This is a genomic window from Marinifilum breve, assembly GCF_003202155.1.
Lineage (GTDB): Bacteria > Bacteroidota > Bacteroidia > Bacteroidales > Marinifilaceae > Marinifilum > Marinifilum breve.
Map to the genome: position 1 here is coordinate 230,687 of NZ_QFLI01000007.1, position 56,862 is coordinate 287,548.

42 protein-coding genes, 3 tRNA genes and 3 riboswitches (1 of these 48 running past the window's edge) are annotated in these 56,862 nt (G+C 35.0%); of the genes, 20 read left to right on the forward strand and 25 right to left on the reverse strand.

The genetic code is table 11. The features are described from left to right. A protein-coding gene (locus tag DF185_RS16125) for a YgjV family protein (protein ID WP_110361791.1) crosses the window boundary here: on the forward strand, positions 1 to 375 show its 3' portion. Its footprint begins 261 nt before the window's first position; only the last 375 of its 636 coding nucleotides appear in the window; its start codon lies off the left edge, out of view; the stop codon is at positions 373 to 375. 415 nt (positions 376 to 790) lie between these two features. Here DF185_RS16125 and DF185_RS16130 read toward each other — a convergent pair whose 3' ends face one another. From DF185_RS16130 to DF185_RS16140, 3 genes are all read right to left on the reverse strand, one after another. Next, entirely contained in the window at positions 791 to 2,188 is a 1,398-nt protein-coding gene (locus DF185_RS16130; protein ID WP_110361792.1) for a cadherin-like domain-containing protein, read from the reverse strand. A 4-nt stretch (positions 2,189 to 2,192) separates the two neighbouring features. Beyond that, a complete protein-coding gene (locus DF185_RS16135; protein WP_165836050.1) occupies positions 2,193 to 4,013 on the reverse strand; it encodes a TonB-dependent receptor in 1,821 nt (606 codons plus the stop codon). Between the two features lie 148 nt (positions 4,014 to 4,161). Next, a riboswitch (cobalamin riboswitch) is annotated at positions 4,162 to 4,368 on the reverse strand. A gap of 139 nt (positions 4,369 to 4,507) precedes the next feature. Beyond that, complete coding sequence (locus DF185_RS16140; protein WP_110361794.1) at positions 4,508 to 6,661, reverse strand: TonB-dependent receptor plug domain-containing protein; 2,154 nt, start codon at positions 6,659 to 6,661, stop codon at positions 4,508 to 4,510. Between the two features lie 17 nt (positions 6,662 to 6,678). Here DF185_RS16140 and DF185_RS23625 point away from each other — a divergent pair, with 17 nt between their 5' ends. Then, positions 6,679 to 6,828 (forward strand): hypothetical protein, encoded by a 150-nt coding sequence (locus DF185_RS23625; protein WP_165836051.1) that lies wholly within the window; start codon positions 6,679 to 6,681, stop codon positions 6,826 to 6,828. After that, positions 6,823 to 7,031, reverse strand: a riboswitch (cobalamin riboswitch). Its footprint overlaps the gene before it by 6 nt. Positions 7,032 to 7,093: 62 nt before the next feature. Here DF185_RS23625 and DF185_RS16145 read toward each other — a convergent pair. The 4 genes from DF185_RS16145 to DF185_RS16160 form a co-directional block, all read right to left on the reverse strand. Next, positions 7,094 to 8,140: an ABC transporter ATP-binding protein gene (locus DF185_RS16145; RefSeq protein WP_133250059.1), complete on the reverse strand. Its 1,047-nt coding sequence runs from the start codon at positions 8,138 to 8,140 to the stop codon at positions 7,094 to 7,096. After that, positions 8,133 to 9,185, reverse strand: coding sequence for an iron chelate uptake ABC transporter family permease subunit (locus tag DF185_RS16150; protein WP_110361796.1), 1,053 nt, complete (start codon positions 9,183 to 9,185; stop codon positions 8,133 to 8,135). Before DF185_RS16150 ends, DF185_RS16145 begins: the two co-directional genes overlap by 8 nt. A 7-nt stretch (positions 9,186 to 9,192) precedes the next feature. Beyond that, a complete protein-coding gene (locus DF185_RS16155; protein ID WP_133250060.1) occupies positions 9,193 to 10,377 on the reverse strand; it encodes an ABC transporter substrate-binding protein in 1,185 nt (394 codons plus the stop codon). A gap of 88 nt (positions 10,378 to 10,465) precedes the next feature. Continuing rightward, a riboswitch (cobalamin riboswitch) is annotated at positions 10,466 to 10,602 on the reverse strand. Between the two features lie 121 nt (positions 10,603 to 10,723). After that, on the reverse strand, positions 10,724 to 11,083 hold the full coding sequence (locus DF185_RS16160) for a group I truncated hemoglobin (protein ID WP_110361798.1): 360 nt from the start codon (positions 11,081 to 11,083) through the stop codon (positions 10,724 to 10,726). A 138-nt stretch (positions 11,084 to 11,221) separates the two neighbouring features. Here DF185_RS16160 and DF185_RS16165 point away from each other — a divergent pair, with 138 nt between their 5' ends. After that, positions 11,222 to 11,749 carry a hypothetical protein gene (locus tag DF185_RS16165; RefSeq protein WP_110361799.1) on the forward strand — a complete coding sequence of 176 codons (528 nt, stop codon included), beginning with the start codon at positions 11,222 to 11,224 and terminating at the stop codon, positions 11,747 to 11,749. Between the two features lie 25 nt (positions 11,750 to 11,774). Here DF185_RS16165 and DF185_RS16170 read toward each other — a convergent pair whose 3' ends face one another. Then, positions 11,775 to 12,773 (reverse strand): apurinic/apyrimidinic endonuclease family protein, encoded by a 999-nt coding sequence (locus DF185_RS16170; RefSeq protein WP_110361800.1) that lies wholly within the window; start codon positions 12,771 to 12,773, stop codon positions 11,775 to 11,777. 968 nt (positions 12,774 to 13,741) lie between these two features. On the opposite strand from DF185_RS16170, the gene DF185_RS16175 reads away from it, so the two are divergent. Further along, positions 13,742 to 14,341 (forward strand): T9SS type A sorting domain-containing protein, encoded by a 600-nt coding sequence (locus DF185_RS16175; RefSeq protein WP_110361801.1) that lies wholly within the window; start codon positions 13,742 to 13,744, stop codon positions 14,339 to 14,341. A gap of 128 nt (positions 14,342 to 14,469) precedes the next feature. Here the strand turns inward: DF185_RS16175 and DF185_RS16180 are convergent, their stop codons facing one another. Beyond that, entirely contained in the window at positions 14,470 to 15,300 is an 831-nt protein-coding gene (locus tag DF185_RS16180; RefSeq protein WP_110361802.1) for a thioredoxin family protein, read from the reverse strand. Positions 15,301 to 15,404: 104 nt separating this feature from the next. Then, complete coding sequence (locus tag DF185_RS16185; protein ID WP_110361803.1) at positions 15,405 to 16,172, reverse strand: hypothetical protein; 768 nt, start codon at positions 16,170 to 16,172, stop codon at positions 15,405 to 15,407. 634 nt (positions 16,173 to 16,806) lie between these two features. On the opposite strand from DF185_RS16185, the gene DF185_RS16190 reads away from it, so the two are divergent. The 7 genes from DF185_RS16190 (at position 16,807) to DF185_RS16215 (ending at position 25,263) form a co-directional block, all read left to right on the forward strand. Further along, positions 16,807 to 17,112, forward strand: coding sequence for a hypothetical protein (locus DF185_RS16190; protein ID WP_110361804.1), 306 nt, complete (start codon positions 16,807 to 16,809; stop codon positions 17,110 to 17,112). Positions 17,113 to 17,550: 438 nt separating this feature from the next. Further along, positions 17,551 to 18,210 (forward strand): acetyltransferase, encoded by a 660-nt coding sequence (locus tag DF185_RS16195; RefSeq protein WP_110361805.1) that lies wholly within the window; start codon positions 17,551 to 17,553, stop codon positions 18,208 to 18,210. Positions 18,211 to 18,346: 136 nt separating this feature from the next. Further along, positions 18,347 to 18,769 (forward strand): hypothetical protein, encoded by a 423-nt coding sequence (locus tag DF185_RS23500; protein WP_133250061.1) that lies wholly within the window; start codon positions 18,347 to 18,349, stop codon positions 18,767 to 18,769. 234 nt (positions 18,770 to 19,003) lie between these two features. Continuing rightward, positions 19,004 to 19,246: a hypothetical protein gene (locus DF185_RS16200; protein WP_133250062.1), complete on the forward strand. Its 243-nt coding sequence runs from the start codon at positions 19,004 to 19,006 to the stop codon at positions 19,244 to 19,246. Between the two features lie 175 nt (positions 19,247 to 19,421). Beyond that, on the forward strand, positions 19,422 to 20,960 hold the full coding sequence (locus DF185_RS16205; RefSeq protein ID WP_110361807.1) for an efflux RND transporter periplasmic adaptor subunit: 1,539 nt from the start codon (positions 19,422 to 19,424) through the stop codon (positions 20,958 to 20,960). A gap of 42 nt (positions 20,961 to 21,002) precedes the next feature. Continuing rightward, the gene (locus DF185_RS16210; protein ID WP_110361808.1) at positions 21,003 to 24,095 is read left to right on the forward strand and encodes an efflux RND transporter permease subunit; all 3,093 of its coding nucleotides are present in this window, start codon (positions 21,003 to 21,005) and stop codon (positions 24,093 to 24,095) included. After that, positions 24,088 to 25,263, forward strand: a complete 1,176-nt coding sequence (locus tag DF185_RS16215) for a TolC family protein (protein WP_110361809.1) — start codon at positions 24,088 to 24,090, stop codon at positions 25,261 to 25,263. The genes DF185_RS16210 and DF185_RS16215 overlap by 8 nt, the downstream gene beginning before the upstream one ends. 411 nt (positions 25,264 to 25,674) lie before the next feature. Here the strand turns inward: DF185_RS16215 and DF185_RS16220 are convergent, their stop codons facing one another. Both DF185_RS16220 and DF185_RS16225 read right to left on the reverse strand, forming a co-directional pair. Continuing rightward, positions 25,675 to 27,771, reverse strand: coding sequence for an LruC domain-containing protein (locus DF185_RS16220; protein WP_110361810.1), 2,097 nt, complete (start codon positions 27,769 to 27,771; stop codon positions 25,675 to 25,677). Positions 27,772 to 27,918: 147 nt separating this feature from the next. Further along, entirely contained in the window at positions 27,919 to 30,396 is a 2,478-nt protein-coding gene (locus tag DF185_RS16225) for an AsmA-like C-terminal region-containing protein (RefSeq protein WP_110361811.1), read from the reverse strand. A 252-nt stretch (positions 30,397 to 30,648) separates the two neighbouring features. On the opposite strand from DF185_RS16225, the gene DF185_RS16230 reads away from it, so the two are divergent. The 4 genes from DF185_RS16230 to DF185_RS16245 all read left to right on the forward strand — a co-directional run bounded on the left by DF185_RS16230 (position 30,649) and on the right by DF185_RS16245 (position 33,775). Next, a tRNA-Arg gene (locus DF185_RS16230) sits at positions 30,649 to 30,725 on the forward strand. A gap of 224 nt (positions 30,726 to 30,949) precedes the next feature. After that, a tRNA-Arg gene (locus DF185_RS16235) sits at positions 30,950 to 31,026 on the forward strand. Between the two features lie 152 nt (positions 31,027 to 31,178). Beyond that, positions 31,179 to 31,640, forward strand: a complete 462-nt coding sequence (locus tag DF185_RS16240; RefSeq protein ID WP_110361812.1) for a YbaK/EbsC family protein — start codon at positions 31,179 to 31,181, stop codon at positions 31,638 to 31,640. A 344-nt stretch (positions 31,641 to 31,984) separates the two neighbouring features. Further along, complete coding sequence (locus tag DF185_RS16245) at positions 31,985 to 33,775, forward strand: C45 family peptidase (RefSeq protein ID WP_110361813.1); 1,791 nt, start codon at positions 31,985 to 31,987, stop codon at positions 33,773 to 33,775. Between the two features lie 139 nt (positions 33,776 to 33,914). On the opposite strand, the gene DF185_RS16250 is transcribed toward DF185_RS16245, so the two are convergent. The 3 genes from DF185_RS16250 to DF185_RS16265 all read right to left on the reverse strand — a co-directional run bounded on the left by DF185_RS16250 (position 33,915) and on the right by DF185_RS16265 (position 37,827). Beyond that, positions 33,915 to 34,538, reverse strand: a complete 624-nt coding sequence (locus tag DF185_RS16250) for a hypothetical protein (RefSeq protein ID WP_110361814.1) — start codon at positions 34,536 to 34,538, stop codon at positions 33,915 to 33,917. Positions 34,539 to 35,863: 1,325 nt separating this feature from the next. Beyond that, positions 35,864 to 37,027, reverse strand: a complete 1,164-nt coding sequence (locus DF185_RS16260) for a cytochrome-c peroxidase (protein ID WP_110361816.1) — start codon at positions 37,025 to 37,027, stop codon at positions 35,864 to 35,866. A 269-nt stretch (positions 37,028 to 37,296) separates the two neighbouring features. Further along, positions 37,297 to 37,827: a Crp/Fnr family transcriptional regulator gene (locus tag DF185_RS16265; protein ID WP_110361817.1), complete on the reverse strand. Its 531-nt coding sequence runs from the start codon at positions 37,825 to 37,827 to the stop codon at positions 37,297 to 37,299. Between the two features lie 437 nt (positions 37,828 to 38,264). Here DF185_RS16265 and DF185_RS16270 point away from each other — a divergent pair, with 437 nt between their 5' ends. Next, positions 38,265 to 38,966 (forward strand): phosphatase PAP2 family protein, encoded by a 702-nt coding sequence (locus DF185_RS16270; RefSeq protein WP_110361818.1) that lies wholly within the window; start codon positions 38,265 to 38,267, stop codon positions 38,964 to 38,966. A gap of 103 nt (positions 38,967 to 39,069) precedes the next feature. After that, complete coding sequence (locus DF185_RS16275) at positions 39,070 to 39,879, forward strand: DUF169 domain-containing protein (protein WP_110361819.1); 810 nt, start codon at positions 39,070 to 39,072, stop codon at positions 39,877 to 39,879. A gap of 226 nt (positions 39,880 to 40,105) precedes the next feature. Here DF185_RS16275 and DF185_RS16280 read toward each other — a convergent pair whose 3' ends face one another. Further along, positions 40,106 to 40,477, reverse strand: a complete 372-nt coding sequence (locus DF185_RS16280; RefSeq protein ID WP_110361820.1) for a hypothetical protein — start codon at positions 40,475 to 40,477, stop codon at positions 40,106 to 40,108. A 336-nt stretch (positions 40,478 to 40,813) separates the two neighbouring features. Here DF185_RS16280 and DF185_RS16285 point away from each other — a divergent pair. The 3 genes from DF185_RS16285 (at position 40,814) to DF185_RS16295 (ending at position 43,309) form a co-directional block, all read left to right on the forward strand. Further along, positions 40,814 to 40,893: transfer RNA gene (locus DF185_RS16285), tRNA-His, on the forward strand. A 469-nt stretch (positions 40,894 to 41,362) separates the two neighbouring features. After that, the gene (locus tag DF185_RS16290; RefSeq protein ID WP_110361821.1) at positions 41,363 to 41,944 is read left to right on the forward strand and encodes a hypothetical protein; all 582 of its coding nucleotides are present in this window, start codon (positions 41,363 to 41,365) and stop codon (positions 41,942 to 41,944) included. A gap of 363 nt (positions 41,945 to 42,307) precedes the next feature. Next, on the forward strand, positions 42,308 to 43,309 hold the full coding sequence (locus DF185_RS16295; protein ID WP_110361822.1) for a helix-turn-helix transcriptional regulator: 1,002 nt from the start codon (positions 42,308 to 42,310) through the stop codon (positions 43,307 to 43,309). Positions 43,310 to 43,431: 122 nt separating this feature from the next. Here DF185_RS16295 and DF185_RS16300 read toward each other — a convergent pair whose 3' ends face one another. The 9 genes from DF185_RS16300 to DF185_RS16340 form a co-directional block, all read right to left on the reverse strand. Continuing rightward, a complete protein-coding gene (locus DF185_RS16300; RefSeq protein ID WP_110361823.1) occupies positions 43,432 to 44,211 on the reverse strand; it encodes a hypothetical protein in 780 nt (259 codons plus the stop codon). Positions 44,212 to 44,512: 301 nt separating this feature from the next. Continuing rightward, positions 44,513 to 45,409 (reverse strand): phosphatase PAP2 family protein, encoded by an 897-nt coding sequence (locus tag DF185_RS23780; RefSeq protein WP_207784676.1) that lies wholly within the window; start codon positions 45,407 to 45,409, stop codon positions 44,513 to 44,515. Between the two features lie 258 nt (positions 45,410 to 45,667). After that, positions 45,668 to 46,234, reverse strand: coding sequence for a hypothetical protein (locus DF185_RS16310; protein WP_110361824.1), 567 nt, complete (start codon positions 46,232 to 46,234; stop codon positions 45,668 to 45,670). Positions 46,235 to 46,545: 311 nt separating this feature from the next. After that, positions 46,546 to 47,655 (reverse strand): hypothetical protein, encoded by a 1,110-nt coding sequence (locus DF185_RS16315; protein ID WP_110361825.1) that lies wholly within the window; start codon positions 47,653 to 47,655, stop codon positions 46,546 to 46,548. A 75-nt stretch (positions 47,656 to 47,730) separates the two neighbouring features. Beyond that, complete coding sequence (locus DF185_RS16320; RefSeq protein WP_110361826.1) at positions 47,731 to 49,824, reverse strand: PocR ligand-binding domain-containing protein; 2,094 nt, start codon at positions 49,822 to 49,824, stop codon at positions 47,731 to 47,733. 336 nt (positions 49,825 to 50,160) lie between these two features. Continuing rightward, positions 50,161 to 52,272: an OmpA family protein gene (locus DF185_RS16325; RefSeq protein ID WP_110361827.1), complete on the reverse strand. Its 2,112-nt coding sequence runs from the start codon at positions 52,270 to 52,272 to the stop codon at positions 50,161 to 50,163. A gap of 66 nt (positions 52,273 to 52,338) precedes the next feature. Continuing rightward, positions 52,339 to 53,277, reverse strand: a complete 939-nt coding sequence (locus tag DF185_RS16330; protein ID WP_110361828.1) for a PorP/SprF family type IX secretion system membrane protein — start codon at positions 53,275 to 53,277, stop codon at positions 52,339 to 52,341. A 2-nt stretch (positions 53,278 to 53,279) separates the two neighbouring features. Continuing rightward, positions 53,280 to 54,356, reverse strand: coding sequence for a T9SS type B sorting domain-containing protein (locus DF185_RS16335; RefSeq protein ID WP_110361829.1), 1,077 nt, complete (start codon positions 54,354 to 54,356; stop codon positions 53,280 to 53,282). Positions 54,357 to 54,379: 23 nt separating this feature from the next. Continuing rightward, positions 54,380 to 56,862, reverse strand: a 2,483-nt coding sequence (locus DF185_RS16340) for a tail fiber domain-containing protein (RefSeq protein ID WP_133250063.1), incomplete at its 5' end; no start/stop codon positions are given.

The following is a 56,862-nucleotide window of genomic DNA, read 5'->3' on the forward strand; positions in this document are numbered from 1 at the left end:
ATAAAAGAAAACGATGAATTGCTAATACACCTGCTAGACTACTACAAAAAAGACATAGGCAATTTCTATCCTAATTTTGAAAAGAAAGAGAAACAGCTGGGAATTTTCGTGTTGAGAAATATGGCTGTGGCTGGAATCTTTATCGGCACGCAAGAGGAAAATGAATTAAGAATAGACTTAGATTACGCTCTTCCTCAATACAGAGATTTTAAAGTTGGCGATTATTTGTACAAAAGCTTAAAACAAACTTTAAGCGATCACGATATTAAATCGGTATACTGTTATTCCACACAAATGCTGAAATACATGGAAAAAATGGGGTTTGAAGCAGACAAAAAGGATAACAAATCCATCATGAAAAAGAATTTAAACTAATTCAGAAAGCTCCTCAATCAATTGAGGAGTTTCTTTTTTTTGAAAACGAGTACCTGAACCAATTCAGGAGATACTTTTTTGAGTAAACGAGCTCCTCAACCAATTCAGGGGGTACTTTTTTGAGTAAACGAGCACCTGAACCAATTCAGGAGGTACTTTTTTGAGTAAACAAGCACCTGAACCAATTCAGGAGGTACTTTTTTGAGTAAACAAGTACCTGAACCAATTCAGGAGGTGCTTTTGCGCATTGACGATAGGATTTACCGGCAAATGTGATCAAACTTTATCTCAGATGAATAGTTTAACTGATAAAAAAACTACATTTTCCAGAAATAATTCAAAACAAAAAGCTTGACCCAAATCTGAGTCAAGCTTTTTATTGTATTCTTTGCGATCCAAATGATCAATTCTTTTTTTAATAACTAAAAGAGGTTGAGTTTGGCATATAACCTACTGCAAATTCATTTAGTTTTTCCGCATCTGAGCTATAAACATGAACTGTACCAGCAGTTGTAGCATCAACAGCTTTACACAACCACAAATTATCACTTACAGGATTTACATCCATACCATAGTAAGTAGCATCAATAAACTTAGTTGCTGGTAAAGCTGTATCTGTGATATTCATTGCATACACAGCATCCGACATAAAATAAACTACATCTTTTGCTTTATTGATTGCAATATTCTTGATACCAGATGTAGAAATATTTGTTAATTCATAAGATGTAACCGCACTTGTTGATTCTGTAATCTTAGAAATTCCTGAATCGGTATAAGTAACATTTGGCCAGTTCGTCCAATCTGGTACACCAGAACAATACACCCAAACATCACCATTGGCATCAACCACCATATCTTTAGGACAAGATTTTACAGTAATGGTTTCCAAAACCTGGTCGGTTTCAGTATCAATAACAGTCACTGTATTGTCATCATTCGACCATCCTCCACTGTTCGCAACATACAATTTACCATTTGAAACAACCATTTTTTCAGGTCCTGCACCTACAGAAATTTGTCCAGTTTTAGTCATGGTTTTTAGGTCGATCACATAAATTTCATTGTTTTCTTTAGCATAGCTTGCATCCTGACCTTTTCCATTTGAAACATAAGCCTTATCTCCTACTAAAGTAATTTCACGAGGATACGAAAAACCATCAATTGTTTTGTAATGTTTAAAGTCCGATTTGTTTGCAACTTCAACATAACCTGAGCCATTTCCGGTAGTAACTACAATAAATGCATATTTCTCATTCATAGCCATTGATTGTGCATATTGTCCTAATGCGACACCTCCATTTGCTGTTGAAAAGTAATTGTTGGTAACTTCATCGTTTCTGTTAATCATGGTAATAGAACCATTCGAACTGCCTTCATTCAACACATAAAAGTAACTGATCTGTTTTTCTCCAATGTTAATATTAAAAATACCCGTCAATAAATTGTCACCGTCAGTTACTGAGAAAGAAAACTCGTCCGTAAGAGTTTGACTTCCATTGTGTACATAAACGATTTTTGAAGCTGCAACATCTGCTTGAGTAAAGCTTTCAATAGCAGTTTCTAATTCATCAGCATGAGCTAGAACACCATTTTCCGTTGCCGTAGTTACCGTATAAACAATATCAATATCCTCTGTATCAGTATCTACAACACTTAACACTTCAGGAGTAATCGTAACAGTTGCACCATTTTCAAGCGTTACACCTTGGTTCACTGATAGACTCGGCATTTCATTATCATCATCTGAACAGGATACGAATAAAGAACTTGCAATTAACAAGCCTAAGCTAAATTTCAAAAACTTTTTCATTGTATTAAAAAATTACATTAACCCCTAAATAATAAGCTCGGCCCGGCATGGGGTAATACTTAACCAGCTCATATGATTTATCAAGAAGGTTTTCAACCCTTCCACTAAGTTTAATTTTTGCAAAATCAGTTTTTAGTCGATATCCGGCATTTACATCAAGAAGAAAACTTCCATCAACCTTTTGCTCTTCCCAGTTTTTAGTATGCGATCTAAATGTTGCGATAATTCCAGCATTCCAGTTTTTATGAATGAAATCACTCAAAAGCTTGGTGATATGATGCGGACGATACGCCAAAGTTTGTTTATAGTCATCACTGTTTTTATCATTATTATAAGCATCGTTATAAGCATATTTTACAACTGTTCTAACTACATTATTGGCAACATTTAAAGTATGATTCAATTCTACCTCTAAACCTTTACTTATCATTTTACCGGTATTGGTAGAACTCCAGTGCCCTCCATCTGGACGCCATCCAATCGAATTTTTATTTTTAGACTGATACAAACTTAAATCCGTCGAAAAATTCCCAATTTTACTTGTAAAAGAAAGTAAGGACAATCCTATTTCTGAATTCCAACCTTCTTCTGCTTTAAGATCCGGATTTCCTCCTGGCATCCAATACCTATCGTTAAAAGTAGGTCTTCGATAGTGCGTTCCTGCTTTTGCTCTAAAATTCAAAACATTTGGTAACACATGAAATAAAGAGCTAAATGAATACATTTCAGGTGGATTAACCTCTGAATTCCATTCTTTCCCAATTGTTACAATAAAGGTTCCAAAGTCAGGCGAATATTTAGTCGCTAATGTTACTCTAGATTCACTCTCCTCCTTTTCATAATTATTCGTCTCCCCTTTCAACCACGAGTATTTCGCATTAACATCAATACTGAACTTGCTATTTGCATAGTAGCGTACATTGGCATCATTCAACACTCTTCTGGATTGAATAACCGACACATAATCATCGGTATATTTTAAATAGTCAAACAAATAAGCTGTCTTTGCTTCAATTCGGAACTTTCCTACTAAAGTTTTCCATCCCAGATATACTTTCAGAGACGAATCTCTCTGTTGCTGATTACTTTTGGGTGTTCCGATTCCCATTATTCCAGGAATTTTTTTTCTTTTAGCCTGATACCAAGCCCCCATATCGAAGTAATGCTTATTCAATTTCAGATGTAAATCGTGAATCGTACCATAAACCCTGTTTTCATTATTGGTTAATCTTTCGGTAGGCGAACCAAAATCATACTTATCTGTGTATTTAAAATCATTTTTACCATATTGAAAAAATGCCTGTGCTGTATAAGAAATCCAGCTATTGGAATATTTCCCGTAAAGTTTTGTCTTATAATTCGAAAAGCTCCCTACTTCCGATTGCACTCCTACCAATGACTCATTTTTCCAATTTGGAGTATTGGAAAGTTCAATTGCCCCTCCCATGGTACCACTTCCATATAAAGAAGATACTGCACCGTAAACAATTTCAACATTATCAAAACTTCCAGCACCTATCAGCGACAAATCAGCAGAGCCAGTTGTAAGTGAGTTTACTGGAACTCCATTCCAATTAACAGACGTACTTGCTGCCGAAGCTCCACGAACACTTGCATTGGATAAGGCTCCAAATGCTCCATTTGATGATACCGTTACCAATGATATTTTCTCCAATACAGAACCTAAATCTTTACTGTCATAATTCTGAAGAATCGTTGTATCTAGCTTGACTATCTTTTCGGTTTGTGTAAAATGTTTTAATCGTGGTGCTATAATATCAACGGTATTAATATGAACCGTATCTATACTAGTCGATTGTGCCATCACACTAATCCTTAAACAACATATCACCAGCACAATAATAAATTTCCACTTCATCTTATTGGTTTGATAACGAAGAAAACATTGGGATAACAACAGTCAGAGCAACTAAAACCTATCGTTTTCCAAACACCTTCTCCGAATGTTTTGAAAAATTGTATGCAGATTGGCAGGTCTTCTGGCTTGCTCAACTTTTATCAACCTTCCCATCCCCATTTGTGGACAGTGGTATCGCAGAATAAAAGCTTTTTATTTGAGCTTACAGCTACGGGAACAGCTCCGGATTTAAACCGGATTCCCTTTTCATCTCAATTTGTTAAGAAACAAATGTACGAGAACCAAATGCGTTGCAAATGTATGAAAAAAGACCAATAAATCCACTATTAAAAAACCATTTTAAAACATGCTGTTTATCAGACATTAACAAAATATTCACTTATACTAAAAAGGGAATCTATTAAGATAGACTCCCCTTGTTTTGTCGTAAATGTTATATCTTAAAACTGATATGAAAATTTTGCCATAAATGCTCTTCCTGGCATATTATATCCATCTTTCTCTGTATAGTTTTCATCCAATAAGTTTGAAATTGATAATCCAACAGTGTAATGCTCATTAAAAGAATAGCTGGCTGAGTAATCAAATACATAAGAAACCGGGTGACGTAACAATTCTTCATCAACTAAATCAGGACGCACCTCTTTCCCATTAAATACAATTGGCTCTTTGGTAATATTTGGCCAATTGGAATAATCAGCAAGGTACATGTAATTATTCTCGTATCTGTGGCCAATATATCTACCATTCAATCTTGTTGAAAAGCCTTTAAGATTATCGAACTCAACCCCAAATGAAGCTGTGTTATCGCGAACAAACCTCATTCCACCTTCCAGCGGATTTCCCTGCGCATCAGCATACTTCACTGTTGCATCAATCAGGTGAGTATAATTCAAATACAAACGCAAGGAATAATCATAGTCTTTTAATGCACCAAAATCATAAGAAGCGCTTAATTCCAATCCATCCATGTCTGCACTTTGCGCATTAATATAGGTTGTACTGTAATCAGGCAAATAACTTCTGATAATCTTATCCTTATGATGTGTATTAAAGTAGGTAATATCTAAATTGATGCCTTTTCTATAGCTATTGTAAGATAATCCCAAATCTATTGTTTTGGATGTTTCTGGATTCAAATCCGGGTTTCCTACTGTGGTTGATGTGCCTCGAGTATATCTTCCTGCAACTTGATATGCTTTGGGTGCTAAAAATGCATCTCCATAACTGGCATGTGCCGATAAACCTTCCAACATCTCATATTTAACTCCAACATTACTTGTTAATTCCCAATAATCTTCACTGCTTTTATCATTTCCCAGCAAATTATCAGCTTCCAATTTAAACTTGATGTGATCTCCTCTTGCTCCAAGCATCAAATTCAACTTGTCATTTAATAATTTGAATTGCAATTGCGCATAAAGCCCTGTGGCGATATTATTATAATCTGGTTGATAAGGAGCTTCAACATTGCCGCTGGTATCGAAGTTGGTACTTTCGTATTTTTCGGTTTTATTATCTAAACCAAATGCAAGATTGTGCTTTCCTATTTGGTAAGAATCTGTCAGTTGGAATCCATAGTTTTTGTAAACACTTTCAAAATCGCCGTATCCATCAGATCCAACATCAATCGTTTTATTCTCCTCGTTTGAATAGAATGGAGAAAACTTGATGTTATGATTTCTGATTTTACCTACTACATCAAAACCAGTTGTAAAACGTTCGATATCCTTTGAATCCATTCCTTCACTATGCCAGAAGTTACCAGGAGTTTCGATATCATCACCTTTATAGTATCCTCCGTTCAGGTTAATCTTCCAATCTTCTGCCAGTGTGATTCCCAATCGAGTATTCAAATTGTAGGTAGTGAATTTCGTATTCTCCATTCTTCCGTCATAAGTACTTTCATCCAAAATTGATTTTGCATACTTCTCGTCATACAGGTTGCGATCACCAGTTTTGTAATCTTTCCCTTGATTGTTAAATGCAAATCCCAAATCAAAATCTACAGCTTCAGAAACAGAGCCTCCCAATCCTACATTTAACTTTGAGGTTTTAAAGCTCCCATACTCAGTATCAATTCTTCCACTTAACTCACCTGTACTATTTTTGGTTACAATATTCACAACACCAGCCATAGCTGCAGATCCATATTGAGCAGAAAAAGGACCTTTCAATATTTCTACTCTTTCTACATTCTGTAAATTAATACTTGCAATATTTTCCGTTCCAGCTGGTTTTCCATCCACTAAAATTACGGTATACTTTACACTCGGCGAGGGTGTAAAACCACGCATACTAACCGTTGCCTGTACTCCTGGATATTGCAAAATATCAATCGATGCTGATCTTTTTAACAAGCCCGCCACATCAACAGCTGGTGAGGCTTCAATGGTTCTTTGAGTAATTACCTCAATTTTTTGAGGTAAATCTTTAAGCTTTGCATTCACTCTGGAAGCATTAATTTCTACTTCCTCCAGATTCAAATGCTTTACAACCTTTTTGTCATCGGTTGGATTTGGAACTTCTTCAGCTTTTACCACTGGGTTAAATAATGATAGCAATGCAAAAGCAGTTAAAAATGTTCTTTTCATGTCTTTTTAAGAATAAAATGAAATTAGTTTTAACCAATGCAGACAGGGGAGTTAAAAGAAAATATCACAACAATCTATTATTGATCAGTTATGGCAGACCTATCGAAAATAATAATGTTGGTTTTAAATTCATTCACTTGCTCTTTTTCCCGAAAGCAATGACTTAATTATTTGCAGTGGCAGGTCTTCTGACTTGTTCTACTTTTTGAGGCCTTCCCATCCCAAACAATTCAGAACAGTGGCAAGGAGTATTTCAAAAAGCTATATTAGAACTTACAGCTACGGGTATAGTTCCGGATTTTCACCGGATTCCCTTTTCATTTCACTTCTGATAATAGAGAAGTAAAAAACCAAATGCAGCGCAAATGTATATAAATTTTCGCTACAACTTTCTTAAAAAGATCGTTTATGCAACATCTTTTTCTAGCCCAATTAATTCGTGTGTAAAGTTTCTTTTAGGCAGGTAATTAACTCCTGAATACTGCTACAACAGGTAACTTTTCCATTCTGATGAATTTCCCATTTCATGGTATCTTCCATTAATTTCACGCAACAGTCTCCTACTTGCTCGCAAGTAACCTGATATCCTTCACGAGACAAGGCACGCTGGGTCCAAAATCCCATTACATCATTACCCAAAAGTTGAATGGTTTGTTTTTTCTGGTAATTCATGATAAAATTACCGGTCTTTCTATCGAAATTGAAAGATTTATTTTGGAAAGTATCCTCAATACTGCCATTCAGCACCAAATCTTCAGGAGCTCCTACCTTTACAGGTTGATTTCTTGCCATCAGCCAAATTAAATCGGCAGCTTGTAAAGCCAAATCCAATTCATGAGTAGACATTAAAATGGCTTTATTGGTTTCTCTTGCCAAACGATGCAGCAAACGCATAATTTCAACACGATTTGGTAGATCGAGATGTGCTGTAGGCTCATCTAACATGATTAATGGAGTATCTTGTGCCAAAGCCTTTGCTATCATTACTCGCTGACGTTCACCATCACTCAACTGGTTGATGTAGTGATTTGCGTAATGCAATAATCCAACCTGTTCGAGAGCCCATTTTATTTTATCATTATCAGCATTAGATAACTTTCCCATCCATGAAGTGTATGGATGACGTCCCAAAGAAACAATATGATACACCGTAAGATTACCAACATTTATTCGTTCGGTTAGTACTATGCTTAACAGCTGTGCAATTTCCTTAAAGTTTCTATCTCGAATGGGAATTCCCTCCACCAAAGTACACCCATCTAATGGAGCTTGTATTCCGGCAATGGTTCTCATTAAAGTAGATTTACCTGCTCCATTAGGACCAAGCAAACAAACCATTTCGCCTTTACGAATGGTTAGGTTGATATCAGACAACAGACACAAAGTATCTTTTTTCGATTGTTTGTAACCAATTGCAAGATCTTTGGTAACCAATATATTTTGATGCTCTTTCTCCTCTTTCATACTTCCATTATCCACCAAAGGATGCTTTTACATTTCTACTTCTCATGATTACCCATATTACAACCGGCCCTCCAAATAAAGCAGTTACAGAATTAATCGGCAATGTATTTTGATTGCCTGGCAATTGAGAAAAAATATCACAGATTAGCATTATGGCTGCTCCAATGAGAACAACAGCTGGCATTAGCACTTTATGGCTTGCTGTTCTAAAAATGGATCGTGCAATATGTGGAACCGCAACACCAACAAAAGCAATCGGTCCTGTAAAGGCAGTTAATGTACCTGCAATTAAAGCTGTACTAATAATTACCGCGATTCTTGTTCTGTTTACCGATATACCCACTCCCCTGGCATAATTCTCTCCTAAAAGCAATGCATCCATTGGCTTTATCAGGAAAAATGCCAAAACTAAGCCAGTAAATACAATGGGACCCATAACCTGCATTTCAGTCCATGTTACACCAGCCAAAGAACCAAATGTCCAAACAATGAAACTCTGTATCTGTTCAGGTTCACTAAAATATTGTAAGATATTAACGATTGCTCCTGTAATGCTACCAAACATGATCCCTATAATCAATAAAGAAACGCTATCGGATATACGAATTGAAGCCAGTGCAACCAATAAAAACACAAGAGAAGCACCTGCAACAGCAGCAACTACTAAAGCCCAATTTCCCAGAATAGCAGAAACAGCTCCAAAAAAGGCCGGAACAATTGCCGAAGCCATTACCATTAAAGCAACACCTAAGCTGGCTCCTGAACTTATTCCCAAAACAAAAGGTCCTGCTAGTGGATTGCGAAACAATGTTTGCATCATTAATCCTGTTACCGATAATCCTGCACCCACCAAAATGGCTGTTAATGCTTTGGGTAATCTAAAATTAAGAACAATATAATTCCATGAAGTCTTTACCTCACTCCCCGACAATATTGCAAACACCTTCTCAAAAGGAATATTTACCGAACCGAAAATCAGATCAAGCAGCAATAAAGCAATGATAATAAGGCCTAGACCTCCAAATAAAATAGATACAATTTTACCTTTCTGAGAAATCATAGTTCTGTTAATTCAATTTCTGATAAAAATGCAATTCATAGTCTGGTAACAATTCTGGATGTAAAATTTTAATCACATCCTTAAATACCACATCAGGCTGCATAACACCGGATTCAAACCAATCATTAGCACCACTTTCCTTCATTCTTTTGGTATAACAATATACCTGCTTTGTTTTGTAGGAGTCAAACAATGTATATCTATCATCCAAATTCTCCAGATCTTTTATGGTGCGACACTGTCCCGGACCAAACCAAATATCGGCATCATGTTGTTTATCGAACACCGTTTCAAAACTTAAAGGCATGCTTCCGCTTGTACTATCCGAAAACCAACAGTAATCTGCCTTCCCATCTCTAAGAAATTGAGCAAGGTAAGATTGTCCTCCTGGCATGTACCAAGTGCCTTTAAAATTATATCCTGAAAGAATTGTAGGTTTATTCTTAACGGTAGTTACAATTGATTTTAAATCATTGTATCTTTTTTCAACCTCATCGAAATGCTGCTCGGCTTCAGCTTCTTTATTAAAAAAGGCAGCAATAAACTTTGCCCATTCGGCGCGAGCCAAAGGTGAAGCTTCCATCCATTCTATATTATAGGCAACAGGTAATCCGGCTTGCATTAACTTGGTTTCTCTATCGGTAATCTTCATAAAACCGGCCACCATCACCAAATCAGGATCGATTTCAACAATCTTTTCGAAATTTAAAGTTTCAGCATGACCCACAGCCTGAATTTTACCAGCTTTAGCTCTCTTGTCAATTTCCTCGTCGTAAATCCTATTCGGTAAAGAAACAGCTACAATTTTATCCTCTACACCTAAGAATTTTAAAATTCCGATTTGAGTGCTGGAAAGTGCTGCAATACTTTTTACAGGAACTTCAACAAATAAACCATCATTGGGAAGCTCACCCTCAAATTTTTCTCCCCTGTTTTTAAGGTAATACTTCTGAAAAACCTTGCCTTCGTTCCAAGGGTCCCAAACAATCAGCTCCTTTAAATTATTATCAAGAATATTGATTTCGAATCCCTTTGCATACTTCAGTTTTGTTTGATGATAAAAAGCCTTATCAGCAACACCGGATTCCGAATTTTGTGAAGTCTGCTTTTTTTGCTCTCCTGATTGACATGCAACAAAACCTAAAACAGTCAGAAGCAACACGTTTAGGCCGATCGTTTTTAATAAGTTCATTTCTTCCACAAATTATTGTGGGGAAGGATGATAAGAAAATACAATTCTCAAAATTATACTCTCGTTACTCAGTTCCCCGAAGTCACGAAATAGTTTCATTAATTAGGCAGGTATTCCGACTTAACTTTCTTAAGAAAGGATTACGGCTGCGGGGACAGTTCTGGTCTCTCACCAGATTCCCTTTTCATTCCTCTAAACTAGGAAACCCAATTGTTGCAAAGCTATGCAATATTTTGGAAATAAAAATAAGTTATAGAACAATTGAATATTGCTAGAATTCATAAAAAAAGAGATCAAATCATGGAGGATCTAATCTCTTTATAAAAATACTTTCAGTATGATTTTTTTAAACCGCCACAATTTCTTTCTTCATACTATAAAGAACGAAAAGAACTTCTTCTTTCTCTTTTTGCCCAACATTGTTCATTTCGAGCGCCTGCAATATGTCATCAATAACAGCATTAAATTCTACATCGCTAATATTCATTCCTTTGTGGGTGGTTAACATGTCCTTGCCCTCATAAACATTAGGACCACCGGTGCCCATAATAAAAAAGTTAGCTGCTGCTTTTTTTAATTCAGGAATGTTGCTCTTTGAATAACGCGTTGCAATAGCAGGATGTTTTAGATGTAAATCTAAGGCATCACTAGCTATTTTTGTAATTCCTTCACTACCTCCCAGTCTTTCGTAAAGTGATAACTCCATTTTTAAATCCTCCTAATTATAAAATAAACAAGAATTTACGGAGAATTACCTGCAATGTCAATTAATTAAACAAGCTAAAACTCAACGAAATCTAAAAAATAGTATCTTTCTCATTCTAAATAATTCAAACCAACAAGTATGAAAAAACTACTATTCGTATTGCTTTTTATTCCATTTATAGGAAATGCACAAGATCACCAGCTACCAGAACACTTCTCTTGTTTAGAATATTTTATGGGTAATTGGGAAAGTGAAACAACTGGAAAAGCAGGAAAAGGAATTGGAAAGCAATCTTTTGCTAAAGAAATGAATGGTCGATACATTACATTAAATGTTGAAACCAAGTTTGAACCAAGTGAAAAATATCCTGAAGGTGAATTACATATCGATAAAGGATACATTAGTTACGATGGATTTAGAAAGAAAATCATTTACCGCCAATTCAATATAGAAGGATATGTAAATCAATATGTATTAGACAATTCAAAAGAAGGTATATTTGTTTTTGAAACAGAGGCTGTAGAAAATGTTCCTAAAGGTTTTAGAGCAAGAATTACTTTTGAAATTGTGGATGAAAACACATTTAAAGAAGGTTTTGAATTGGCTGCTCCAGGAAAAGATTATTCGGGATGCATATATAATACGTGGACCCGCGTTAAAAAATAAAAAAAGGACACGCCTTGGCGTGTCCCTACAATAAATTATTTCGCTGTACTTCTAATTTGCTTGTAAACTCATCCATGTCTTTTGTGATGAATTCATGAACCACAATTTCAGGTTGTACTTCTGCTATAATTTCTTTCACTCGTTCGGTTTGAAAAGGCAAATGCTGATCGATTTGCAAAACATGATTACGAGCTACTGAATATTTTTCGCGATGACTTAGTGTTTCCCAGTCTTGTGGAAAGCCATTTTGCAACTGCTTTAACTGATACTCTCCCGACAAACTGCAATTTAGATGCAAACTTTTAATTTTGTCTTGCACATCTTTCGATAGTCTGGAAATTCTATCCAAAACAAAATCGATGGCTTCATCCTCGCAACGCAGCGCTGGATTGGTATTCATTAAATGCCCTGTATCCAACAAAACATTCCAATTGCTGAACTCTAATCTTCCTGCAAAATCATCTACCTCTGCTGGGAATAGTAAATCTAAACCTGGCCACCACAAGTTTTCAATTGCCAAAGTAACCGGAGGTTCGCCATCGGTGAATTCCTGAGCTGTACGATTTAGCATCTCTGCCAAGTTAGCACTAACCTCGGTGTTCTTATAAGTAAAATCGCGAGAAAAGGCATGATCTAACTCTACATGGGCAGCATGTATTACTGCATGTGCTGGATTAAGTAGACTTGCATGCTCCCACAACTTCTTTTGCGTTTGCACCATTTCAGATGCATTTTTCCCTCCGCAACAAAATTGTAAGTAATCATTGTCTACATCCGGGAAATAATATTTTGCGGCCTCCTCTCCTTTTCGCCAAACATCCAACCATGTTACCCAAAAAGGCAAATGAATTGATTTTACTACTTCCTTGGGAATTTCATCAGACGGCTGATCATATCCTATTAATAACTCTACTCCATCTAATTCTTGTGTATTGATATATTCTTTTAATCCCTCCCATTTGTTATCGAATCGATCTACATCGGAAGGATGAACTGAAAAGTCTATTAAGTTTTGGTAGTTCATAATACCATTTTAATTTTTAAACATCTATTAATATGATATGCGAATTATAGTTTGAAAGCTACTTATATGCCTTTTTCCTCAAGCCGGAAGGCTTTTACTTTCTCCATTGATGAGAAAGTAAACAAGGAATCTAGGGCGTGTAAGAACAATCTTCTTCTACTTGAAAACTTTAAGTGCGGAGGGGTGATCTTCGAACAAGTTCTCAGCTTCCCCTTCTTTCTAAAAGTTTTCTTCGTAAAGTAGCTTGTCCTTCCAATGCCCATCAAGCACAAAATCTTATTATGCAGACTTCCTTTTGTCTGTGCATAAAATTTGATTCGCATATTTGTAAAATTTTGCTTCAAAAATAGTTCAATACCAATCAGCAATCAAAAGGATTGATGAAATATATTCATCGATGAGTGGTATCAGCCTAAAATAGTAATCTGAGTTCGATTAAAAATATGGTTTAATAATGGAATTATTGTAGGCAATTAAATGAATCATACTATTAGCTTTACTTTGCTCAAGCCGCATGGCTTTCACTTTCTGCATTGATCTGAAAGTAACATCTACTATAAATCAAATAGAGCCTAAAATATTCTTCAAAAAGAATCGAAAATGAAATTTTAATGATTCAAATGAGCATTTTTAAAGCTGGGTTTTCTGTCAATTTTGATCACTTTTTTCGGAGCTCAGTCGAAAAAATGACGTTTTGCCCCTTTTTCGAAAATTCCGTAAACGTTATCATAAACATACGAAACATCCAAATCATGTTAATAATGACAAAATTCTTTATTAAATCTATGTAACGCAAACAATTTCGGGAGTTTCCGCAACCGTTATAAGTTCACTTTTTTGTTATTTCTGCACTTTTCTAGGATTTTATTTAGATCATTTCTACGAATAATACATAGATTTACAATATCAGCATGAGAGAAAAAACAACAGCTGATTTATTTAACTTTTAATTATAAATTTTAATTACAATGAGAACAAAAAATGTAAATCTTAAAGGAATCGTATTGGGAGCATTACTATTCTTAGGCGCTAGTTCAGCTTTTGCCACTGGTAACATTAAAATCAATCCATATTTGGATACAGATTTATCTATCGTTTCTATCATCAACCCTACTGAATCGACATTAAAAATGAAGATCTACGATAGAGAAGGAAACTTATACTACTCGAAAAAAGTAAACAGCGCAACTACCGATCAGAAGCTATTTGACTTTTCTTACTTGGAAGATGGTTTATACAAGATTGTATTAATCGGTACAGAAGAAAAAGTTGAAAAAGAATTCGTTATTGAAGGAAACAAACTTAAAGTTGAAGATAACATTGAAGTTGCTGAAAAAACTTTTTTCAGATCTGAAAACAACGACTTATTTGTAAGTTACCTGGCGTTTGAGAACAAGACCTTCAACCTATCAATTACTGATGCATTAGGCAATGAAGTTTTCGAAGAGTCTTATACATCAGCACCAACTTTTTCAAAGAAGTTTAATGTTACAGCTTTACCTGAAGGAGAATACAAAGTACGTTTAGTTTCGAACAACAAAGAATACAACTATGCCTTCAGAAAGTAATGACCAATGTGGGTCGTGTGACCAGATGATTCTAATGAATCACAATTTTTTAATAAGTGTATCCCTTTCATGTTAGAGATACACTTATTTTTTGCTCATTAATATTTTCAAATACACTTTCTGCAAATCTACTGCAACTGCTTTCTTTCCGTTGCTATAAAATCATAATACGGCAATTGGTAGTCTTTAATTTTTGCATATTGCTCTTTGGCATTATCAACTTGCTCCAAAGACAGATAAATTCTAGCCAATAAGGCTGCTTTCAAATTTTCATTCTCTTTGTTGCTAGGTTTACAAGAATTCAAAACTTTCAAAGCCTTCTTTCCACTTTTATTTAAGCATGATAATATCTGTACTTTTTGGGTTAAATCCTGATTCTTCGATTTTTTTAATAATTTTTCAGCCTGCTTAAAACACATTCGGCTCTTGTATTTAAGAGGTTTTGCTGCCGTACTTTCAGCCATAGTACTTTTTTCCTGGTAACACATTGCCAAGCTTACTGCCTTATCAACATTATCATTGTCGTTCTCGAATTCCTCTGTAGACTTATAAAGATCTTCTAACGAAAAACTGTAAGCATTAAGCAAATTTTCCATCTGCTTTAACGATTGATATCCTGTAATCGACTCGAATTCATTTTTCCATGCATCAGTAATAAATATCTTAGGGATAGCTTTTACCATAAAATCCGGGTTTGAAAAACCATTACTTAAATCCAGTTTTACAAACACATATTTTGCAGCGTATGCCTCCATATCTTCTTTTTCCCAAACATCATCATCCATCTTTAAACACGGACCGCACCAAGTGGCCCAACAATCAACTACTATTAATTTGTTTTGTTCTTTAGCAATCACCTTCGCATCTTCAAAAGAATCCATCCATTGAATTTGACCGTTTGCAATAAAACCTACTAACAGGCAAATCGAAATCAAGCTTAATTTTTTTAATTGTCTCATTTGTTTTGTGATTTAGTTAATTGATTGATTCTGCTTTCACAAACAGAATAAGAAAGAGACCTTAAACCGAATTAAAGTCTCTCACATATTTTTTTGAATTTTATTTACGACTCAACATTTTCTATTTGAGGTTCTTCTTTTTCTTTGGCTGGCTCAGTTACAACCGGAGGAGCAATTACAACTGGTTTCTTCTTTACTGGGATGTTTCGTACTTTTTTAATGATATGGGTAAACATGTACTCTTCAGCTTTCTGCTTATCATGAGCCATAACAACCTTTCCTTTTCTCGAAATGTCTGCTAACATTTTCCAAAGTACATCAAATTCTCCTGCATTATTGGCAACATGCTCTTTGCGTTCCCTTAATTTATTCTCTTGCAACAGATTTTTCTCATAAATGGCATTGGTCTCATTTTTAATTTCAAGACCGAACTCTTCCTTGTAGCCTTCCGCTTTAAGTTGCTCTAGGTTTTTGGCAATATTCTGCTCAATTACTTTTTGTTGAGCACAATAAGCTTCTACATTTCTTTTTCTTAAATCTTTTTTGGCTTCACGAATGCCAAAATCAGCATACTTAACCACAAGAGATTTGTTTGCAGACTGCACATAGCTTGCCAATCTGTCAAGTTTAGGAAGCATATCGTCTAAACTCTGATACAATTCGCTCGTTATGGTTTTAATTTCCCCGGTTAGGGATTGGGTGGTAGTTAAATCCTGTACTTTGTGAATTTGCGCACTAACAGAAGCAATGAATTCATCGTTGTATTTTGGTGAAAATTCTTCAAATTTCGCTCTATCACGTTGAAATAAGCTCAACATTAGATCGCCTACAACTGGTAATTCTTCTCTTCTAAATTTAAAATAACTTGGCATGACTTTTTTTGTTTGATTATTATTATTTAGTTGGTTAAACAATTCTTTCCTTTTAAACTTGTTTCATCCTCCTCCTTAATAAATCTCAACTCCACAATTCAATTTCCTGCTTATTCATTCATTCCTTCTACTTACACGTTCATTCTTCCTACTTACGCATTCATTCTTGTTACTTTTTCATTCATTCTTCCTACTTACGCATTCATTCCTTCTACTTTCTCGTTCATTCTTCCTACTTACACATTCATTCCTTCTACTTTCTCGTTCATTCTTCTTACTTACGTATTCATTCTTGTTACTTTTTCATTCATTCTTTCTACTTTCCGCAGTTTTACTGAAAAAACAAAAAATTTCTTTAAGATTAATACAAATCTTGATGCATTTAACGCATCATTTTTTATTATGCAACACACCAATTTAGCACTTTTATATTTATATGTCAAGCTTTTAGGTTGATTTTAATTATATTTTCATTGCCGTTCCTCCATATAAGAACGCTTCTCAAAGAGAAATGAGTTAAAACTTTTTTAACAAATCTGTTTTTTTGCTGAGCTTGCAAAACACACAAATAACAGATATATTCACGCTTCGTTAAACAACGGGGAAATTATTATTTATTAAATAGATCAGAAAAATGAAAAAACTATTATTTGCAATCGCAATCTGCGGATTCGTACTAAGCTCTTGTGGTAACAAAACCAAAACTGCTAACGCTGAAGAAAAAGCTTGTTGTTCAAAAGAAAAAACTGAAGCAAGTGCAGATCTTGAAAAAGGATGTGCTAATGGATGTACTCACGGAGCAAAAACTGAGTGTGCTTCTAAATGTTCTTCAGAGGCAACTGCTGAAAAGAAGTGTTCTGGAGAATGTGACCACCACAAAGCAGAAGCAAAAACAGAATGTAAAGGTGATTGCAAAAAAGAATGTAGCAAAGAATCATAAGCTTACATACACGAAAAAATGAAAAGGTCGCAGAAGAGTCTGCGGCCTTTTTTTAAGCCATAGAGTTACGGTACGCTGTACCTTTGTATCTGTTAAATCATCTATCTACAAATATTATGGTGCTCCGCACCGAGCTAATGTTCAATCCATATTCTCTTGAATAGCAGCAGAGCTGCGTAATCTTTATAGTTTGAGTATTAAAATGTTTGCCTAGGTGCAGAGCACCGCCACTTTTATTACTGTTGTGTTTACCTATATTAACCATGATTTTTTATGTACGCTTTTCCAAGTACCTATTCCGAATCGCACAAAAACAAATTTGCTTTGCATTGTGATATTCAGTAATTTAAATAGGGTAACAAAATAATCTACAATATTCACAAACTATTGTATGTTATCACAAATTATCTGAATCATTCACCTAAAACAATTTCCACCATGGCTAAAGTTATTATTTTCGGAATACTAGATACTGCCGAATTGGCTCATTGGTATCTAGAGAACGACAGCGAGCACGATGTAGTTGCCTTCACAGTAAATCAAGAATATTTAAAAGAAGATACCTTCAAAGGACTGCCAGTGGTTGCTTTCGAGAATTTGGAAGATAAATATCCGCCAAGCCAATTTAAATTGTTTGCACCTATGACAGGCCGGAACATGAATCAGTTACGAGAAAAGGTATACCTGGCAGGAAAAGAAAAAGGCTATGAATACATTTCATACATCAGTTCAAAGGCAACGGTATGTGGCAATGATATTGGTGAAAACTGTTTTATTCTTGAGGATAACACCTTACAACCTTTCACCAACATAGGCAATAACGTAGTTCTTTGGAGTGGCAATCACATAGGGCATCATGGAGAAATAAAAGATCATGTATTTTTTACATCGCATGTTGTAATGTCGGGACACTGCACCATAGAATCGCATTGTTTTTTTGGCGTTAATGCAACCATCCGCGATTATTCGCATTTGGCACAAGGTACTTTGCTTGCTATGGGTGCAAGCTTAACCAAACAAAAAACTGATGAGTGGGGAGTTTATGTAGGAAATCCGGCTAAGAAACTTGAAGGTAAAATTAGTCATGAGTTATATTAGCATCTAAATGATTTTATTTCAACCAAATCCATGAAGTGATTTTCATGGATTTTTTGTTAGAGAAATCATAATCATATGATATAGGTATTGTATTTCTATTTTTGATAATTTATATTTGTCCCAAACATTTTTGTAAATGAGGAATTTAAAAAATTATATTTTGTGCTTAGTGATGATAATGCCAATGTTGGTGTTGTTAGCGCATGATATCATTCCTCATAATCATCATCTACACCAGATTGATAATCATCATCATGTTTCGGTAATACAGGTTCATCATCATACACATGGACATGCGCATACCAACACACACCAACACAATGGTATTCATTGGAACCATTCTCATGAAGCAAATGCTGAAACATGTTGTATTCTAACTCATAACAGAGTTCAGAAAGATAATGTCTACAAGGTATTTTTACAATCGGACAACATTCAGTTGGATTGTGAAGAAACTCAAAAGCTTCAAAGCTTTAAATTACGCAATCAACAATTAACTCCAGAACCGCTCAGGTTCATTCCTCACAGGAGAGGTCCGCCCAATTCATTCTTAGCCTAAGACTGAAATTCAACAACTTATTTAAGTTGCATTGATATTATTGTACAATATTTTTTATATATTATAGTACAATAAAATCACATAAACATACGCATTGTATACATATCATTTATAACAAAAGTTGTAGAGATTTCACTTGGTATTCTATCGTGAATTGCCACGTGGCACCTACAACCTAACTCAAATTTCAATCCAATGAAAAAATTATTATTTGTCCTATCTATTTGTGGACTAGTGTTTACCTCATGTGGTAATGCAGGTAAAAAATCAGAGAAAAAAGAAGAAATCCATTCTCATGAAGGACATGATCACGAACACGGTCATGATCATGGAGATGGAACTCATACTCACTCTCATGATAATGATGCTCATCATCAAGAAGAATTTGATGTAGATAGCACCAAGCACGAAGAAGGCCACGATCATGACCATGGACATGACCACGATCACGACCATGATCACGGACACAAACATTAATCATTAATGCTGATTCGGAGAAAGTAAACTCCGAATCAGCTAATGAAATTTTGAGTTATAAATACAAGAAAGAGAAAAATGAAACGAACATGAATTTTAGCATTCTAAAATATACTTACTAGAATGGTTAAATTCATCGAGAGTTCCATCTAGCAAAAAAATAAAATTTAACCAGATGAAACGATATATATGGATAAGCTTAGCCTTATCATTTTTAATAGCATGTAAACCAAATAACAATTCGCATGGGCACGATCATGGAGGACATGCACATGGACCAGATACTCACGCTGCACATGGCGAAGAGGATCATTCAACAATGAGTCTAACCTTGTACAACGAGAATACGGAGTTATTCGTAGAGTTTCCAAAACTCATGTTGGATCATGTTTCAAAGTTTACAACACATTTAACCAACCTGAAAACCTACAAACCTTACACAGAAGGAAGTGTTAAAGTCATTTTAATGGTAAGAGGAAAAGGTTACTCAAGTACAGTAAATTCACCTGCCAGAGATGGTATTTTTTCACCTGCATTGATGCCTAAAAAACCAGGCTCAGCTACTTTGGTATTTGAAGTAAATTCGAAATATGGCAAAGAAAAGTTCGTTGCTAAAAACATTCCTGTCTATAAGGACCATGAAGAAGCAGATAATGCAGCTGATCAAGAATCATCAAGTGATAATGAAATTAGCTTTTTAAAAGAACAAGCCTGGAAAATTGATTTTGCAACTTCAACCGTTAAAAATTCAAGCTTCCAAAACATTATTAAAACAACCGGAACATTGCAACCGGCTGTAAATATGGAGAAACAAGTGGTTGCTAAAACCAGTGGTGTTGTTCATTTTAGTTCCACCGATATTGTTGCAGGTAAAACAATTGTGAAGAATACGCCATTATTTACCATTACTGGAAAAGAATTGGCTGGAAACAATTTATCTACCTTGTATACCGAAGCAAAACTGGAACTTGAAAAGACCAAAGCAGAATTTGATAGAGCAAGTACTTTGCGAGAAGATAAAATTGTTACAGAAAAAACATTTTTAGAGGCTAAATCGGCTTATGAAAATGCCAAGGTAAAATTCAACAGCATCAACAAAAACTACAATGCAAATGGACTTTCCATTCTATCTCCTGTAAACGGATTTGTTTGTAATGTTTATGTGAACGAAGGCCAATATGTTGAAAAAGGCACTGTACTTGCCAAAGTAGATCAAGGTTCTAAATTGATGCTGAAAGCTGTTGTTTACCAGAAGCATTTAAAAGAGCTCGCTCATATCAAATCAGCAAACTTTAAACTTCCTTATCGCGATAAGGTATTTAGCACCGAAGAGTTAAATGGCAGAATGATAGCTTATGGAAAAGATATCCATGAGGAAGATTACACAACACCATTGTTTTTCGAATTGGATTTAACTCCTGAACTATATTCAGGATCATTTGTGGAGGTTTACCTAAAATCTGAAAATGCCAAGAATGTATTGCATATAGAAAAGTCAGCAATTCTTGAGGATCAGGGCTTGAAGTATGTGTTTGTACAAACTGGAGGAGAAAGCTTTGAGAAAAGATTTATCACAATTGGTGCCGACAATGGTCGTGAGGTAGAAATCCTTAAAGGACTTCATGCGGGAGAAAGAGTGGTGAGCGAAGGTGCTTATTTTGTGAAACTTGCTTCTCTTGCAGGATCATTACCAGCTCATTCTCACGAACATTAGAAAGCTAGTTCAAACTGATTTAAGAATTTAAAACGATACATTGTGTTAAATAAAATCATACAATATGCATTGCACAATCGCATTCTTGTGATGTTTGTTTCTGCCTTACTCATTATTGGAGGTAGTTACACCACACTAAATATGGATGTAGATGTGTTTCCGGATTTAACAGCACCTACAGTAGTTGTTATGACCGAGGCTCATGGTATGGCGCCGGAAGAAGTAGAAAAGCTTGTTACTTTTCCTATAGAAACAGCCGTAAATGGAGCCACTGATGTTAGAAGATTACGCTCATCTTCATCAGCAGGATTCTCGATTGTTTGGATTGAGTTTGAATGGGGAACTGATATTTACAATGCCAGACAAATTGTTAGTGAGAAACTAATGCCTTTGTCGGAGATGTTACCCGAAGGTGCGGGTAACCCAACTCTTGCACCTCAATCCTCAATTATGGGAGAAGTATTAATGGTTGGTCTTCAATCGGACAATGTTGATCCTATGGAGTTGAGAACCATTGCCGACTGGACCATAAGGCCACATTTGCTTGCCATTAATGGCGTTGCTCAGGTTGTTGTGATTGGTGGTGAATACAAACAATATCAGATTCTTGCCAATCCTCAAAAAATGAGATACTACAATGTAAGTATCGATGAGTTGATGAAAGCGGCTGAAGCAACAAATCAAAATTCAGCTGGGGGATTTATTAACGAGTATGGAAATCAATACAACATTAGGGGAATTGCGAGAACTTCTGATTTTGAAGAACTAGGTAATTCGGTTGTTAAAATGTACAAGAATGTTCCCATTCGAATTAGCGACATTGCTGAAGTTAAAGCTGCAGCTGCTCCAAAAATTGGATTGGGAACCATTAATGCCAAGCAGTCGGTTTTGCTAACCGTTAAAAAACAACCTGGTGTTAATACATTAAAACTAACCGAAAAACTTGATGCTTCGATAGAGGAATTGACAAAATCTCTTCCTGAAGGTGTAAATGTAAATACACACATTTTCCGTCAAGCGGATTTTATCAATTCATCCATTGGTAATGTACAAAAAGCTTTATTGGAAGGATCTGTTTTTGTAATTGTGATTCTTTTCCTGTTCTTGATGAATTACAGAACAACAATGATTTCTTTGTTGGCGATTCCTATTTCCTTATTGGTAACAGTAATTACCCTTAAGTTTTTAGGAATTACTATTAATACCATGACACTTGGAGGGATGGCGATTGCCATTGGTGATTTGGTAGATGATGCCATTATCGATGTGGAAAATGTTTACAAGCGATTGAGACAAAATCATCTTCTGCCAAAAGAAGAACGTAAAAATCCTTTAATAGTAGTTTACGATGCTTCTTGCGAGATTCGTTCATCCATCATTAATGCAACCTTTATTATCATTGCTGCATTTTTACCTCTTTTCTTCCTTAGCGGAATGGAAGGACGAATGCTACAACCTCTTGGTATCGCATTTATCGTTGCCTTATTTGCTTCTTTGATTGTAGCCATAACACTAACTCCTGTTTTGTGTAGTTTTATGCTTACAAGCGATAAAATGCTCGACAAAAAAAGTAAAGAGAGTTGGTTGGTGTCTCGCTTAAATAAAGGATATGAGAGTTCTCTTCAAAGAGCACTAAATCATAAAAAGTTGATATTAAGTGGAGCTGGAATTTTGTTTATAGCTTCTATCATTACTTTAACAAACCTTGGGCGTAACTTCCTGCCTGATTTTAATGAAGGATCTTTAACGATTACTGCCATTACCAAACCAGGAATTTCTCTTGAGGAATCAAATAAAGTTAAGGTATTGGCGGAAGAAGCACTTTTAACCATTCCTGAAGTTCGTTTGACAGCAAGACGAACTGGTCGCTCAGAATTAGACGAGCACTCATTTGGTGTAAATACCTCTGAAATTGAAGTTCCTTTTACTTTAACCGATCGCAACAAATCGGAATTTCTACAAGAAGTTCGCGAGAAGTTGAATCAAATCCAGGGCGTAAACTTTGCCATTGGTCAACCTTTAGGCCATAGAATTGATCACATACTATCGGGTACAAAAGCCAATATTGCAATAAAGATGTTCGGTGATGATTTGAATCTGATGTTTCAAACTGCAAATCAAATTAAAGCATCTATTTCTCCTATTGATGGCGTTGTAGATGTAAACGTTGAACAGCAGGTAGAAATTCCTCAGGTAAGAATTAAACCTAGAAGAGATATGCTGGCAAAGTATGGCATTTCTATTACCCAGTTTTCGGAGTTTATTCATGTAGCTTTTGGTGGCGCTAAGGTTTCTGATGTGTTTGAAGGAATCAGGGCTTTCGATTTGGTTGTGAAATACAACGAAGAGAATCGCGGAAGCATTGAAGCCATAAGAAATGCACTAATCGATACCTGGGATGGAAAGAAAGTACCATTCAGTTATGTGGCAGATATTCAATCTTTGTCAGGACCTAATACAATCAGCAGGGAAAATGTACAACGTAAGCTGGTTGTTTCGGCTAATGTTGCCGATAGAGATTTAAGTGGTATTGTAGCTGACATTCAAAAGAGTGTTGATGAAAACATTAAACTACCAGAAGGATACCGCATTGAATATGGAGGGCAATTCGAAAGTGAAGCAAAAGCATCAAGAGTTTTAATGATTGCTTCAATTTTCAGTTTGTTGATAATCTTCCTACTATTATTTCAGGAGTTTAGAAGTTCCCAATTGGCTGGAATTATCATGCTAAACCTTCCTTTGGCACTAATTGGTGGAGTATTTACTATTTTCTTTACTTCAGGCATGTTAAGTATTCCTGCTATTATTGGTTTCATTACTTTATTTGGTATTGCAACCAGAAATGGAATTCTTCTGATATCCAATTATCAGAGCTTAAAAGATAAAGGCTTACAACTGAAAGAGATCATTTTAAATGGATCGGTGAACCGATTAAGTCCAATTCTAATGACGGCATTAACAGCTGCCTTGGCCTTAATTCCAATGGCTTTGGCAAGCGATCAGCCTGGAAATGAAATTCAAAGTCCAATGGCTGTTGTGATATTGGGTGGTCTACTTACCTCTACCCTACTGAATATCTATGTTATTCCGATCGTTTATTTGGTGTTAAACAAGAAAAAACAAGAAGATGAATAGAGTTATATTCGTAATCATGATATCAATTCTGGGCCTTTCCACAAAGGCTCAGAATACTGTTCAGGATGTACTTTCTGCAATTGAGAAAAACAATCCTGTATTGAAAGCAAATAAACAGTTTTTTGAAGCGCAGAATCTTGGTTTTAAATCACAAACCAATTTGGCTAATCCAGAACTGGAATGGGAAAAAAGCTTTTCATCTGAAGAAGGAAAGCCATATGAAATTTTGTTGAGTCAAAGCTTTGATTTTCCAACTAGTTATCTTTACAAGAATCAGATCAAAAAGGCACAAATTGCTAATACGGAGAATTACAAAGCAAAATCGAGACAGGACATCTTGTTGGAAGCAAAATTACTTTGCATCAATCTGATTTATTACAACAAGCAAAAAGCCGAACTCGAATCCAGATTGATCAGCTCTGAAAGCTTAGATGACTTGTTCCAAAAAAGATTAGCAGAAGGTGATGCAACCATTCTTGAAGCCAATAAAATTAAGATGCTTCGTTTGAATACCGCAAATCAGCTAAAAATGATCAATACTAAGGTATCAAACCTTTCTGATGACCTCACCAAGCTAAATGGTGGTAAGCAAATTGAATTTAAATTGCTCGAATATCCTTTGATGAGTATTAATCAGGAAATGAAAGATTTGTTAACCCAATCCTTAAGTGCAGATCCACAATTAAAGCTTTTAAGTACAAAGGAGGAAATCTCTGCAAAAGAGACTTCACTTGTAAAAACAAATTCGCTACCAAAGTTTAGCATTGGATATCGCTATTTAAATTCGGATGTCATGCAGCAAGCCAATGGAATAAAACTTGGACTTAGCATTCCATTGTGGGAAAATAAGAATAAAGTTAAAAGGGCGAGGTTGTTAGAACAATTTAGTAGAGAAGAGTATTTAATTGGTAAAATGGAGCTGGAAAATAAATTTTTGAAACTTTTTCGAAACTTTTTGAACCTCGAGGAAAGTTTGAAAGAGTATGAAGCAATTTTTAATGAAAAAGATTACGACACTCTTTTGCAAAAGGCTTTAACACATGGAGAAATATCAAGTATTGAGTACCTTACAGAAAACATTTACTATTACGAAAGTGTTGACACTTACCTTGAAATTGAGCATGAATATTACAAAACCATGTCGGAATTATTGAAATTTCGCCTATAATATTATTTGGAATGAATTAAAATACCACTTTTTTTAGAACCTTTTGGAAACATACGGCGTAGAACATGCAAAACGATTTCCGTTTTTAAGGTTTAAAGTGAATAGATAGAAGAGGATGGAGTGGTTACCATCCTCTTTTGTATTTTACCCCTCTCCAATTATGCCTCTTTTTACAGTTCTTATCAATATGATTTCTAATCCATTTGATAATACTTTGTTTAATTTTTTTTAATCTTTTTATTGTTCTGTTTTAAATTTATTCATATATTGCCAACGAATTTTCCATGGAAAGTTCAGGTTTTAAAGTGAATATGAAAAAGGACGGAGTGGTTGCCGTCCTTTTTTATTGCACTAAAATCATAAAAAAAGAGACCCGATACAGGCCTCTTTAAATTACTATTTACTTTAAGACTATTTAGAATAAATATTGCTCGAATTTCTGTATCCACTCTCATTCATATACCAATCTTTATTTTGTTCTCCTTTACTAGTAGCCCAAGTATCAAAATGATTGTAAGCATTAAGAATACTCTTCTTTTCAATAGGATAATCGAATGCTACAGGTAAATTAATCGCCCAAGGTAGGAAATGATCGGAAATGTAATATTTATCTGCATCTACATTAGAGTCGTCATCATAAGTCCCAAGTCGAGATATATCAGCCAAATCAGTTGGTGCATTATTTGGTAAGTGAATTTCCTTATCCCTATTTTGATTAACTATAATAAATGGATTATATGGAGGAGTTCCAAAGTCATCGAAGTTAATTGGTTCTGTTAATTTTACAACCAAATCCATTGTTTCTGGCTCAGAATAAGGAGCAGAAGGAGTTACATTGACACCAAAACCACCACCAGGGAATTCAGTTATATTATATGGATTGTCGAAACAAATAATTGTTGCCTTTGATTGGCCATTCTCCGTTCCATTTGACGCAATACTTAAAAAATCCTCTGTTATCTCCTGTCCTGTGACCGAGTTTATTAAATTAGGCTGAATATTTAAAGAAAAACCAAATGCATTTTTAAAAGATGCCCCAACTGCTCTAACTTGTAATTTAGCTTGTAGCTCTACCACATTGTTATCTGAATTGGTTATTTGATTAAAGTTATAAGCAACTACCAAATCATTAAAGTCATAATCTCCTTTACTTGGCCAAAGATCTTCGAATGCTAAAGTTCCAAACTCACCTTCTGCCACATAAAAGTTATTAAATGCTTTGGTTGGATCTTCTGGATAATCGTCAAAATTATCATTCACGCCATCCTGATCAGTATCTATAGGAGTATCTATTGGCTGATAATCATCGGTTTTTACAGCGGTAAATGGACTAACCGTTGTATAAAAAATCGCATCGTTAAAATCATTGTCACATGAGGATGAATTTCTGGCAATATCTTCAAAACCTAAAACCAACAACTCTCTTGCTTCGTCATAAAGTAATACATTGTGTTTTTGCAGATCTTCGTTATTCTCAATATTAAGATTGATATTTGAATAATGAACATATGAGCCATTACCTATACTACTCGAATTTCTATTCCATCCATTCGCTATCAAAAACCATCCCACAGTTCTATTGGCAGGAAATACCGAGGTATATTCATTGTTTTCTTTATCCAAATACAGAAGTTGAACCTTGTTTCCAGATTTCAAAACACTTTCCTCATAAGAAACGTTTGGATAGATAATCGTTAAGTCTTCAATATCATTTACAGATTGAGGAGGATTATCATTTGGATAAGTGTAATACCCTAAAGAATTTTTCCAACCTGCTCCTTCGTGCACAAAGGTTACCCATACTTCCGCATCATCAATTAAAACAACATTTGCATCATCGCTATTGGTTAAATATTGTGGATGCGTTTGGGTAAGAGGATTTCCTTCAGGCAAAGAGGCATTGATATCTCTTAAAAAATCGTCATCCAATACGTCGTTTTCAGCTTCTAAATAGTTTGGACTCCCATTATTTTGCCAAGAACCTAAAATATAATAGTTATTCACTTGCTCAACATTGGGAACCTCTGCAACTTTAATTCGAGATTCTACATTGCTTTTGGTTTGAGCATTTATTCCAATTTCCACATCCACCATTTCATCGGTTAATGCAACACCTGTTATTCTTGGTAAACCAACTTGGTAGCTTAAAATATAAAGACTATCCACACTTGCGGCAGGATTAACTTTACATTTTACTTCTCCATCATCGTTGCTTACTCCTTTGAATAATCTTATTTTCTCAGAGGAAGGTTTAACAATACCGGCATCATCCAAAGGATTGGAACTAAAAATTTCTAAATAAACACCTTCGAATGCCTTATTGTTTTGATTTGTGGTTAGAACATTCACGGTGTACTCTTTGACTGTTTTAAAATCAAAGTCGACATACTTACCGGTTTCTTCTGATGGATCAATAATATCATTTTTATCAGTATCCATGCATGAATTTAAACACATGCCTACACAAATGACAGCAATATACCATAAAGCTAATTTAGGTAGTTTCATAAGTCAATAGCAGTTTTATAAATATTAAACTAATAGTACTTAATTACGCTTATTGACTTTAAAAGTTTCTCATATGAAGCAAATTATGCCTCAAAAAAAGCGGATAATCGAAATGATTACCCGCTTTTATATCCAAAAAATTTATATCTACTTAAATAGTTTCCTAAGAAGATCTTTCCCTTTTTTCTCTAATTCCTTCTTAGCTTTTCTTTCCAGCTCTTTTGCAATTGCTTTTTGAGCCTGCTTAATTACCTTGCTTAAATCAGGTTTCACCACCGGATTATCAACTGTTCCTGTAATTTTAACTGCAACATCAAAAGCAGGCACATTTTCAAGACCTGGAACTTGGGCAAACATTTTATTAATATCACTACCCAAATCTTCTTTTGGCAATTTCATATCCATGGTAAAATCAAGCTTCCCATCTACCGATTGTGTTCCATATATGGTCGCAGGATTGCCTGCTACATTAGTCGTAAATGGCTTCACAAGCACATTCCCATTTGTGATTTCAAATTCCATATCGAATTGAGTAACCGAAATTCTTTTGTACTCATCGTTCTTTAAAGCTGCAGCCAATGCATCAAAAGCTTTATTTTCCTTAATCAAGATTTTACGAGAATGTAAAGATCCTTTACCATTTAAACTCGCTGGAATTGGATTCATCTCTGCATCAAGTAAACCAGTAATATTCATATCCGACGAAACCTTTCCTTCACAATTCATGGCTATTGGCATCATTTGCTTAATCATACTTAGTGAATGATATGCATTGTTGATGTCAAAATTATTGATATCCAAACCAAAATCGATTTCTGGTTTGGTCACATCAACAGTTTTGTACATTCCATTCATGGTCATGTTACCTTTAAGCATATTCATAGAAAGGTTGGTAAGTCTGGCTGATGCATTCTTTACCACAATTAATCCTTTCACATCCTTAATGTCCATGTTATCAAAACGAATGGTATTAAAGTTAGAGCTTAATCGTAAATCAAGATTTGCAGGAACCTCGATAACCGACAATGGAACTGTATCTGTCGAATTTTCAGCTTCCTCAGATTCTGTCATGAATTCGTTCAAATCCATCATTTTCGAACTCATATTAAAGTTGCCTTTAAGAACCTTACCTTTCATTGCATAAGGAATGTAATTCTCTATTTTTCCCTTCAACTGAACATCTGATTTTCCAATTCTGGAATCGAAAGAGTTAAGACTAATGTAACGTGGAGTAAAGTCAAGAACTGATTTTATAATTTTAACCCCTTGAGGAAAATCAGGTGTTGTAAATACAAAATCATTCAAAACAACACTTCCTTTTGCCATAAATTTCTCAAACTCCTCTTTCTCAATTACTGAATAACGCCCTTTAAAAACCACATCTGAATTTACCATCCCAGCAATTTTTACGCTGTCCATAGGAATGGCATGCTTAATCTTTTCAAAATCAACAATTCCTTTAAAGAAGCCACTTAAAAGAGGATCAGTCATTGGATTTTTGACATGTAATTCTGCATCAAAAGGATTGTTAGCTACCTCAAAATGGAATTTGTTTACATCCGTTGTAAGCAAATCCAATTCACCACCCGGATGATTTACTTGAGCATCAATTTGAATATTCTGAACTGACTCTGGTAAATCAGCATATTTTAAACTCGCTTTGCCTATCTTCAATTTGGCTCCAAAAGCAGGATATGATTCTTCTTTGAATTCGCCTTTTGCAAAAGCATTTAGTTCAAATTCTCCTGAGGTTTCCAGACCTTCCAAATCAGATTTAAATACGTCAGGAACCATGGCCAACAAGGATTTGAAATCTGTCTTCTCAGCATTTAATTTAAGATCCATACTATATCCATCCTCAAGCATGCCAAGCTGACCATCAATACCAAAATGCAGATCATTAATTCCTAGTTGGTTTTTCATGAATTTAAAGACCATATTTTCCAAATCCGCTGCAAGATCAGCAGTTAAATTCATATTTGCATTGTTCAAGTACCTTGCTCCTTCAAAATCGAAGCTAATGCCTGTTAAAGTAGTTGCTACATTTAAATTGGTTTCTTTAGCAGAGAAATCACCACTTAGATTTAAATCCAGGTCATTCACCGCGAAAGTAGCTTTCAGAGTGGCATCGTCATATAACAATCTGAAATTCTCTATTCTAACCTCATCAAAAATTACTTTAAAATCAGAAGCTTCTCCAGATTCTTCCTCCACAACTTCTTCGCCTGTTGTCTTTACAATGTCCCAATTGGCCTTTCCTGTTTCTAAAACTTTCGCATTCACTTTCGAATCTGCCAAAACAATCGCACCAACTTTAATCTGCGAGCCTGATAAAGCTGAAGATAAATCTACAGCAGTATAGAGTCTACCTACAAAAGCCAATGTATCAGATGCAAATTCATTTTTACCCACTACACTTACATTTTGCAATTCAATGTAAAGATTAGGGAAGTTTTTAAGCATAGATAGAGACAAATCTCCAATTTCTACTTTTGCATCAACAGTGTTATCAATTTCAGCTTTTACCTTTTCAAATATCTGATCTTTAAAAAAGTAAGGCAGTATAATTAATAGCGCTAAAAGGAAAACTACAATTCCTCCAAAAATTTTAAGAAACTTCTTCATTGTTAAAAGTCAATTTGGTTTTACATAACAAAAATAGAAAATACTTAGAGAATTACATCAACTGATGATTTTAAATTCCAGTAAATGTAAAATTAATTTTTTTCGATTGATCTTTTCCTTCTATCTGAAAGATTTATAGTTTTTTAAGATTTAACGAGGGATCTGGAAGATATTTTTTCCAAAAAAAAGATAAAAAACACTTGCATTACATTTCTAATTTTCCCTATATTTGCAGCGCCTTTAAGGAAAAACGGACGCGTAGCATAACTGGATAGTGCACCACATTACGGCTGTGGAGGTTGGGGGTTCGACTCCCTCCGTGTTCACCAGAAGAGACTCATCAAACTAAGATGAGTCTTTTTTTATGCAATAAATTTAGGGCAAATCAGAGCTAAAAAATCAGAAATGGGATCATATTCCAATATCAAATAAATATTGAAAATTTAAATGCCTGATTGTAAAACAAAAAAGACATTTTTTCGTATTTTTTACTAGAAAGGCTTGCAATCATCAGGTAATTTTCCTTATATTTGCACCGCCTTTTTAAGGAAACGGACGCGTAGCATAACTGGATAGTGCACCACATTACGGCTGTGGAGGTTGGGGGTTCGACTCCCTCCGTGTTCACCAGAAGAGACTCATCAAACTAAGATGGGTCTTTTTTATACCTTAAACTTGGAATGCAACATATCCCCCTACTTCCAAAACTTTCTTGGTAAAAGATCACATTTTTCCCTAGACTAATCCTTTTTTTTTAATTTCGCCACCAATAACAAATTATTATGGCAAAAAAGATTAAAACAAACGCATTACGCCTACTTGATAAGCATGGAGTAAACTACGAAGCAAAAGATTCTACCAACCTAAAAGCTGGGGATATGAGCGATCCTGATGCTTCGCTTATTCACAAAACTCTTGTTACTCGCGGGATAAGTAATGAACTCTATGTTTTTATCATTCCCTTATCTAGCGAATTGGATTTAAAGAAAGCTGCCAAAGCTGCAGGCGAAAAGAAAATCTTAATGCTACCTGAAAAAGAATTGCTGCCTAACACTGGCTACATAAAAGGAGGATGCTCTCCTATTGGCATGAAAAAACAATACAAAACCTTTTTAGAGGCTAGTTCAGTATCTATGGAGCAGGTTATTGTAAGCGGCGGAAAAGTAAACTTTAGGATAAAACTAAAGCCACAAGATCTAATGCAAATTATCAATGCCAAAGAGTTTGATATTATTCAATTCTAACAATGTAGGAATATCTTATTTCAAAGTCACGATCTATAATTAATTATACATTACTCTCCCTCAAAATTGAATAGCAAAAAGTACATCAAGGGTTTCGTTACCTCAAAAATAAAAGTGACTTACCATAAACGAACACATTCTGTTGGATATTCCAACAATCATTTTAATTCACAATTCACAAGCTACTGTTAATCTGATACATGATTGTTTGGCACAATACTTGGCATATAAGTGTAGGTTTGACAAACAACAATTCCCAATTCACAGTTAAGTACACATGTATCCTTCTGTGATGTATATTGCATCAAACCTGTCGGTATAAAATCAAAATAACTGTCACTGATATGAAATTAAAACATCTGAGCATTTTAACAGCTCTTCTTCTATCCTCTTTGCTACTTTTCGCAAAAGATTACCAATACAATGAAAAAAATGGAGTCAGAACCTTTCACCAGGGAAGCATGTTCGTAAAGGAGGGTGTTCCTTTCCTAACCGTTAAAGGCGACTCTTACGAAATGGGGCTGCAGTATGGCGTGTTGATGAATGATCAAATCATGGAAATGCAGGTTAAAGTGGATAGCATAGTAGAAAAATATGTTGGCAAGTTTTTCTTAAAAAAATGGATTGCCAATATGGTTTTAAAATCCAAGATCAGGAAATTAGAAAAAAGAATACCACAAGAGTTCATTGCAGAACTGGAAGGAATGGCAAAGGGCTGTGATCTTAACCTGCGTGAAGTAAAAACCATTGCTTACTTTCCTCAGCTCTTTTTTGAGATCAGTTGTACGTCTTTTGTTTTAAAAAATGAGAATGGCATTGTGCATGGTAGAAATCTGGATTGGCCCGGTATCGAAACTTTTGCCAAATTCCCGCTAATCGTAAACTATCACCGTAAGGAGAAAATACCGACAACCATTTTAAGTTTCGTTTGCTACCCCGGTGCTTATACGGGCATGAATCACAATGGTCTAAGCATGTCAATTAATATGAATGGCTGTCCAATCCCCGAAGACAAAGAGGAAAGTGATTATGTGACTGACATGCCCATGCCTTTTCAATTGCGTCATGTAATGGAAAATGCCGATGAATTGAGCGAAGTTGATGAGATGTTTGAGAATTACAGCACACATGGCTGGTTTATTACGGTTGGCAGCCATAAGGATCAATCGGGTGCCATGTACGAATTGACCCGAGGAGAATGCATCAAAAATAAAATGCAGAATAATTATGTGGGTGTAACCAACCTTGCTGTATCTGAAAAAGGAAGATATGAATACAGTCCGATTAACATGCATGGAGAAGACAATATCAGCAGAGAAGACAAACTAAAAGAACTGAATCAAAACATCTCCAATGATAATTTGGTTGACAAAGCCTACCAAATGGTTTCCTCTACGGCTTTTTACGAATTGCCTTGCGACTTGTACCATAGTAGTTGTATAAATAATAACATAACCGTAAAATCGTGCATTATGGATAATACAGAACAGAAAATCTATTTTGCCTATGGAGAGCAGTTAGCCGGATGCAACCAATTTCTTTCTTACGATATAAAAAGTGAGGAAGTAGGGATTTACAAAGAGAAACAAGAAATTCCAGACGAAGCATATTATAATGGAAGAAAAGCGTATCGAAAATGGCTTAAAACTTTATTTACGAATAAAAAGCAATTGGAAAAAGAAGACTATAAGAAAATCATAGATCAGATTGATCAGTTTAACTTACACCCTGCCTACAAATCCAACGAATTGAGAAAATGCTATGTAAATATTAAGAACAAAGAAAAAGCGTATGAGTGTGCTGAAAAATATATTGAGCTACTGCCAACATATGGATCAGCCTATTATGGAAAATATTACGCCTGTAAAGGTTTCAATGATTACAAAAAAGCAATCGAAAGCCTTCAAATCATGTTAGATAAGGCACACAATACTACAGCAGATTTCTTTTATGCCAAGTGTGATATTTTAAGTTTGTACGACAAAATGCAAAGCCAATCTCCAAATCCTGAGAACATTCGCCAAATGAAAAAGCTTAACCAGGAAATCAAAGAACTTTCCAAACCCTTCTTTACCGCAAAATGGATAAAAGAAAAGATGGATAAAATGGATGAGATTGTGAAAAAATACGAATAAGGAATTATAACAAGAGCATGTTGTAATTATTAAAAAAGAGGATATCGTGTAGATAGCCTAATTTGTATTAAAAAAAATAAAAAGGTAGCCTCTTTAATGCGTGGCTACCTTTTCTCTTAAGTTTCAATCAGTCTTACCCTTAAAAACTGAGCTTGTAAACATTCGATTCCTTTCCAACTTTAGTATCCTTAACAATGTAAAAGAAGGTATATTCTCTTAACTCATAAGACTGTTCATCTTTCTTCTCGCGAACATCGATGTATTGGGTTCCATTGCAGGTATCCAAATACTTAAAATGGCCTTCCCCATTAATTCGACTGTAAATGCGAACTCCATCAGTTCCTTGTTTTGAAATCTTAATGGTTGGGTATCCACCTTGCATTTTCACTTTTACTTCCGGCTTCATATCTGCGGTATCCTGATTGGTATAGGTGATTTCAATTCCTAAATCAACACCAATTGCCTTGGTATAATTGGGCTTAGCCATCAGCTCAACTCTTCTGTTACGCATGTAAGGAGTCAAAACACCTCTGGACTCATTGAGTTCCTCAATTTTTGCACTGGCATTGGCTACTGCAATATCTTTGGCCTCTTTTTTTGCAATAACATCATCCATAATTGCAATATCCGCAGCAATTTCCTCATCTGTTAAACCTAAAATGTCTTTGTAGAGTGGAAGTTTCTTTTTGTAGACAGCGGCTTTATCAACATAGATATTCTCAGGTCCTGCGATAAAGTCATGTCGCTTTTTAAGTATAGTCATAACTATTAAGTATTAATTCAATAACTGGAGCAAGATCATAAACCATTTAGATTAGTCATTTCTTTTTGAGCTTACCCCCATAAAATCCATCATATAAAACAAATCTTTAAAAATTTATATCGATTTACATATTCAGAATAGAAAAAACTTCCATCCCAATGATTGAACCAAATTGTAATGAGTTACATTTCTTATTGTTAGCGTAACTTGTTAGGAAGAGAATTGGTTTTACGAAAAGCCAGAACGATTCAACAATATAACAACCAATCCAAGTCCTTCAATTCAACGAGAATAAACTTTTCATTATTAAAGTTAGAAGAGAAGCACAAAAACAAATCACAAATCAACAAAAAATTTTATTCAATTATTATGATTTATCCTCCTCCCTTTCATCAAGTATCTTATACAATTGATAATACATTTTTATGACTACTATAAGAGATGCAGAAATTTGAAAATTTCATTTTTCAAATTCGAAAACATTCATTTTCTCAAACAAGAACATAAAAAACAAGATGTTTTCAAAAACAGAATAACACTCCAATTCCTTACAAACAGTACCATATAGCCTCGAAACTTTTCATTGATATAACAAATCATCACAAAATCATTTCAATCATTCAGTCCATCAAAAAAAATTTTCATCCAAAAAAACGATCCAATTTATGTTAATTCATTTTAAGAATATCCGGCTTTATTATATCCCTATGAGGTCATTTCTTAAACTGTGAGAGTGATTTTTTGGAGTGTTTTGTGGCAATTTTCGGGTGAAAATGTCCACAAAAAACATGTGAGAGCAATTCTCACACTATATTCTGACGACTTTCAAATGTGAGAATCTTCAAAAAACATATAAATATCCAGCTTGAACATGAAAATCGCAATTTTCAAATGTGAGAATCGTTAAAAAACAGCTTAGCTGAAGATTTTCACGTGTGAGATTCACTCTCACACATGTGAGAATGAGTCTCACACTCTAATCTGAGCATTTTTAAGTGTGAGAACTCACCAAAATAATGTGAGAATCACTCTCAAACCCTTTAATTTCGGGCTTTCTTGTAATTCTTACTCTCAAAACTGTTTTTGAACACCCCTAAAACTTGCCCTCTATACATATATAAGGTATATAAATACTCTTGCCCTAATTTTCGTGAAGTTTCATTTGAACTATTTTATTGTTAATAATTTTTCAGTCAACTTCTATTTTTACGAGCTTAAAAATTGACTTCATTTTAGAAGAAAACGTCATACTTTTCTCTCTAATGAGAAAAAAAGGCTACAATGTAAATATATTGTAGCCTTTATGTTATTGTAATTTTTAAAACTTATTTAATATTTCCTCCTACTGGTAATCCACTCGGAACTTTTTGGGGTATTGTCTTATCAAAACTGTAATCATCAAGTGTTTTTAAAAAAGCAATAATAGCATCAAAATGCTCATCATCCAATTGTAAGTCACGAATTTCAGGATCAAGTTGCGAATAATTGAGGTTTGAATTTATATTGTCATTACCTTCATCATTTTCGCCTACATCCTCATAAAACTGCATTACTTCTTCAAGCGTGGCATGTATTCCATTGTGCATATAAGGACCTGTAATGGATAAATTTCTTAATGTTGGTGTACGAAAATCATATGAACCAGCTCCCTCATCGGGAGGATAAACATTATCAGGAACACCAATAGAGTGTAATTTATAGTCTGAAAACATCGGACCACTATGACAATCAGCACAACCAACTTGGATAAATGCATTCATTCCTTGCACTTCATGATCAGTCATAGCTGTTAGGTCACCATTCATATACTGATCAAATCGACTATTGTTTGCAATTATACCTCTCTCATAAGTCGCAATGGCTTTAAATATTCTTTCTTCACTAATCTCTTCATCCCCATAAGCTTGTAAAAACATAGTTTTATATTCAGGAATCAGCTCTAATCGTTGAATAATTATATCAATAATATGTTCTTCGCTTATTGCATCCCCTCTCATTTCTTCCATTGATAAAGGTGGTCCTCCTGCTTGATCTTCCAGTGAAGATGCTCGACTATCCCAAAACATAGGGGCATCTAAGGGGTTATAATTGCCACTTATATCAATTCCAGTAAAAGCTGTATTAATAATAGTTGGAGCATTACGTCGGGTTAAACTACCACCAGATCTTGCCTCTCCCATACCAACTCCACCTACTCCTTGTGAAAATTTTAATCCATCAGCATAACCCAATTGCGGATGATGACAAGTAACGCAAGCTACATCTTTATTACCTGATAAGATGGGATCCCAATAGAGCATTTTCCCGAGCTCATCTTTTTCATTTGAGTATAAATTATTTGTAGGATAAACAACATTTTTAGGTAAGGCCGTAATGATTTGTTTTATTTCTGAGTCAGACAAAATTGGTATGTCAAAATTGTCTTCACAAGAAACAAAATAAGATATTATCAATCCTCCTACGAGTAAAAGCTTGCCTTTTTGTTTCATATTACTATCATTTAAAAGTTTCTTAAACAACAGTAAAACTATATCATCAAATGCTATGGATCATTGATCTATGTCAATGAATTATATATCTAACTTTAATTAACAATTCATAACACAATTTAAATCATTTAGCCAAACGAAATCACTTCCTTAAATACATTTACTTTTGAGTTTAAAACCTATACAATTTAAACACTCAAAAATTATTACTTATACATGTAGCACAATGCTCATAGTATATCATTAAGTAGTAAACAATAAGCGTCTTTTTATTTTGACAAATTTCGACGAATACGTGATAGTGTTTCAGAACTAATCCTAAGGTAAGATGCAATATAATAATGAGGTATTTCATTAATCAAATTGGGGAAGTTTTTTAAGAATCTTAAATACCTATTTTTTGCATTCTCATTTAAAAATGACAATTCTTTTTTTTCTTTTTTAATAATATAACTACATAAAAGCCGGTTCCAGAAATGTATGAATTCATCATTTTCTAATAATGTATTGTAACTTTTGTAATCTAACTCATAGCATTCTATATCGGTGAGTGCCTGTAAACGTACTCTTGCTTTTTTTTGCGTAAGAAAACTACTTATTGATCCTATTACAAAAGTACCTTGTAATGTGAAATTATTAGTTAATTCTTTACCATCTTCATTTATGTTATAGTGACGAGTAATTCCTTTTTTAATAAAAAATAAACTTCGGCTAATCTGTCCATCATGAAGCAACAGTTCATATTTTTTGAATTTTCTATACTTCGATTGACCTATAATAATATTCTCCACTGAATTCATCGCTCCTTGATCGCCTCTTATACTACTGTTAATTAATAAATTACAATTTAACTATTTTAAAATTTCATTGTAATTATTATTAAAAATAAGACTGAGAGATCCCGCAACCTCTCAGTCTAAATGAGAATTACCATCTTACAAAAAATTCCCATCCTACATGAATTCTCAATGATTAAGTCTATACTAAATCAATTAAAATCAATATTCCACATACAGTTTATCTCATGTATAGACATTTTAGCCATCATATAACATAATCGATTCTTTAAAATCTGAATGCAACAATATAAAACACTTTTTGAAAATCCTTTTGCAAATGTAATTCACTCATCTAACAAATATCTAACAGTACATATAACAAACTACTACCTTCTATATCGTTAGATTTTTGTTAGAAGGGAGTACTTATTTTATCTCAAATTTTAAATCAATGTATTATGAATGTACTACAAAGTTTAATAGAGTTGGATCAGGAAATTTTTATTTTTCTAAATAGTTTTACCTCCAATTTTATGGATCACATTTTTTGGTTAATCAGTAGTAAAACCATCTGGATTCCTCTTTATGCAGCCTTAGCATTTGTTATTCTTAAAAAACAATGGAAAACCGGTATTATTACATTACTTTTTATTGGAATATTAATTGTACTATGCGATCAAATATCAACTGAGGTGTTTAAACATGGAATTAAAAGATTTAGGCCAACTCATGACCCTTTTATTGGCAATTTGGTTGATACTGTTGGAAATTATCGAGGGGGAAAATATGGATTTGTGTCCTCCCATGCAACAAATGTATTTGGTTTAGCTGTATTTACAAGTTTATTGTTTAAATCTAAGTTTTTTAATTATTTTATTTTTTCTTGGGCAATTTTGGTTTCCTATTCTAGAATATACCTAGGAGTACATTACCCTTATGACATTATAGGAGGTGCAATTCTTGGTATTTTGATTGGATGGTGTATTTTTAAACTGTATTCAAAATCTCTAAATTTTAGATTTTCAAACATTCAACTAAATCTACCGGTTTGGTATTTTCCTCAACAATACATTACTAAGGATTTAAACCTAATTTATACAATTTTGGCTACTTTATTTTGTTGTATTATACTCGGATCCAAAACTTTACTTAAAATTTAGTTGTTAATTATTTCCCTTTAAAATTGCTTGATTTATATCAATGCAAAAAGGATTAATTCTGTTTTGCTTTGTACCTATCTTAATATCAAAACAATTTTAATTCATGGAAAGTACAATAGTAACAAAGTTAAAGCCAGAACTAAACACCTTAGTATTACTAAAAAGTAACACTAAACCTGAGAATGCTTTACAAATAAAAACTGGGAAATATTTTTGTATCATGTCCCTTTTTGCACAAAGCGTTATCAAAGGAAAAACCATTTTATTCGATCGCAACACTTATGGATGTCCAGGTGCATGCGCTGGATTGGGTTTTGGTACAGCATACGATAAAGCCATGGGAGGATATGAAACTTTTGCCACATTTTTTTCTAAAGGATTGGAATCTGCAGAAGAGCCAGAAAAATACCGTGCTTTTGCCGAAAAAATGCCTTCAGGTGTAAAACAAAAACTAATAGAAGGGGAGCGATTTCATTGCTCCAAGCAAAAGGCTTATAAATGGATCTCAAAGGATCTCCCCCTATTTGATTTTCCAGAAGAATACCGAATTCTGAAACCATTAAAAGAATTAAAGGATGGAGAGGTAGCTGAGTCTGTTATTTTCACTGTAAATCCAATCCAGCTTACAACACTTATTACACTTACAGGTTCTATACGCGAAGGTGTAAATGAAACCATCACACCCCAAGGTGCAGCTTGTCAAATGATTGGTAATTTTGTATTTAAGGAAGGAGAAAGCAACAATCCCAAAGCAGTTCTAGGACTATTGGATCTTGCAGCAAGACATACAGTTCAAAACATTTTACCTGATGATGTTCTTACTTATGCTGTACCTTGGAAACTATTTCTAGCCCTGGAAAAAGAAGCCGAAGATGGGATATTCAGTTCTCCTTTATGGAAAAACTTGCAATAATTAACATCCTAAATTTTACAATATTATTAGCCACAATATTGGCTGAATTTTATGAATATTATTCAACTATTGAATCATACAGCCAATACAAGCATCAAAAATGAACATTTTGGATTCAGAGTGATTGAAATTAACTAACATACTTAAAAGGTAGTTCTTAAAAATACAAATAGCAGTTCTATTAATAAATTGAACTGCTATTTGCATTTTACATTAGGGGTAGATATCACTCTTCTTTACACCAATTTTCTGCTTCGTCCAAATATTCGAACAACTTACACGTCCAGTTTGTATTACTCATTTGATTTTCATACACACGTACTAAATTCCTGAGTTCTTCATTTTTAGATACATGTGCGACTTTAACACATCTATTCCACCGAGTAGCAGTTAATTCCAATGTTGAAATTGTAACTACTTCTTCATCTGTTAATTTTATCTCCTCCACATCAGAAAAATCAGCTATCTGAAAGTTCATATTATCAAACTTTCTACTCCCATATATCTTCCCATTGGCCATGTGAAAGTCATTTATGGACAATGTTCCAAAAAACCTGACATAAGCATTATTTCCAACCCATTTGATCTCACAACTCATAAGTAACTCTATTTAAAGCAATATTTTCCATAATCAGTTTAATTATACTGATCTCATTACATGAACATTTTCATATTGCCCAATATAAAAAAAATATATTCGAAGAGTCCTATATTTTTAGATGTGAAACGAAAATATACTTTCGCCAAAACTACTTTTCTCTAGCTTTAACAATGGTCAACTTTATCAAAAAAAGAGCAAGCCCTTACAGCTTGCTCCATCAACTAATCAAATGAAATACTTCCTGTATTCAGTTCACAGAAGCAATTTTATTGAATCTTTATTACTTCTTGCATTTGACTTTACTACTGCAACTATTATATTCTAACCACAGTTCGGGGCGTAGCTCAGCCAAGTTAGAGTACACGTGTGTGGTGTGTGTGAGGGAGGCGGAAGTTCGAATTTTCTCGCCCCGATTAATAATAAAAAAGGGTTTCTATGTAAGAAACCCTTTTTTATTTGCCTTAAATTTAAATATCGTTTTAGTCGATTAGAGCACTTGTGGATTTAATGACGCTCACGGACTTTTTTTCACTTCAAGGGAGTATTCCTACACTACAATATCTACTATTTTTACTACGAATAATAAGTTCATCAAGTTTAAGGTTTTCAAAATACAGGTGCGAGAAAACCATAAAAGCATCATGCACCTATTTATTTAAATTTCCTCATGCAATTAACTCTACAAGACATTTATCCTAATTTCATACTTTTACACTACTTGGTAAATTTCAACTAGATGAGCTCCGCATGCAAATTTCTCCACCCCAAAATAGGCTTTCCCATCATTAAAATAGAACGAAATTTAAAAGTGTAAGAACGCTCCGTAAAGGGCTAAAACAGAAATTTATCCAAAATTGCTTACCCATCAGAAAAAGTAAAACAATGAGAAACTCCATGTTATTTATAGTCGCCACATTACTGACTTTTAGTTGCAATCCTCATCCTGCTAAAACAGATATTTTTGGAAAAAACGCCACAGGAAATAGTATTAATAAGGAGATTCAATTTAATTGGCTCTTGGATTTCAATGAAAAATCCACCAACACACTGGTACATGACAAGAGATTTGAAGAATTAAAAGAAATCGTGATTCCCGATAGAAATCTGCGGTTGCTGGGTTTTGATAGCACACTAAAAAGAACCTTTACATCTGTGATGGGAGGGCCACCCAACCAAGTAAAAATCGACACCACCCAAAATTATCTGGTGGCCAGTGCCTGCCGTCGGGGCTCCTGCTCCGAAAAAGGATTCATCTGGTTCGACCTGCTATCCAACAAAGGCGTCATAGCCATTGTGAACCACTTTCCCACGAAGGATTACAGCGACCAACCACACTTATACATCACTTCCAAGAACTATCAGTCGCAGACAGAACTGCGCGAAATGGTCATTTCTGAAATCAAAGCGTGGTTGAAAACCGAAAGACTTACCATCCCACAAGACTATTGGACCTTTGATTTTTAACAGGTGGGAAGAAATTCAAACCAAATATCATAGCAAATGAGCCAATCAAGAATTAACTTTCTAAACAAATTACTTTTGGGAACTGGGGCTATGCAATTGCTATTGCTCCTTATTTTGGGATCGAACCTAACCAACATCAACAGCGTGGGTTTCATTGCATTTATGGGCATCTATTTATTTGTGCCCCTTTTAATGATCTCCCTACTCATCATTACGATCATCCGGAAAAGCCGCTCTGCTCTTCGGAGTCTTCTATACTTCTTACTTTTCAATCTGGTATACTATTTGGCCTTGGATTGCCTGCCCTGAAAGATAAGAAAAACCAATACTTAATTCACTATGCCACAATAATTAAAATATTTTATGAGCTATCAGAAGATCACATTCAACCCAAAAAATTACGAAACAACTTTTCAATCGTTAAAGAAAGTTTTTGGCGGAACAATTGACAACTACCTGTATACTTACGACCACAAACTATGTACTGGTCATATTAGATCGCATCCTCTATTTCCAGGAGTTGAACTAATGGTACATGAAGGATACTTTCATGAGAATGTTTTAATAGAAAGATTGCCCAGATTAAATTCGAATGGACTATGTATTGCTGCAACCTTAAATGAAAATTTAGAATTCGAGTCTCACCTCAATCCCTCACCCATTCCCAAATCGAGCGCTTTTTTGGTTCACAATGAAAAATTCCCTTTAGAGTTGAAATTTAAAAAGGGATTGCATGCACAATGGATCATTTTTCACATTTGCAAAGGAGCCTTGGACAACACAAAATCATTAAGAAACAACAAAGAACTGCCATATATCTTCGAAACTCAAGATCCTGTTTTTTTTATTGACAACCTTAACTGGAAAATGGAAAAATATATACAGGAAATATTCAATTGCAATGTCGGTGAGTTTGGAATAGTCCCTAGAACACATGCTAATGCCTGGGAATTATTGTATTGCATTGCAATGAGACTATTTCAAAGGGAGAAAACAGAATACTCTACTCAAATTCATAGTAGTGATTTTTCTTGTCTGGTGGAAATAAAGAGTAAAATCTCTGAAAATATCGGACTTCCCATTACCATCGAATCATTAGCTCAAGAGAACTGCATGAGCACAAGCAAGCTGCGAAAGTTGTTCAAGATGGTGTATGGAATGCCCTTCAGAGAATATGTTTTTTCAGAAAAAATGGAAAAGGCTACAAAATTTTTGTCTGAAGGATCTTCCATCTCAGAAACAGCTTACTTACTTGGCTACAACAACATAAGCAAATTCTCTTCTGCGTTTAAAAAATACCATGGTATTCTTCCAACTCAATTTAAAGATAAAATTAAAGCCTTTGAAGAGTATAACTCACTATAAAACTCACGAATACAACAATGAACTATATATCCAACAATTAAAACTTAAAAAACAGCCAATGATTTTATTATTCATTGGCTGTATCAAACGTTAATTAAATTGCAAACTCGTACTATTAAACATTAATCCAAACTTCCAATCACCTTATTCCCTAAAAAGGAATTAAGCAATCTATTCCCTTCTTCGAAAATAGCCACATTGTATTTAAAAGATCCATCACCTTTAAACAAACCATGTCTCTGGTCTCCAAAAGCTCCCAGAACAGGATCTGCAAAACCCTTTAGAGTGACATTATCTAACTCCATAATCATTTGTTCTGGGATAATTACCTCCCTGTTTCCTTCTTTATCAGGCTCTAGCAATACCGCCTCAAAACAATAATACTTTTCGGAATTTTCAGCCACTTCTTGTTTTACCAATATTTTATTCCAGTCAATAAATTTCACTTCAACATTAATAATACCCATCAACAAATTGAAACCACCCTTATACATTCCCGCAATGGCAGCTGTTTCTTCGTTTACAACAGTGGTAACACTAATGGCATTCGAACAATCCGGCCGCCCTATATCGGTACTAATTTGAATATCGTAATTTTGACCTGAAATCAAATTGGATATCTCAAATATATTATCAGTAGCTTTAAACAATCCCATCTGTATAAAAGGTTCGCCTTGTTTGGCAACCAAAACAAAGTAATCTTCATTTGGAAATCCTTCATTTCTTTTTAGAATAATGTTTTGATGACTTACAGAATTAACAGACAATAAAGTATCAATATTAATTACATCTGATTCTTCTGGTATCTCTGCATTTCTATCACAAGACACCACAAATAGCCCGAAAAATAAATACCTCAAAACAAAAGTTCGAAGACAATAAATAACTAGCATGTTCTTCATAAATATTTTTCACATTTATAATTGCTCAAATTTAAAGTATAGATAAAACAGAATTACACTCCACAACGACACATACAACACTCCAATCGTCATAATTTCACAAATGTCATTTTTAAGTATGGATATCACATACAACTTTAAGCAAAGCATAAATGTACTAATGTCTTTTTTATTTTAATTATACCCATATTCAATAATAGTAGAGAAGAATATACCCGTTGAAACTCTAAAACAAACACTTTTTTATATACATGATTAAGACAAGAAAATTAATTCAATAAGCATTAGAATTGCTGTTATATTAAAAACCATAGACGATTGATAGCCCAAATGTGTCCTGTCCAACCATAGGGCTAAATATCAAATTCCTTTTCTTCTCCCATCGATCAAACAATCTATAACTTAAATCGACCGAAAGAAAGCCAATTCCCGCTCCTAATACCACATCTGTAGCCCAGTGTCTGTTCTTTAGAACACGACAAACACCAGTTGTTATAGCCATGGAATAACCCACATATCGTACCCATGGATAATTTTTACCAAATTCTTTATCTAGCCAAGTAGCAGCTACAAACGCCTGTGCTGTGTGCCCAGAGGGAAAGGAGTTACGGGTCGTGCCATCAGGACGCAAGTGCTTTGTTTGTGTTTTAATCAGAGTAACTGTTCCATTACAAAAAGCTTCAGCAAGCACCAAACGTTTTATCTGGTTAAGAAATTTGTGTTCACCTCTTCTACCTAGAGCTTGCATTCCTAATCCTAAAGCAATTGGGGTAAATTGGAAGTAATCATCTATTTTGGTAGTTACATTAGGAAAGCGATTCAAAACTTGAACCTGAAAATATGATTTATTAAATAAGCTGCAATATTCCATTGTTAGCCCCGTTGCAATAAGACCTGCAGATATAGGAAGGGCTAAACTTTTACATTCTTTCTTTTCCCAATGTTGATCAAACATTTCTAACTTATTCTTCGAGAGAGAATCTGAGAAATGACAATAGGATAACATGTGCCATAACAATAGCGTCACTAAAATAAAACACTTTAGAATCATAATATACAACAAAATGGAATTGATAAAATTGAAACTTTTTAAAATGCGGAAGGGAAAATTAGCCTTATCCCTTAATAACCTTATTCCTACAATCATAAGGCTACAATCATTTTTTGCTGTAGAATTGGCTACAGTAGAAATAGGCATAATGGAATTACACCAATTTAACTTATGAGTATCAGGAATTAATCTTTATTCATTTCTATTATTCAAACAAATGAGTGCTACTCCTGACAAATACAGGGAGGTAAAACCTAGATTGTAAGAATTAAATATCTCCTTTCCCAACAAGAATAGTTTTCATTTAGAATTTTACTATTCAAAATTACAGTCAAATAGGCGACATTAATTTTTAACACGAAATAAATTAACTCAAAACTTTAACAAAAGACTTCATTGTTCATTTTATCTTTGTTCATTATAGACTTTTACTACCTCATACAAATTAGAATACTGAAACCATTCCTTATTTTCAGCCAATTCTACCCATTTTTCATTATCACTACATAATTTTGCAATAGGCTTTCTAAAATTAAGTTTCGTTATTTTTTTTAGTTCACCATCCTTAAACACCAGAAAACTTAAATATTGTCCAACATTTAAGGCCGTACTTAAACGACTAACTCTTTTAGCTTCCGGGTCATAATAGGCCGATAGGTAATCCCCCTGGTAAATTGTTATATAAAATTGGGCTTTTTTATTCTTTTTTTTCTTCACTGAAACAATAAGCAAATCCTCTTGTTTCACTTCCCTTATATCCTTTGCCTTATAAATAACGGTTTTATCATCTTTTGATTTTCGAAACTTTATCGACACAACTTGTCTTCCTTTTTTCATCCATCCTCGAACCTGTCCATTCACCTTTTCTCCGGTATTCAAGACTACATGACCTGGCAACCATCTATTTTCCTGTGCCATCAATGAGGTGCCAATCAAGCAAAAAAGGAATAACACAATTAATTTCAACTTCATACTTTTAAATTTTAATCTAATACAATCTACTTTAACAAGCTTAACGTTTTTCACCACATATCTAAATCACCTAAAACTGATCACTATTGGACAACTCCATCCATTCTAAAATTAACCATCCTCTTTACTCTCTACAAGTAAGATGCAATTATCGAAACAATTTGATGAATTGTTGAATTGCCTGGAGTTCATTCAATTTAATCCTAACTACTATGGACGGTGACTCTTAGTAAAAAAATACCACTTGTGATCATTTCAGCTAAAGATGCCTACCCTCATTCAATAGGCAGGTCGAATCCAACAACATCAAACTATTTTCTTTTTTCTACAATAACCTCATAATCAAAGAGGCTTAAAAATCCATCTCCTCTAATGATTTCAGTGCCAAATTCCACACTTCCTACATAATCGCTCACACTGCCATCACCATTGGTCAAATATCCTTTTTCGCGGATATAGCTCAAAAACATCTTAACATCCACAGTCTTTTTAACCTTTATAGAAGGTATTTGGTGGTTGAAATCATTTCTTTTGGCCCCTTTCTCTGTTTTCAAAACAAAAACAGTATACCTTCCATTGGCTGCACGGCCATCCCATAGGTCATAATACTCCACCTCTCCATCTCCATCACTGTCAATCTCAATATCATTTTCTACAATACTTCCAGCAGGGAACATACTGTTTCTTCGTAGCCAGATATGGAATTCATGAATATGTCCAACATTTCCTTTGGGCTTCACATTTGAAGGTTCCACAAATTGATCGTACAGCCATACCTCAATTCCCAAATTGTAACCAGGGTCAATTTGGTTCTTTTTAGAAGAATACTTCTCGTATTCCGCATCCATTTTTACATCCATGCGGACTTCCAATTTGGATAGATCATCCAATTTTGCCATTAACTTTTCCGGATCTGTGGAGAATGTACTCCAAGGCCTGTGACCATAAATTATAGCTGGGTAAGAGATTACACCATATGTATTCGTCTTCCAGGAAAAGTACCACCCCATAGGGTAAACATTTTTACCTTCTTCTCCCCTTTTTGAAAAGATCCCTTGAAATCCAACATCTTCCCTTGGATATGGACCATCAAAAACACCACCGTTCCAAATGTTGTTTGATAAGCGGTATTTGCACATTTTCTTCTCCTTTTCCTTTCCTTTAGCATTTAAATATTCATGAAGAACCGTATCTCCATACATGGTAACAGCAAACTGTTCTTGTTTGTACAAATAATCGGAACTCGACAATATAAAATTGGTTGAATTTTCAGGAGTAGAATAATCCCCATAGAAAGGCGGCAAATCTTTATTCGGATCCAACTCCTCTTCCGAAGGTAATTCTTCATCAATTGGAGACTGACTGTCACAAGCGGTAAACAGCAACGAACTAATAATAAAAAAACGATAAATAAATTTCATCAATTCAAATTTTAACTACAACTAAGTTTATTTCTATATAATGATCTGTCAGAAAATCACCCTTTCATATTGCACCTAATTCCTTTCAACCGGTATATACGGTATGGTAAAGGTGAATGAGGAACCAACTCCTTCCGTAGACATCACCTTCAACTTCCCTCCCAAAAGCTCAACATAAGCCTTTGCTATAGACAAGCCCAAGCCATTTCCTTCGTATTTTCTATTTTTCCCGTAATCAACCTGGCGAAAACGATCAAAGACATGATGTACATCTTTTTCCGGTATACCTATCCCACTATCTTTCACCTGAAATTCAAGATATCCCTTTATGATCCTGTAACCAAACTCAACAAACCCTTCCTCCGTAAATTTGAAAGCATTATCCAACAGGTTAAGTAAAATTTGTCTCAACTTTATATTATCAACACTAACCTGGACACAATCTTTTTTTTCTGAATTCAAGAGTTGAAATTCAAGTCCACTTCCGTTTTTCTGAAAAACCAGAAATATTTCTTTCATAAAATCTTTAAGATCGATTTCCTGTTCTTTCAACTCTATTTGCTTTGTTTCAACCATGGACATATCCAAAACATCACCTAAAACAGACAACAGTTGACTACTGCTTGTTTTAATAATATCTACATATTTCAAACGCTCCTCTAAACCAAGATCAGGATCTTCCAATACAGTACAAAATCCTGTAATCCCATTAATTGGTGTTCGCACTTCGTGGGACAGATTCCTCAAAAATGCTGATTTAAGACGGTCTCCTTCTTCTGCTTTTTCTTTTGCCCTTATTAATTGAGACTTAACCTTCAAACGCTCGGTAATATCTTCAGCAACCCCCAGAAACAATTCCTCCTTGTCATTAAATTTGAGTCTTGTCATCCGCCAATGAATCCAAACTTGATCACCGTTGCTCTTCTGGAATCGCACTTTCTCATCAAAACTCATATCAGAGTGCTGAAGGCTCTCCATCCATTTCCCATAAATCCTCCCTTTATCTTCGAAAAGTACATTCTGAAACCAATTTTGTTTCAAAATTTCTTCTTCAATATCCCCAATAATTCCAACAAAAGATCCATTTACATATCTATAACCACCTGAGTTATCAACTATAAAAATCCCCAACGGAACCGTATCACATATTGCTCGAAATTTTTCTTCACTCTCCCTTAAATTGGACTCAATTCTTTTCTGATCCGTAACATCGAACATTATACTTGCAATTCCTGCTGCCTTGTTTGCTTGATCCCTAAATGTGGAATTTTTCACCAAATATGTCCTTTCACCTCTAATCAACTCAGCAGAAATAGAAGAAATTCCATCATCTTTAAGTAATTCCTGATCCATGGCTGACACTTCACGAGCCTGCTCCAACGTGAGAATATCGGTGGCTTCACGATTCACAATCTGGCTCCTTGTTTTCCCATGCATCTCACAAAAAGCATCATTACATCCAACTATCTTCCTTTCTATATTTTTAAAATGAATGGGACTAGAAATAGAATTGATCAATGCATCCAGTTTTTCTTTACTCTCTTTTAAATGCCCATAAGCCTCTTTTCGAGACATGATTTCACACCTAAGCTGCATGGCAACTAAACCTTTACGGGAAATACTTTCGGCCAACAGAGAATAAAAAGACATAATATCCTTCACCCTTTCCTTTGAGAATCGAGGAATTCTTTCAATTGCTTCCAAATACGACTGCTCATCATATCCATATTTCTCTGCTATTCTTTTATAAAATGAGTAGTCTATTTCCTCATCTTCATAAAAGAATTGCCCTAGCATAACACTTGCTACATGCTGTTCCCCTACAAACACCGGAACTCCAACCTCCTGCAATCTACTCCAACATTGATATGATATTTGTTTTCCCTTATCAAGATTTTCAGCTATATATAAATCCGATTCAACACACATCTTACAAGAATCTGCACCTTTGCGATGAAAATTTAAACAAGCATCCTGCCAACCGATTGCTACGTAAACCTCTCCTACGGGAGATAATATTCCAACAGGAATCTGAGTTACCTTATGGAAATACTCCATCAACTCCTGTAAAACAGGCACATCAATCAACCCTTCAATAGAATACTTTTCCTCTATTAAGTTGGATTCCAAACCAACCTCTTCTTGATTTCGCACACTCCCCCCTTTCATTTCTATTCAGATTAAATCCTTAACATATAAACCATTGAATAAAACTATTCAATAACCTTTCCTAACAATTAATAAAACAGGCTAGCCATTTTGAATGGATTTACCCATATTATTTCTGTTAGATTGGTGCAATTATAGAGCTACAAATACAAACATTCAACCTTACAAAAATAAAGACACAGAAGCAAGTCAGCAGCCTCCCTAGAGCCATCCTCCCCCCCCTGAACGACATTTTTGAGTTCATTTCAAATCTCCTCCCACTTAAACTATCTGAGTTTAAACCAACATTTTGTCTTCTTGAGATATTGTCACTCATGACTGGCTCGAAAATAAAATCTATTTCTCCAGGGTAATGTGGTACTCTACTCTTCGATTAGCTCGATGAACTTTCTCCGGTTGTTTTCCACAATTCTCTATTGGAACCTCCGATTTCTCTTCTCCTACACCTCGATACCAAACTGCATAATCAACTTCACTTTTATCCAAAAGATATTTCATCGCGGCTTGTGCTCGTTTTACAGAAAGTTTCAGGTTGTAGGCAGCTGATCCCCTGCAGTCTGTATGTCCTTCTAATGTCACGTTCAACTGAGGGTAAGCCCGTAAAAGCTCGAACAATTTATGTAGATTATGCTTTGCTTCACTCGTCAACTCAAATTTGTCAAACTCAAAATACAGTATTGGAAGTTGATAAGTTGAACTGCTACGCTTAGTAGCATAAACTGTTTTTCTTATCAACCTATCCTCTGATCGAATTTGTAATGGCAATTGCCCCAAATATTTTTCTTGAAATACCGTAACTTTATAGAAATTATCATGCTTTTCCTGATACACCCAAAGCGTATCATTAGTTTTTGTTTCCTCAATCCGAATTTGATTCTCAGAAACATCTAATTGCAAAGTATCCTTTAATTCATGATCAACTGTAGATTCAGAAACATTTATTGCTGAATAGAGAATTCGTGGGTTTTTATTTTGAACCAATAGATTCACTTCAGTATCAATCGGCTCCCCCTTCTTTCTCATGTATGTTTGAACCCCGAACTTGATTCCTGAAAGCTCAGTACCGTCATTATTCACATTGCTTCCATTTAATGATTGAAGTGGGATAAAAACACTTTTATCAACCAATTGCGGCAAAACTTCTTTCTTTATATATTTTTGATTGTTTAAATATGCTGAATCCTGAACCTCCATAATGGGAGGAATTCTTCGAAAGGCATAAATTATATCCCGAGCCATACTTCTATTACGATTAGACACAAAAAATCCTTCTTTTTCGTAAATTTCAACATAGGAAAAATCATCAAAAGGACTATTTATTGGCTTCCCCAAATTCAATACTTCTTTCTCTAAATTAGTCAAGTCAAATGAAAAAACATCACTCCCTCCATATCCAGGATGACCATTACTGGAAAAGAAGAGATAATCACCAGAAACAAAAGGAAAAGATTCATTGTATTGGGTATTTACCTTCGGCCCCATATTAATAGGAATATCCCAGCCATTTTCAATTCTATCCATATAGTAAATATCGAATCCCCCAAATCCTCCTGGTTTATTCGAAACAAAATAGAGACGTTTTCCATCAGGAGTAACAAAAGGATGGGAACAACTGTACTCGGGGTGATTTACTGCCAATTCAAATGCCTTCTGTGAAGGATCCAAAAGACTTTTACTCCAGATATAAAGATTATTTCTACCTTTCTTACTAATCCTATATTTCTTCTGGTTCTTCTTTTTGGAAAATATTCGTTTGGAAACATTTCCACTATAGTAAATCATTGAATCAGTTAAGCTAAATGTAGGCGAGTTCAGATTCCAAGGAAAATCATCAACAGCCATCCAAACTGAATCTACTCCTTTTATAGGATCACCTTCAACCAACTGAAACTGACCAGTAGAATTCTTGCGGGCATATAATACCCCATTATTTAATACCATCAAACCATTTATGTATTCATCGGTTCGAAGCGATAAAGAATCAACTTTTACCGGATAAAAGGGATTTTCATCTTCTATGGCCCAATCACAGGATTTGATGAAATTTTCCGGTTTAGGACGAATAGTCGAATAAATCTCTTTAGCACAGTGATAATTCTGTTTCTGTCTTAAAACATGACCATACTCCAATAATTCTTCATCCCTAAACTTGGTATTAAGATTCCGAGCCTGATCAAAATATGTCACAGCTTTTTCCGTTTGATGCATACGGGCATAACACAAAGCTATTTTTACAAGGATTCCACCTTTTTCTTCTAGCTTTGGAGTCCTTAAATAATAATTAAGTGCTTTATGATAATACTCAGACTTGAAAAGCTCATCCGCCTTTTCAATTAATCTACTTTGAGCCCAGATATTATTTCCTAAACCAAGGTTCAAAAAAAGAAATAGAACATAGATCAATTTCTTGCTCTGAAAAACATGTCGATTTTTAACGGTTATTCTCATTTTATTAATTTGTTTTCATTACCCTCCTTAAACTATTTAAAGCATTTTCCACACATTCGAAAAGCTTTAAAACCGGGGACTTTGAATAATGATTCGTTTTTTACGTTGAGGAATGAAACTATAGGCAAGTCCTATTTCATGACTACTAAATCGTTGCCCTCCCAATAAAGTGTGCTGGTATGCATAAGCCATTTTCAATTGTGTATTGATTTGATAGTTCGCAAACACCAGATATTCCTTTTCTGTTCGAAAAGAAAAACCTCCTCCTATCGAATTTTTGTACACAAACTGAGTATTAATATCCCACTCTATTGGCACGCTTCTCACATACTTCACTAAAGACGAAATATTCCAGATCCATTCCCTATTAATTTTATATTGGTATCCAGCCTGCAGGTAAACATGAAGATAGTTAAGATCGAAATCAGTGCTTACAGCGGTTTTTCCATTGGAAAATTTAACCTCATTCTGCAAAAGACTGGGCATGGAAATACCTACGTATAATTTTTTCGTAAAATAGTACATCCCCAATTGAAAATCTGGTCTTACCTTGCCCCCTAAATTATACATAAATTGAGGGTCGTTTTTCTCTCGAGTTTCAACATTATTGTAACTACTACCAAAAATGGTTGCTCCCGCGGAAAGTCCAAAATTTAAATACTGATGCTTTCTATCCAATTTTAATCGATAAGCATAAGAAATATAACTCCTAAATTTCTTATGCACACCTATACTTTCCTGTAGTGCAGTAACACCCATTGCATTTTGTCCATGAGGTAAAGTAACATTAAGTACATTTACCTTGGGTGCCCCTTTCATTCCAACCCATTGCTGGCGCACCAGCAAAAACGCGTTAACATCCTGATAACTGGTCATAGCCGCAGGATTTAGAATAGGATGATGATACATATACTGGGCTATTCCTAATTGGTTTTGAGCGTTTAATGAATGAACCATCAAAATCAATCCAAAAAAGCAAAACACCCAACGCTTCCTCTGCCTCATAATCAAAATGCTTTTTTTATCTCTAAGGGTCCCTGAAATTTTTTCATCCCTGTTTCAAACTTAATCGTAAGTAAATAGAAGTAAGTTCCATCATGTAGCAAGCTACCTCTACCTCCCAAAAAGTTTCCTGGTCCTTTTCCATCCCAGGTATTTTGATAGGATTCACATTCATAAACAACATCTCCCCAACGATTAAATACCACCAATTTATTTTGTGGGTATTGTTCAATGCCCGGTATTTCAAAACGATCATTAATCCCATCCCCATCGGGAGAAAATCCCTCCGGAATAAAAAAATCACTATCAGACTTACCGGGAAAAAGCGTAAACAAAGAACTACTCCTCAAAGTACTAGACACCACCACATTATTTAGCACATCATTTCTTACCAAATGCAATTGCTCCCATTTATCAATCTGAGTCCAACAGGTTAATTCTCGTTCTTCAACACCATTCCTTTCCGTATCAAAGTAATGAATCGTCAAACGATTGGATTCCACAGGCCGTGAAAGCTGAAAATACCGAGCAATCCCCTCCTTGCCCTCAATAACAGCAGAAACATGCCCTCTTCTAATTTCCAGGTCATTAACATTTTTCTGGAGAATCATTGAAATCCCAATATTTCCTGGATTAATACTTTCACCAGCCAAAAAATCAAAGGTTTTAACAATTTCACCTCCCAATAATGAAGTTATTCGACTCTCCTCCCGTTCATTAATTAAATTACCTCCCAGAAAAAGTTGGTTGTCTTGCAGATCAAGTATTCCTTGTTCTAAAAAGACATCGCCATCAGCAATTACATTGGCAGTTAACCTACAGTCCGAATTCAATAAAAAATTGTTCAAGTGAACCTGAACACTCCCTCCCAAATACCCCTCATAAGAATCAAAGAAAAGCGAGGTCTCATCGGAAGATTTAAATTCCCCATGGTTCTCTAACGAGGTATCTTTCAAATTCAAAAAAGTTCCTTTGTCGAGATACATGCCACCATCGTCAACTAACAATTGTTGTGAAAAACAATTAGTTGAAGGTAGCACCATCCAAAAAACAAATAAAACCCATACTCTATCTAGTCCCATAAGAAATATATTTTATAGTCCCTTTACTGGATTCCTAAACGTGACTTTATCTGGTCTAATTCCGTTGCTAATGACTTTAGAGACTTTTTCAATAGTAGATTTTCCTCCGTAACTTTCTCAACCTTATCACAGGTTTGCTTTAATAATGAACCTATCTTTTCATTTTCACTCTTTACTATTTCAATTATCCTTTGTTGTTGCTGTGTAGCACTAATATTCAACATCCCTAGTTCTGTATAATCCACATTGAGAAAATCATCAACCTCTTTTCCATATACAAAAACAGAAGGATTACTTCCCCATCTATAATCGGATATTTCCTCTCCTGATAAGCTCACATAATCCTCACTAACACAAACAACACACCCAACCACTTGTTCATCAGTTTTACCATTGGCAACCATCACTTTCACTTTATCTTTTTCTTTTAGTTTGTGATTAGGAACCAATAATGTCAAGGTATTCTTATTCACATTAAAACTCACTGAATCGGCTAGTTTATAGATATTGGGAATAAAGCTTACAGACTTCCTTACAGCATGAGGTAATATTTTCTGAACTTCCTGAGCAATTACCTTTGTGTATACATGGTTTCCCATATGTCCTAAAGAATCAATATACTTGTATCTTGTAATGGGAATTTGCATCAATGTTTTCAAATCATCACCTCCATCAGCTCTCTCTTGAATGTTCTTAATACGTACATCTGAGCTGGTTGCATAATGAGCAACAACCAAATCACCACCATAAATGGCAACACCCCCATTGATCAATACAGCAGCATTATAGGTTTCCGTGCCAGAACCTGAACTTTTACCATAATTTCCGGCCCAAAGTCGAGTTAAGGGCCGAGTATAGGTAAAAGACCTATACCCTAATTTTACATGAAGACGCGCATCTGGAGAGGAAGTACCAATCCCAACATCCCCCCCAGTGCTAATTGTAAGACGTGGAGCATTTGCATTATATGATAAATTTAATCCATCATTGTTCACATAAATATTCCCATAATCATTGCTATTGTGCTCCCTAATCATTAATCCATAATTATTCGTGCTTTTAGGTTTTATTTCCACATATTTAGAGCTGGCAGCTTCTAATGTAAGGTGACCATTCTTACTATAGATAGCATCATCCACACGTATGTTTCCACGTACATCTAACTTCTGAGCTGGACTGGAAGTTCCGATCCCAACTTTCCCATCTGTTTTCACAAAAACTCCCTCATTACCACCATCATTGGAAAGGTATTTTCCTCTCAATTGAATATTTTGAGTTGCTTTATGATTCCCAAGATTATCACCAACAACAGGTTGAGGCTCCCATTGACTGTTGGTTCCATTCCATTGCAACACGTCCTTATCGGTTAGAGCAACATTCTGGACCGCATTCCCCTGTATTCCGGAAACGACTGCAGCACCTAAAGTTCCTTTTAAATCGCCACTTAAGCTTAAGTTATTCAAATCAACAGAGGTTCCATCATTTGTAAGACTTAGGATATTGGTCGTTGCATCCAACTCAAGATCCTGTTCATCAGTATTCAATGAAGCCAAGTCTACACTGGCAGATGTACCTCCTTCGATATCCACTTGTAAAACCGTACCACTCAAACTCGCACTGGTCAGGTTTTGATCATCTGTATTATCTAAAAAAGCACTCAAGTCTACGGTTCCTCCATCTTCCAGACTCAATACATTCCCAGACAGACTCAGGGTCTGGTCATCCGTTCCCGGATTGTTCAATACGGATAGATCCACCGTCTTTGTGTTCCCATCCTCCAGGGATAGGGTCAGGATATTGCTTGAAGCATCCAGACTAAAGTCCGTCACTGTTTGATCATCTGTATTATCCAGATAAGAACTCAAATCAACAGTACCCCCATCTTCCAGAGTCAGTACATTCCCAGACAAGCTCAGGACCTGGTCATCCGTTCCCGGATTGTTCAATACGGATAGATCCACTGTCTTTGTGTTCCCATCCTCCAGGGATAGGGTCAGGATATTGCTTGAAGCATCCAGACTAAAGTCCGTCACAGTTTGATCATCGCTGTTGTCCAGATAAGCACTCAAATCAACGGTACCCCCATCTTCTAGGGTCAATACATTCCCAGACAGACTCAGGGTCTGGTCATCCGTTCCCGAATTGTTCAATACGGATAGATCCAACATCTTTGTGTTCCCATCCTCCAGGGATAGGGTCAGGATATTGCTTGAAGCATCCAGACTAAAGTCCGTCACAGTTTGATCATCTGTATTATCCAGATAAGAACTCAAATCAACGGTACCCCCATCTTCCAGAGTCAATACATTCCCAGACAGACTCAGGGTCTGGTCATCCGTTCCCGAATTGTTCAATACGGATAGATCCAACGTCTTTGTGTTCCCATCCTCCAGGGATAGGGTCAGGATATTGCTTGAAGCATCCAGACTAAAGTCCGTCACAGTTTGATCATCTGTATTATCCAGATAAGAACTCAAATCAACGGTACCCCCATCTTCCAGAGTCA

What these genes read in the sequence shown, in the direction of transcription:
- DF185_RS16330 (WP_110361828.1), bottom strand. Translation starts at nt 53,277, where the DNA reads ATGAGGCAGAGGAAGCGTTGGGTGTTTTGCTTTTTTGGATTGATTTTG.
- DF185_RS16265 (WP_110361817.1), bottom strand. Translation starts at nt 37,827, where the DNA reads ATGAATTCAGTGGAGAATATTATTATAGGTCAATCGAAGTATAGAAAA.
- DF185_RS16185 (WP_110361803.1), bottom strand. Translation starts at nt 16,172, where the DNA reads ATGCCAAGTTATTTTAAATTTAGAAGAGAAGAATTACCAGTTGTAGGC.
- DF185_RS23500 (WP_133250061.1), top strand. Translation starts at nt 18,347, where the DNA reads ATGAGGAATTTAAAAAATTATATTTTGTGCTTAGTGATGATAATGCCA.
- DF185_RS16130 (WP_110361792.1), bottom strand. Translation starts at nt 2,188, where the DNA reads ATGAAAAAGTTTTTGAAATTTAGCTTAGGCTTGTTAATTGCAAGTTCT.
- DF185_RS16325 (WP_110361827.1), bottom strand. Translation starts at nt 52,272, where the DNA reads ATGAGAATAACCGTTAAAAATCGACATGTTTTTCAGAGCAAGAAATTG.
- DF185_RS23625 (WP_165836051.1), top strand. Translation starts at nt 6,679, where the DNA reads ATGAAATTAGTTTTAACCAATGCAGACAGGGGAGTTAAAAGAAAATAT.
- DF185_RS16250 (WP_110361814.1), bottom strand. Translation starts at nt 34,538, where the DNA reads ATGACTATACTTAAAAAGCGACATGACTTTATCGCAGGACCTGAGAAT.
- DF185_RS16240 (WP_110361812.1), top strand. Translation starts at nt 31,179, where the DNA reads ATGGCAAAAAAGATTAAAACAAACGCATTACGCCTACTTGATAAGCAT.
- DF185_RS16140 (WP_110361794.1), bottom strand. Translation starts at nt 6,661, where the DNA reads ATGAAAAGAACATTTTTAACTGCTTTTGCATTGCTATCATTATTTAAC.
- DF185_RS16155 (WP_133250060.1), bottom strand. Translation starts at nt 10,377, where the DNA reads ATGAACTTATTAAAAACGATCGGCCTAAACGTGTTGCTTCTGACTGTT.
- DF185_RS16220 (WP_110361810.1), bottom strand. Translation starts at nt 27,771, where the DNA reads ATGAAACTACCTAAATTAGCTTTATGGTATATTGCTGTCATTTGTGTA.
- DF185_RS16310 (WP_110361824.1), bottom strand. Translation starts at nt 46,234, where the DNA reads ATGAAGTTGAAATTAATTGTGTTATTCCTTTTTTGCTTGATTGGCACC.
- DF185_RS16175 (WP_110361801.1), top strand. Translation starts at nt 13,742, where the DNA reads ATGAGAACAAAAAATGTAAATCTTAAAGGAATCGTATTGGGAGCATTA.
- DF185_RS16275 (WP_110361819.1), top strand. Translation starts at nt 39,070, where the DNA reads ATGGAAAGTACAATAGTAACAAAGTTAAAGCCAGAACTAAACACCTTA.
- DF185_RS16315 (WP_110361825.1), bottom strand. Translation starts at nt 47,655, where the DNA reads ATGAAATTTATTTATCGTTTTTTTATTATTAGTTCGTTGCTGTTTACC.
- DF185_RS16270 (WP_110361818.1), top strand. Translation starts at nt 38,265, where the DNA reads ATGAATGTACTACAAAGTTTAATAGAGTTGGATCAGGAAATTTTTATT.
- DF185_RS16160 (WP_110361798.1), bottom strand. Translation starts at nt 11,083, where the DNA reads ATGGAGTTATCACTTTACGAAAGACTGGGAGGTAGTGAAGGAATTACA.
- DF185_RS16295 (WP_110361822.1), top strand. Translation starts at nt 42,308, where the DNA reads ATGAGCTATCAGAAGATCACATTCAACCCAAAAAATTACGAAACAACT.
- DF185_RS16190 (WP_110361804.1), top strand. Translation starts at nt 16,807, where the DNA reads ATGAAAAAACTATTATTTGCAATCGCAATCTGCGGATTCGTACTAAGC.
- DF185_RS16135 (WP_165836050.1), bottom strand. Translation starts at nt 4,013, where the DNA reads ATGGCACAATCGACTAGTATAGATACGGTTCATATTAATACCGTTGAT.
- DF185_RS16245 (WP_110361813.1), top strand. Translation starts at nt 31,985, where the DNA reads ATGAAATTAAAACATCTGAGCATTTTAACAGCTCTTCTTCTATCCTCT.
- DF185_RS16150 (WP_110361796.1), bottom strand. Translation starts at nt 9,185, where the DNA reads ATGATTTCTCAGAAAGGTAAAATTGTATCTATTTTATTTGGAGGTCTA.
- DF185_RS16180 (WP_110361802.1), bottom strand. Translation starts at nt 15,300, where the DNA reads ATGAGACAATTAAAAAAATTAAGCTTGATTTCGATTTGCCTGTTAGTA.
- DF185_RS16225 (WP_110361811.1), bottom strand. Translation starts at nt 30,396, where the DNA reads ATGAAGAAGTTTCTTAAAATTTTTGGAGGAATTGTAGTTTTCCTTTTA.
- DF185_RS16215 (WP_110361809.1), top strand. Translation starts at nt 24,088, where the DNA reads ATGAATAGAGTTATATTCGTAATCATGATATCAATTCTGGGCCTTTCC.
- DF185_RS16320 (WP_110361826.1), bottom strand. Translation starts at nt 49,824, where the DNA reads ATGAAAGGGGGGAGTGTGCGAAATCAAGAAGAGGTTGGTTTGGAATCC.
- DF185_RS16165 (WP_110361799.1), top strand. Translation starts at nt 11,222, where the DNA reads ATGAAAAAACTACTATTCGTATTGCTTTTTATTCCATTTATAGGAAAT.
- DF185_RS16205 (WP_110361807.1), top strand. Translation starts at nt 19,422, where the DNA reads ATGAAACGATATATATGGATAAGCTTAGCCTTATCATTTTTAATAGCA.
- DF185_RS16260 (WP_110361816.1), bottom strand. Translation starts at nt 37,027, where the DNA reads ATGAAACAAAAAGGCAAGCTTTTACTCGTAGGAGGATTGATAATATCT.
- DF185_RS16335 (WP_110361829.1), bottom strand. Translation starts at nt 54,356, where the DNA reads ATGGGACTAGATAGAGTATGGGTTTTATTTGTTTTTTGGATGGTGCTA.
- DF185_RS16195 (WP_110361805.1), top strand. Translation starts at nt 17,551, where the DNA reads ATGGCTAAAGTTATTATTTTCGGAATACTAGATACTGCCGAATTGGCT.
- DF185_RS16280 (WP_110361820.1), bottom strand. Translation starts at nt 40,477, where the DNA reads ATGAGTTGTGAGATCAAATGGGTTGGAAATAATGCTTATGTCAGGTTT.
- DF185_RS16170 (WP_110361800.1), bottom strand. Translation starts at nt 12,773, where the DNA reads ATGAACTACCAAAACTTAATAGACTTTTCAGTTCATCCTTCCGATGTA.
- DF185_RS16300 (WP_110361823.1), bottom strand. Translation starts at nt 44,211, where the DNA reads ATGAAGAACATGCTAGTTATTTATTGTCTTCGAACTTTTGTTTTGAGG.
- DF185_RS23780 (WP_207784676.1), bottom strand. Translation starts at nt 45,409, where the DNA reads ATGCCTATTTCTACTGTAGCCAATTCTACAGCAAAAAATGATTGTAGC.
- DF185_RS16290 (WP_110361821.1), top strand. Translation starts at nt 41,363, where the DNA reads ATGAGAAACTCCATGTTATTTATAGTCGCCACATTACTGACTTTTAGT.